The organism is Rhodococcus sp. 05-2256-B1 (assembly GCF_002258465.1).
GTDB lineage: Bacteria > Actinomycetota > Actinomycetes > Mycobacteriales > Mycobacteriaceae > Rhodococcoides > Rhodococcoides fascians.
The window spans coordinates 1-47,167 of sequence record NZ_NOZA01000028.1 but is presented as its reverse complement, the minus strand read 5'-3'; the positions used below and the strand labels follow the sequence as shown (position 1 = coordinate 47,167).

Below are 47,167 nucleotides of genomic sequence, written 5' to 3'. Positions count from 1 at the left end.
AACTCTCCGTAAAAGACCTGCGAAACAACAGTCCCGAAAGACCGTGAATCAGTCAAAGACATCAAGTCAAATCACTAGCAAAAAAACTCAACTAGCATTTTCAAAACAACACCCGACAACAACCACCACAAGCGGGCAGCTGATACATCGAATGCTTTCACCAAATAAAATTCGGCACTGACATTCATCGACACACTGTTGAGTTCTCAAAGAACACGCACACACCATCCACGTCCGAGATGATCTCGTCGGTGTCCGGGGCAACCGTTCCAGCTTAGATCGGATGTTCAGGCTCAGTCAAACTGGCCTTCGATCCGCGGTTAAGACACAACCGAAGTAGTATCCGAACCAGATTGTGTAGAGCGCGTCCGCTTCGCTCAGGCCTTGCGGTCTGGGCTGGCGTCCGTGTCGCTCTGACTTGGACAAAGTTACGCCCCGGATAACAACGCGTCAAATCCCCAGGTCGTTCGGACACAATCGGTGTGAACAGCCTGGTCGCGCTCGATGGATTGCCCCTCGAGCGGATGTCCAAACCAAATTACATCAATGTGACTCCGGCCACTGGCCGATCCTGGATTCAGCGAGCCACGCGTGCTCCCGCAAAGTTCCGCTTCCCGCGCCGGACCACCAACCATTGTCCGTGCAAGAGGTCGTCGCTCGACGGTGTCCAGTTCTCGTCGGCGATCTTGACGTTGTTCACCGCTGCCCCGCCCTCTTTGACCGCCCGTCGCGCAGCACCCTTGCTCTCGCTCAACCCTGTCGCGACAAGGAGGTCGACGATCGTGTTCGGAGCACCCACCTCGATGTCGGCCACAGATGCCTCGTGCAACGCCGCTGCCAGAGTGCTCTCGTCGAGGTCGGTGAGCTCGGCCCGCCCGAACAGTGCTTGGCTGGCGAGTTCGACCGAGCGAGTCGCCTCTTCGCCGTGAACCAGAGTCGTCATCTCTGCTGCCAGTCGCTTCTGAGCTTCTCGCGCGTGCGGTCGCTCCTCGGTTGCTGTCTCCAATTCGGCCAGTTCGTCCTGGGACAGGAAGGTGAACCAGCGCAGGTACTTGACCACATCGGCGTCACCGGTGTTCACGAAGTACTGGTACCAGGCGTACGGGCTGGTCATCTCGGGGTCCAACCAGAGACTGCCACCACCTGTGGACTTACCGAACTTCTTGCCGTCCGACGACGTGACCAGGGGAACGGTCAGCGCGTGAACCTGTTCGGCGTCCTGCCGACGGTTCAGTTCCACGCCGGCGATGATGTTGCCCCACTGATCCGAGCCACCGATCTGCAGACTGCAGCCGTACTCCCGGCGCAGCTGGACGTAGTCGTTGGCCTGCAACAGCATGTAGCTGAACTCGGTGTACGACATGCCGTCGCCCTCGAGCCGAGTCTTGACCGTCTCCCGCGCGAGCATGACGTTGATCGAGAAGTGTTTGCCGACGTCTCGGAGGAAGTCGATGGTGGACAACTCCCCCGTCCAGGACAGGTTGTTGACCACGACGCCACCGGTAGGGCCGTCGTCCAGGTCTACGAACCGTTCGAGCTGCCCCCGGATACGCGACGCCCACTCGGTGACCACCTCACGGGAGTTCATGGTCCGCTCCCCCACATCGCGAGGATCACCGATCAGTCCGGTTGCGCCGCCCGCCAGAATGATCGGCCGATGCCCGGCCCGCTGGAACCGCTTCAAGGCGAGCAGCGGAACGAGGTGGCCGGCGTGGAGCGAGGGTCCGGTCGGGTCGAAACCGGAGTACAACGTGATCGGCCCGTCCGCGGTGGCCTTCTTCAGTGCTTCCACGTCGGTGGACTGCGCGATCAGTCCGCGCCAGGTCAATTCGTCGATGATGTTCTCGCTCACGACGTCGATCTTCCCGCATGCACTTGCCGCCGCCTCGTTCAGCCCTCACGCAAGCCGGGCTGGGGAGCGCGGGGACTGCGCCGGTAGTTCGACACTGCAGGCGAGGCCGGTAGCCAGAAACGCCACGGTCTGTCTGCTGCCACGCTCACACCCACGCGTGGGCCGACTTTCAACGCCTCGTCGCCCAGCGGATGTTCGAGCAGCTCGAGGGTGATCGGTGACGACGCGTCGAACAGATCGGTCCCGTTGTCGGCAAGTCCCACTCCGAGTGCTCGTCCGAGATTGCCGGGCCCTCGAGCCCACCCGGCCTCGACCCGCGCTGTTCGCGACTTTCCGCCACCGCGCCTGCCGTCGACGAGGTCGTGACCTGCAACTACCTGACCGGCTCGAAGCAGGACGGCAGCAGCCGTCCCGTCCGGCCCGCAACTGACGTTCATGCACAGGTGCATGCCGTAACTCAGGTAGACGTACAGCCGACCCGCCGGACCGAACATCACGGCATTTCGGGGTGTCGGACCACGGAAAGAATGCGCAGCGGGATCGGGCCACGGACCGTCGACCGGACCGCCGTATGCCTCGACCTCCACGATGCGTACCGACACCGCGCCTGCATGGACGGTGGCCCCGAGGATACGTCGGGCTGCGTCGTCCGGCTCTCCCATTTCCAAGTCAGCAGCGTTCACCCGTCCCATGATGCTGAACCCTTGACCTCGAGGCATCGACGGGGTTATGACTGCATCGATCGATGAGAGGCTGGAGGCCGACATGGCGTTCACCGGGCAACATGCCGTCGAGATCACAGGGTTGACGGTTCGCCGCGGCAACCGAACGGTGCTGCACAATCTGTCCCTGACGATTCCGCGGGCTGCCATCACCGGCCTCCTCGGCCCATCGGGCTGCGGAAAGACCACGTTGATGCGCGCCATCGTCGGCACGCAGATCGTTGCCGGCGGAACCGTGACAGTGCTCGGATGCCCAGCCGGCTCCACCTCCCTGCGCCGCACCGTCGGGTACGTGACGCAGGCACCGAGCGTGTACCGAGACCTCACCGTTCGCGAGAACGTGCAGTACTTCGGGTCGCTCTACGGTCGCCGCCACTCCGAGGTGGCGTCCGCCATCGCGGCTGTCGGACTCACCGACCATGCGGCGTCGCGGGCGGGTGAGCTCTCCGGTGGCCAACTGAGCCGGGTCTCCCTGGCCAGCGCGCTGGTCGCCGAACCCGAACTCATCGTCCTCGACGAGCCGACGGTCGGGTTGGATCCCGTCCTTCGCTCGGAACTGTGGTCACGATTCGCCGCAATCGCAGCGGTAGGTACGACAGTGCTGGTCTCGAGCCACGTGATGGAGGAGGCAGAACACTGCAGCCAGCTCGTACTGATGCGCGACGGTGCCGTCCTGGACCGATCGAGCCCCGAAGCGCTACTGGCGCGGACGAAGGAAACGAACCTCGACCGCGCATTCCTCTCGCTCATCAGATCCACGGAACAGACATCGTGAACGCACGAATCTACGCAGCGGGTACGGGTCGAATCCTGCGCCAGCTCAGAGCCGATCACCGATCGGTGGCCATGGTCCTGCTCGTGCCGTCTCTACTGATTGTGTTGCTGTATTTCCTGTACCGAGACGTCCCGGCTCCGCCGAACCAACAATCGTCGTTCGATCGAATTGCGATCACGATGCTCGGCATTCTGCCGTTCGTCGTCATGTTTCTGCTCACGTCGATCTCGATGCAGCGTGAACGCAGCACGGGAACACTCGAACGCCTGCTGACCACACCGATGTCCAAGATGGACCTGCTTGCGAGTTACGGCTCGGCGTTCTCGCTCGCCGCTGTAGGGCAGGCGCTGCTCGCGTGCGCACTCGCATTCGGATTGCTCGGGCTCGACATCGAAGGCTCGATCGGGTGGGTTCTGGTGATCGCGGTACTCGGGGCGATGCTCGGAGTGGCGATCGGGCTGTTGTGCAGCGCTTTCGCACGTACCGAATTTCAAGCGGTCCAGTTCATGCCGGTCGTCGTGATCCCGCAGCTCTTCCTCTGCGGGCTCCTGGTGGCCCGCGATCAGATGCCGAGTTGGCTCGGTGCAGTCAGCAACCTTCTGCCGCTGAGCTACCTGGTGGACGCCCTGCAGGAGATATCCGTCCACCCCGATGCAACCAAGCGCATGGGGGCCGACATCGCCGTGGTCGTGATGTTCACCGTGGCAGCGCTGACCGGTGCGGCAGCGACATTGCGTCGGCGGACACCATGAACGAGGTGGTCTAGGACGTGGCGCGCGCCAGAATCGACTCGTGCTCGGCGTCGTCGACATCGCGCGCATCGTCGGCGAGCAACACCGGAATGCCGTTCTCTATCGGATATGCGCGACGCAGTCGCGGGTTGTAGAGCAATTCGTCCTCGACGAGCAGGAGCGGGCCCTTGTCCACAGGGCACGCGAGGATGGAGAGCAGTGTCGAGTCGATTGCCACAGGTGTCCTTCTGTCTGCTCCGACCGAGTCGGAGTGATGGTCTTCGTTCACGCTACCGAACGCCGATTGTTTCCGTCGTCGGGGCCGCCGGCCGTTCCTTCATGTCAGGAAGACTTCTCGGCGGTGGCCTGACGTCCCACGAAGCGTTCTGCCACAACAGCTTTCGTCAGTCGTCGGTAGCTGTTCGACTCCGGATCGTAGTACCACGATCGTGCGCTCGGAGTAGGAATTCCTGCCTGTTTCAATGCAGACGCGTTGGGTCGATAGGCGCGACCGACCGGGATGTCGGACACAACGTGGACGATCGCCGGGCGCTCGTCCGGAAGCAGGACTCCCAGGGCATCGGTGAGAGCGCGAGCGGTGATCACCGCTTCCGGCTGCAGGGAGACAGCACACACGGCAACCTCGGTGGCCGACGCTTCCATGCGGATCGACCGTGGCCCGTCGACGGCAACACGAACCCCGTAGACCACGGCCGAACCGACCTGATCGAGATCGCCGACGGCGTCGACGATCGGCTGGGTGTACACCGGACCCCGCGCCGAGCGAACAACGGTGTCCTTACGATCGATGAGCCAGTAATCGCCGTCCGAATCACGCCGGAACAGGTTCTCGGTGGGTATCCACGCGTCGGTGGGCTCGAAGACCCCACGCATGACATGGCTGGTCGCTTCACCGTCACCACTCGGGCGGCCCAGGAGCAGCCCGATCTCGTCGTCGCGGCACTGCCGCACGAATCCGTCGTCGTCCTCTTCGAGTCGGCCGGTGATCGGGTCGTACGCCGCCAGAGCCACTCGCGCACTGCCGGGCAGAGGGCGTCCCTTCGAGCCGATCTTCGTCCCGGCGACATTGGCAAGAATGACGTCGTTCTCGGTGGAGGCATAGAACTCGAGCACTCGCGCCGGGGTGAACTTCGCCAGGGTGCGACGCCACAATCCCACCGGCATACCGGAGCCGATGAACAGCCGAACCGGGTGACCGGTGTCGACCGGGAAGCGCCCGTCGTCGACGATCTGCTGCATCATCGTCCAGGTGTAGCTGACGACAGTGACGCCGTAGCGGTACACCTCTTCCCTGAAGCGCTCGGGATCGAGACCACGGGAGAGCGCGATCCTCGATCCGCCGGCAAGCGCGCCGCCGATGGTCACGAGTATGCCCGCCGAATGATGGAGCGGTGCAAGGCAATACACAGTATCGCCGGGACCGAGAGCAGCCGTCGTCGCGGTACCGAATGCGGACAGTGCCCAGCGATGGTTGGTGATGTATCGCGGTTCGAGACCACGGTCGGTGGTGGTGAACAGAATCATCGCCAGTTCGCGAGCGCGACCGGGATCCGGCTCGAACCAGGCCGGTAGCCGGACGGCGTCGGGGTCGATGGCTTCGAGGTCTATCACTTCGTAGCCGTCCGGAACATCGAGCCGCCGCGTCTCGCCGCCGCCGAGCACCAGCACGTTGGGCGCGACCGGAACGGCCGCCGCGGCATTCTCCGGATCGGCGATCACAGTGTCGACGTCCACGGTGCGTAACGCGGCAGTGAGGTCGCTACCCGGCTGCAGCAACACCGGAACAGCGCCGATGCGCGACAGAGCCGCGATGGCGGCGAGGGCACTCGGCCTGGTCTCCATCAGCACACCGATGCGCGATGCAGGCCGTACACCGACACTGATCAGACCTCGAACCACGTTGTCGATACGCACGTTGACGGCGTCGTAGGTGTGCACTCGGTCGTCGAAGAGGAAGCACTCGCCGAGCGGGGACTTTCTGCCCTGCTCAGCGATCAAGCGGCCCAACGAGACCCGACTGTGCGGCTGCATCTGCCCCAGCCGCGCCAGCCGCGGAAGGGTGCGCACGGCCTCGGTCGAGATCTCACGAGTGCCGCGAACGGCACCGGTCGCGGCCGAGGCCAGTCCGCGTCCTACACCGACTCCCACTTCGGCGATGGAGGCAGCGGTATGAATCAGCCTGTTGGTGATCGACACTCCGCTGTCGCTGTCCGAGTGCTCTTCGTGTTCCATGACGCGCACGGCCTCGGGCTTCGGTCCGAGGTTCTCGCGCCACCGAATCCAGTTTCCAGTGGTCGGCCATGTCTGCGCAGCTGCCGTGCTACCCACCACGAGACCGAAATGTCCTGCACGCAAGGTTGTTTCGAATACCTGAGCACGCGGTGCGGCACGCCGGATTCCGCGCACCGCCAACGGCTGTCCGATGTCGTCGACCTCGCCGACGAACGCCAAGACCGGCACCGTCAACTCGGCAAGCGTCAACAACCTGTCCTTGATGACGAAGCCGCCGGTCATCATGCGGTTGTGCACGACGAACTGCCTGAGCAACTCGGCCACGGCGGGCCCGGACCACGCCACCCAGCCGTCCATCGCCAGGAAGCGGCGCTGCGGCTCCCGAGGCAACAGCGCTTCCCGATCGTGCAACTGTCGCAGGAAATCCAAGCGAGACCGCACGGTCTTCGCCGGGTCGAGCAGCTGAAATCCCGTCCGCGCCATCCACCCCGACACGGCCAAGCGCGTGAATACATGGTCGGCGAGAAACTCTGCGCCCCGAGTAGCGACACCGGCCGGGATACCCAACGGCAAGCCGGCCAAGGTGTCGACCGGAGCCCCGAACGTGATGAGGCTGGCCAGGTTTCGTCCACCTCGATAGGCGGCAGCTTGGTAGCAGAACATGCCGCCCTGCGAATACCCGCCGAGGTGAACGTCGCGGCCGGTGTGCTCGTGCACCTTGTCCACGACCTCGCTGATGGCGACGACGTGATCGGCCAGAGTACGGCTCCACCCGCCCTCTTCGGTATCGGGCGAACCGAAATCGACCACCCACGGGTCCATGCCCATGCCGTGCAGAATGCCGGCCGCACCTTGATCGGTGGTGACGTCGTACACGTCCGCGGAGACCATCATCGGCGGAATCAGCACCACCGGAGGACTGTCCACGGGAACGTCGTCGGGGAAGTAACGCCGCAACCGATACATCGGCTCGCGGTCCATCACCCGGAAAGGCGACGGATCGACCTCGGTCTCGAGACCACCCAGCCGGATGACCTCGAGGCCGTTCTGGGCCGTTGCGATAGCACGCCGCAGTGGACCACGTACCGCGTCTGCATTCAGTCCCACAAATACACTCCTGCGTTCGGCCCCGACGGAACGACCGACATCGGTCTTCGCGTGACGAAAGCTTCTCACATCACACTCGTGGAATACGGCGAGGATGTCGACTAGTGCCGCAACACCGGCACCTCGGCCCACGCGCGCAACGTCGACGCAGTCGCCCGCACACCACCGAGCTGGTGCGCCACCTGAACCGCCGCGGTGCCGCCGCGAGCATCACGCGAGGAAATGGAACCCTCCACGGTGAGCACCTCGCGCACCGCCGGAGTGAGCGCCGGATCGATCGACGCGAGCTCGTCGTCGGTCAGATCCACCAGCCCGACGCCCCGCGCTTCCGCCGCGCGCACGCAGGCTCCCGCTGCCTCGTGAGCTACCCGGAACGCAATCCCTTGCCGCACCATCCATTCGGCGATGTCGGTGGCGAGCGTGAACCCGGCCGGCGCGAGTTCGGCCATGCGATCGGTGTGGAACTCCAATGTCGCCGTCAAACCGGTGAGTGCCGGGAGCAGCAACTCGAGCTGAGCCACCGAATCGAAGACCGGCTCCTTGTCTTCCTGAAGATCCCGGTTGTACGCCAAGGGTTGTGCCTTGAGGGTGGCCAACAGGCCGGTCAGATTTCCGATCAGGCGGCCCGTCTTGCCACGAGTCAACTCCGCGACGTCGGGATTCTTCTTCTGCGGCATGATCGAGCTGCCCGTCGACCATGCATCTGCGAGAGTCACGTAACCGTATTCGGGTGTGCTCCACGAGATGACCTCCTCGGCGAACCGAGACAGGTCCACCGCTGTCATCGCCAGGACGAACGCGGCTTCCGCCGCGAAATCACGCGAGGACGTGGCGTCGATCGAGTTCTCGGCGGACGAATCGAACCCGAGTTCGGCGGCGATCTTCTCGGGGCTCAGACCGAGCGAGGAGCCGGCCAGAGCGCCGGAACCGTAGGGCGACACTGCCGCTCGCCTGTCGAAGTCCGCGAACCGCTGGACATCACGCAGCAGCGGATGGGTATGTGCGAGCAGATGATGCGCCAACAACACCGGCTGCGCCGCCTGCGAATGAGTCTTGCCGGGCATGACCGCGGTGGGGTGAGCCGCAGCCTGAGTTGCCAATGCGTCCACGACGTCGAGAACACCGACCGCCACCCGACGGACGGCGTCGCGCAACCACATCCGGAACAGGGTCGCGACCTGATCGTTGCGTGAGCGGCCGGCGCGCAGGCGACCACCCACCTCGGGTCCGACCCGGTCGATCAAACCGCGTTCGAGGGCGCCGTGCACGTCCTCGTCCGACTCGGCCGCGACGAACTCACCGGACGCCACGTCGTCGGCCAGCCGCTGCAAACCGTCGAGCATGGTCTCGAGGTCCTGCGGGGTCAGCAGTCCGGCACCGTTCAGAACCCGAGCGTGCGCCATGGACGCACGGATGTCGTAGGGCGCGAGAACCCAGTCGAAGTGTGTCGATTTGCTCAGGGCAGCCATGGCAGCCGCCGGGCCGGAGGCGAAGCGCCCGCCCCACAGCGAGCCTTCGTTGGTTCCGTGTGCGTTGCTCGAAGTGGTCACAGGCCCAGGTCCCGCTTCGCTGCGATCTTGGAGGAGAGCCCGTGCAGCTGCACGAATCCCTTGGCCGCCGACTGGTCGAACGTGTCGCCCTCGTCGTAGGTAGCGAGGTTGAAGTCGTACAAAGACTCCCCGCTGCGACGGCCGTTGACGATGATTCCGCCCGCGTGCAGCACCAAGCGGATGTCGCCCGAGACGTGTTCCTGCGTGTGCTGAACGAACGTGTCGAGTGCACCCTTGAGCGGCGAGTACCACAGGCCGTCGTAGACCAGCTCGGCCCACTTCTGGTCGGTATGACGCTTGTAGCGGCCGAGTTCGCGCTCGAGGGTCACGTGCTCGAGTTCTTCGTGCGCACGGATCAGGACCATCGCACCGGGAGCCTCGTAGATTTCACGGCTCTTGATGCCGACGAGCCGATCCTCGACGACGTCCAATCGGCCGACACCCTGAGCGCCCGCACGGGTGTTGAGTTCTTGGATCGCACCGAGCACCGACACCGGACGGCCGTCGATGGCGACCGGGCGACCCTTGTCGAACGTGAGTATCAGTTCGTCGGGTGCCTGGAAGTTGACCGTCGGATCCTCGGTGTAGTCGTACACATCCTTCGTCGGCGCGTTCCACAGATCTTCCAGGAAGCCGGTCTCCACTGCTCGTCCCCACACGTTCTGGTCGATGGAGAACGGTGACTTGGTGGTGACGTTGATCGGAATGTCGTTCTCCTCGGCGAACGCGATCGCCTTCTCCCGGGTCCACGCGTAATCGCGTACCGGTGCCAGCACTTCGAGCTCCGGAGCGAGCGTGTTGAAACCGACCTCGAACCGGACCTGATCGTTGCCCTTGCCCGTGCATCCGTGGGCGACGACGGTTCCGCCGTGCGCACGTGCGTTCTCCACCAGATGCTTGACGATCAGCGGGCGGCTGATGGCCGAAACCAACGGATACCGATCCATGTACAGCGCGTTGGATTGCACCGTCGGCAGGCAGTACTCGTCGGCGAACTCGTCCCTGGCGTCGACGACGACCGATTCGACTGCGCCGCAGTCCAATGCGCGCTGGCGGACGACATTCATGTCCTCACCGCCCTGGCCGAGGTCGATGGCAACAGCGACGACCTCCTTGCCGGTCTCCCGTCCGATCCAGCTGATGGCGACAGAGGTGTCGAGTCCGCCGGAGTAGGCGAGGATGACGCGTTCGGCCATGGTGATGACGCTCCTTCGTGGTTCGTGTGGTGCAGTGCGGAGTGACCGGATCTCAGTTTCCGCGTCGAGCGAGCTTTTCTATCTTGTCGGCGATCTCGCCGCCGGTGGTCGGTTCACGGGCGATGAGCAGGATCGTGTCGTCCCCGGCGATCGTTCCCACGACTTCCGGCAATGCAGCACGATCGAGGGCGCTGGCCAGGTAATGCGCAGCTCCGGGCGGTGTCCGCAGAACTGCCTGGTTTCCGCTGTGATCGGTGGACACCAACAGCTCCCCCAACAGCCGCAGGAGACGGTCGGTTCCGCCCGACACCCCGCGCACCGGGCTGCCGTCCTCGGGGACCACGTACACCCCGACGCCGCCGTCAGGAGCGCGCAACTTCACCGCACCCAACTCTTCGAGGTCACGCGACAGCGTCGCCTGGGTGGTGTCGATCCCCTCGGCGGCGAGCAACGACGCCAGCTGCGGTTGACTGCGCACCTGATGCGTGGCCAGCAACGCGATGATCCGCGCCTGTCTGCCCGCGCGGGTCGACGCGGTCAGCGGAACCGCAGTGACGTCGTCACTCACGGTCGCCGAGCCTGCTCGAGGAGCCAGACCAGCAGTGCTTTCTGCGCGTGCAGACGGTTCTCGGCCTCGTCCCAGACGACACTGTGCGGACCGTCGAGCACCTCGTCGGTGATTTCCTCGCCGCGGTGGGCAGGAAGGCAATGCAGCACGACCGCATCGGATTTCGCCTTCGACAGCAGCTCGGAGTCGATGCGGTAGGGCCGGAACGGAGCGACTCGATCGAGTCCGTCGTTCTCCTGACCCATCGATGTCCAGGTATCGGTGACGAGAGCGTCGGCACCGTCGGCGGCCTCGTCGGGGTCTTCGGTCACCGTGATGGACGCTCCGGTCTCCTCGGCGCGCGCACGTGCGGCATCGAGGACGTAACCGAGTGGTGCGAATTCCTTCGGAGCGGCGATCCTGACATCGAGTCCCGCGGTCACTCCGCCGATGAGAAGCGAATGTGCCATGTTGTTGGCACCGTCGCCGAAGTACGCCAGCGTCCTCCCGGTCAGGTTTCCCTTGTGCTCGATCAGCGTCTGCAGATCGGCGAGGACCTGGCAGGGATGGAATTCGTTGGACAGCGCATTGACGATAGGAATCGTTGCACCCGTTGCCATCTGCTCCAGTCGCTTCTGGCCGAACGTACGCCAGACGACCGCCTCGACGTAGCGGGACAGCACGCGGCCGGTGTCCTGCAGAGTCTCCTCGCGTCCCAGTTGAGTGTCGCTTCCGGTGACCACAACGGCGTGGCCGCCCAACTGCGCAATGCCCAACTCGAACGAGAACCGAGTTCTGGTGGAATTCTTCTCGAAGATCACACCGACGCCCTTCGGCCCCTCGAGCGGCCGCTTGGAGAACGGAGCCCGCTTGATCTCGGCCGCGAGCGCCAGGATTTCTCCCTGCTGCTGCGGGGTGATGTCGTCGTCGCGAAGGAAGTGCTGAACGGTCATGGCTGGTGTGCCTCCTGTGCTGCGTCGAGAATTGCCGGTAGTGCCGAGACGAACGACGCGGCCTGCTCTTCGGTGATGATCAGCGGCGGTGCGAGCCGCAATACGTCTGGTTGCGCTGCATTGATCAGGAAGCCTGCGTCACGGGCCGCCGCCTCGGCCGCAGGCGCAACTGCGGCCGTGAGCACCACTCCGAGCAGAAGCCCGGAGCCCCGAACATGGCTGACGAGAGGGTGTTCGAGAGCCTCGATGGAATGAGCGATGGTCTTGCCGAGACTGTCGGCGTGCGAAACGAGGTCGTCGGCGGCAATGGTCCGCAACACAGCCAACGCAGCAGCGGCGCAGACCGGGTTGCCGCCGAAGGTGGTGCCGTGCTTGCCCGGATACAACAACTCCCCCGCCGCCCCGATACCGATGCAGGCTCCGATGGGCAGACCCCCGCCCAGTCCTTTGGCCAAGGTGATCACGTCGGGCACGATGCCGACCGACTGGTGGGCGTAGAACCAGCCCGTGCGGCCGATACCGGTCTGCACCTCGTCGAGGACCAACAGCGCGCCGTGCTTCGCCGTGATCTCACGTGCGGCAACGAGATACCCGTCGGGAGGAACGACCACGCCGCCCTCCCCCATGATGGGTTCGAGAAACACTGCGGCGGTGTCGGAATCGACGGCTGCCTCGAGCGCGGCGATGTCTCCGTAGGGCACGTGCTGGACACCGGCAGGCATGGGTTCGAACGGAATTCGCTTGTCGGCTTGTCCGGTGAGCGCCAGTGCACCCATCGTCCGTCCGTGAAAGGCCTTCTCGGCGGCAATGATGTGGGGACGACCGGTCAGACGCGCGATCTTGAACGCCGCCTCGTTGGCCTCGGTACCCGAGTTGCAGAAGAACACTCGTCCCGTCGCACCCGCACCCAGATGTGCGAGCAATTGCTCGGCCAGTTCGATACCCGGTTCCGTCGCATACAGATTCGACGTATGACCCAGAGTGGAGAGCTGAGCAGTGACCGCCTCGATCACCGCAGGATGAGCGTGGCCCAGGATATTGACGGCGATACCGGCCAGCAGGTCGAGGTACTGCTTGCCGTCGGCGTCGGTCACCACAGCGCCTTCGCCTCGGACGAGCGCTACGCGCGGCACACCGTAGTTGTCCATCAGCGACGTGGACCACCGCTGCTGTAGATCGACCGTGGACTGCGTGCCGGTCATGACGTGACTCCTGACGTAGACGAGTGATCGGGGGTGACCATGGTGCCGATCCCCTCTCCGGTGAACAGCTCCACCAGAACCGAATGTTCGACGCGACCGTCGATGACGTGCGCCGACGGCACACCGGCACGAACGGCCCGCAGGCACGCTTCCATCTTCGGAACCATTCCCGCATCGAGCGTGGGCAGCAATGCGTCGAGTTCCGACGCGTCGATTCGAGAGGTCAGGGAACTGCGATCGGGCCACGCCGTGTAGAGACCCTCGACATCGGTGAGCACGACCAACTTCTCTGCCCCGATCGCACTGGCGAGAGCAGCAGCAGCGGTATCGGCGTTGATGTTGTGCACCACGCCGTCACTGTCGGGTGCGATGGTGGAGACCACCGGAATGCGGCCTGCGGCAATCAGATCGAAGATCGCCTTCGGATCTACCGAGGTGACGTCGCCCACCAGACCGATATCGGTATCGACGCCGTCGACCAGGACCGAACGACGCGTCGCGGTGAACAGGTGTGCGTCCTCCCCCGAGATTCCGACGGCATACGGCCCGTGACTGTTGATCAAGCCGACGAGTTCACGGCCGACCTGCCCGAACAGCACCATCCGAACGATGTCCATGACTTCCGGTGTGGTGACCCGAAATCCGCCGCGGAACTCACCCGTCAGGCCCAGCCTGGTGAGCATGGCCGAAATCTGCGGGCCTCCGCCGTGCACGACGACGGGGTGAATTCCGACGGTGCGTAGAAACACCATGTCGGCGGCGAACGCTCGTTTGAGATCGTCGTCGATCATGGCGTTCCCGCCGTACTTCACCACGACGATCTTGCCCGAGAAGCGCTGGAGCCAGGGCAGCGCCTCGGCGAGCGTGAACGCCTTCTGCGCTGCCGTCAATTGCGTTGCAGCAGCAGTCATGACGAGTACGCCGAGTTCTCTTCGACGTAGGCGTGGGAGAGATCCGTCGTTCTGATCGTGGCCGTACCGGACCCGAGTCCGAGGTCGATGGTCACGGCGATATCGACTACCGACAGGTCGACCTCGCGCGCACCCGGAGCGCCGACGCCGTCGATGCACACCGGATTGCCGTTGAACGACACAGCAATCCGATCCGGATCGAGTTCGATCGGAGCAATACCGATCGCCGCGAGTACACGGCCCCAGTTGGGGTCCGAACCGAATAGGGCCGTCTTGGTGAGACTGTCCCTGGCGACCGTCCTCGCACCGACGAGAGCCTCGTCCTCGGATACTGCACCGGAGACGGTGATCTTCACTCGCTTCGTGACGCCCTCGGCATCGGCCATCATCTGATCGGCGAGGTCGTCGCATACCGCCAGAACAGCAGCGTCGAGGTCCTCCTGCGACGGGCTCACACCGCTCGCCCCGGAGGAGAGCAGCAGTACCGTGTCGTTCGTGGAGGATGCGCCGTCGACGTCGAGTCGGTCGTAGGACAACCGGGTGGCCGCACGAAGCGCGGTGTCGAGCTGCTCCGCGGTCGCGACGGCGTCGGTGGTGATGACACTGAGCATCGTGGCCAGCGAGGGTGCGAGCATGCCCGCGCCCTTGGCCATGCCACCGACATTCCACTTGTCTGCGTGATGAATCGCGGCCTGCTTCGGAACGGTATCGGTGGTCATGATCGCGTAAGCGGCATCGGTGCCACCGGAGATACCGCCGGCCAGTTCGTGCACCACCTCGGTCACCCCCGGCAACAGCTTGTCCATCGGCAACCGATCGCCGATGAGACCTGTCGAGCACACGGCAACCTCGATGGCCCCTGTTTCCGAACCCCAGTTGCTCAACACGGATGCGACCTCCTCGGCCGTCCGATGCGCGTCCTGGAAACCGGGTGCACCGGTACAAGCGTTGGCACCGCCCGAGTTCAACACCACCGCGCGAAGCCGACCGGTGGTGAGCACCTGCTGCGACCACAGCACCGGCGCGGCCTTGACCTTGTTGCGGGTGAAGACGCCCGCTGCCGTGAAGTCCGGGCCCTCGTTGAACACCAGAGCCAGATCGGACCTGCCACTTGCCTTGATACCCGCGGGAATCCCGGCCGCACGGAATCCGGCGGGAGACGTCACGCCCTGGGAACGCACGAGCTTCCCCGCGATCGAGGCGACCGTATCCGTCTCGCTCTTCAGGCCGGTCATGGAGCAACTCCTACGGTAGAGAGACCGTCGGTCTCGTCGATTCCCAACGCCAGATTCATCGATTGCACTGCTGCACCGGCTGTTCCCTTGGCCAGGTTGTCGATGGCCGCGATGACCACCAGCAAGCCGGCGTCTGCATCGACGGACACACTCATCTGCACGGCGTTCGATCCGATGACCGAACCGGTCTGCGGCAGCCGCCCGGCCGGAAGAACATGAACGAAAGGCTCTGCGGCATAGGCCTTCTCGTACACCTCGACGGCCTGAGCCTCGGTAGCGGTGGTCACGGCCGTACAGGTGGCCAGAATGCCACGCGGCATCGGCGCGAGTACCGGAGTGAACGACACCGACACGTCGGTACCGGCCACAGCCGACAGGTTCTGCACGATCTCGGGAGTGTGCCGGTGCGCGCCTGCTACCGCGTATGCGCGAACCGAGCCCATCACCTCGGAGCCCAGCAGGTCGGCCTTGGGTGCCCGGCCCGCACCGGACGTGCCGGTGACCGCAACGATGTTGACCCGTGGCTCGATGATTCCGGCGGCAACTGCCGGGGCCAGGGCTAGGCTCGACACCGTCGGATAGCACCCGGGCACGGCGATACGCGTGGCCCCGACCAGGAGCTCGCGGTGCCCCGGTAGCTCCGGGAGCCCGTACGGCCAAGTCCCCGCATGCGGGGACTTGTAGTACTTCTCCCAGGCTGCCGAGTCGTTGAGGCGGAAATCGGCACCGCAGTCGATGATCACCACGGATTCGGGCAACTGGAGCGCGAGTTCGGCGGATTTACCGTGCGGCAACCCGAGGAAGATCACGTCGTGTCCGGCAAGTTCGTCGACCGTCGTGGGGCCGAGCACACGGTCGGCAAGCGGCAACAGGTGGGGATGGAACTCACCCAGTGTCGCGCCTGCATTGCCACCCGCAGTCAGCGCTCCGATGACCAACGAGCCGTCGCGAACAGCTGGGTGGCCGAGCAGCAGGCGAAGGATCTCACCACCGGCGTAGCCACTGGCACCCGCCACCGCGATGCGCTTCGGCGTTGCCTCCGAAATAGTCATGCGGTTTATTATGCAGCATCATGCAAGCTCATTCATCGGCGGGCCAGAAGCGCTAGCTGCTACCCATCGATCTACGAATTTCGTCGAGCTTCTTTCGGCCGGCTTCCTGCCGATCGTTCCACTGTTTGTCCAGGTCCCGACCGGCTCTCGATTCCCGGTCCAGCTCCTCCGCCCCGACAGCCGTACCCGAGCGATGCTCCACCTTCTCTCGCACCCCATCCCAGGTCGGCACCCCGGAGTCGGTGAACTCGCCCGTAGTCGCACCGCCGACATAACCCCCACCCGGGCCGACGGGAAGGTCGTCGACCAATTCCGCATCGATGACGCCCGGCACCGTTCCGCCCAACGGAGCTCTCGGTGGTGGATCGCCGAGCGGCTGGTCGATACGAGGTTTCGTCACCTGCGGAACATCCACATCGGGAACGGTTCCCGGCGGGACGCCGCGATCCGGACCGGCGGGCTCGGGTTCCGCCGTCCCCAACTCGGCCGCCAGAGCGGATGCCGCCGCTGCCACCGGAGCCAACCGAGGTCGGCCGGCCACCGCCGCGAGAACCTCGTTCAACACCTGCAGATCCGAGGCCGTGGCCTGCGTGTCGGATTCACTCATCGGCTGCTCCCGTCGTCGTGCCCGTCATGACACCACGCTACGCACAACACCGGCCGCGCCGTCGACGGTTCAGCTACGCAGCTGGGCACCGACCGCTGTGGATGCCGCCGCCACGGCTGCGTCGCGAGCCGCCGTCGCCTGATCCTCGGTCAGGGTTCCGTCCGAACCGCGGAACCGGAGGGCGAACGCCAACGACTTACGCCCCTCGCCGACCTGCTCACCCTCGTAGACGTCGAACAGTCGGATGGACTCGAGCAGTTCTCCACCGCCGATCGTCAGCGCAGCCTCGACGGAGGCCGCGGGCACAGACGCGTCGACCACGACGGCGACGTCCTGCAACACGGCCGGGTATGGGGATACTTCGGGGGCCGGAAGCGATTCGACGACGGGCAGAGCGCTCAAACTCAGCTCCACCGCACACGTACGCGGCGGCAAACCGGCTCGCTCGAGCACAGCCGGATGCAGTTCACCTGCGTGCCCGACGACCTCACCGTCGAGAAGAACCTCGGCGCACCGGCCCGGATGCCAGGGAAGGTGGTGTGCTGCACGAAGATCGACGTGCACGCCGGACGCCGCGGCAACCGTGCGCACAGCGGCGAACGCGTCTGCAGCCTCGGCTGCTCGGCCCGGTCCCCAGGGCCCGGACGGCTCACGCTGACCGGCGAGCACCACGCCCACGTGTACCGGCTGTGCGGGGAGAGACCCACGGAGCATCGCGATCTGATCGTCGGTCGGTCGCCGATCGACCGGCAACGCGTCCACTGCAGCGGTCGCGTCGTGCCGGAGAACGACCTGGGCGATTCCGAACAACGACACGTCCCGCTGACCGCGCGCGATGTTCCTGTTCAGCATTTCGAGCAGACCGGGAAGCACGGTCGTCGCAAGATCGGGGCGGTCGGCCTCGAGCGGGTTCAACACCGACGTCGTCGCCCGGCGCGGGTCGTCCGCGTCGAGGCCCCACGTGTCGAAGATTCCCTTGGGCAGGAACACCGGCGGAAGAACTTCGACATAGCCGGCGAACGCAAGGGCCTTGCCGACTGCCCGCCGACGCTTCTGCTCGGCGGTGAGGCCGCGCCCACCGGGAGCGGACGGCAGAATCGACGGGATCTTCTCGAGCCCTTCGAGCCGCAGCACCTCTTCGACCAGATCGGCGCGCTGCACCAAGTCGGGTCGCCACGAGGGAGGATCGACGACCAGTTGTCCGTGGCCGCCACCGTCGACATCCACCTCGACGGTGCATCCGATCTGAGCGAGCCGTCGAGCAGCGGTCCCGTCGGGGTACTGCACACCCGCGATCCGATCGGGCAGGTCGAAGTCCATCGTCACCGACGGGAACCGGGCAGCCTCGCCGATGTCGGTCAGCACCGGTTCGATACGTCCACCGGCGATCTCGACGAGCAACTGTGCGGCCCGATCGAGCGCCGCAACCGGGAGCGCCGAATCCACAGTCCGCTCGAAACGCTTGCTCGCCTCGCTCGACAGCTTGTGGCGACGGCCGGTTCGGAACACCGCGAGCGGATCGAACGATGCTGCTTCGAGAACGACATCGCTGGTCGAGTCGTCGACCTCGGTGGACGCCCCGCCCATGACGCCGGCCAACGAGATGGCTCCCGTTCCGTCGGCGATGACCACGTCTTCCGCATCGAGCGACCGCTCGACGCCGTCGAGCGTCGTGAGCGTCTCCCCCGCATTCGCGCGCCGCACGACGAGATGACCGTCGAGCTTGCTTGCGTCGAAAGCATGCAACGGCTGTCCGAGTTCGTGGAGCACGTAGTTGGTCACGTCCACGGCCGCCGAGATCGGTCGCACCCCGGCCAGCAGCAGTCTCCGCTGCATCCACCAGGGAGTGACGGCAGCGGGATCGATACCCACGACCTTGCGCAGAGCGAACCGAGAAGTACCGGACTCAGGCTCGACCGTCACGGGCCAGGCGTCACCGGTGACCTCGGTGGGCATCGTGCGCGCCGGATCCACATACGGAAGATCGAAGCTGCACGCCAACTCACGGGCCAGGCCGCGCACCGAGAAGGCGTACCCGCGATCCGGTGTCACGTTCAGCTCGATCACCGAATCATCGAGACCCAGAACGACTTTGGCATCGTCGCCGGGCTGCGCAGTCCCTTCCGGTAACACCAGGATGCCGGAGTGGTCCCGGCCGAGACCGAGCTCGAGCGTCGAGCAGATCATCCCGTTGGAGTTGCGGCCGTACGTCTTGCGCGACGCGATGGCGAACCCGCCGGGCAGAACGCTGCCGGGCAGCGCCGCGACGATCAGGTCCCCCTCGGCGAAATTGCGTGCACCGCAGACGATCTCCTGCGGCTCGTCGGCCCCCACGTTCACGAGGCAGAACCGAATGGGCTTCTTGAATTCGGTCAGTTCCTCGATCGACTCGACCCGACCCACCACGAGGGGCCCCGTCACGTTGTCCAACGAGACCAGCTCCTCGACCTCGAAACCGACGCGTACGAAACCCGCGTCGAGCTCGTCGGGCGAGACGGACCAGTCGGGAGTACCCGCGTGCAGGACCTCGGTCAACCAGGAATGTGGGACTCGCACGTGTGCTCAGCTCTTTCTTGTATCCGAGATGAAGTGGGGCTGGAGAGTGGCGGCGTCAGGCCTGAACACCGAAGGGCAGAGTGAACCTGATATCCCCCTCGACGATGTCCCGCATGTCCGGGATGTCGTTGCGGAACTGCAGAGTTCGCTCGAGACCCATGCCGAACGCGAAACCGGTGTACACCTCCGGGTCGATGCCGCTGGCCTGCAACACCTTCGGGTTGACCATTCCGCAGCCACCCCATTCGACCCAACCGGCTCCACCCTTCTTCTTCGGGAACCACACATCGACCTCGGCGGAGGGCTCGGTGAACGGAAAGTAGTTGGGCCGCATCCGAGTACGCGTATCGCTGCCGAACAGAGCCTGCGCGAACGCGTCCAACGTTCCGCGCAGATGCGCCATCGTCAAGCCCTTGTCGATCGCGAGCCCCTCGACCTGGTGGAAGACCGGAGTGTGCGTCGTATCGAGCTCGTCGGTACGGAACGTTCGGCCAGGGCAGACGACGTAGATCGGTACGTCGCGGGAGAGCATCGACCGCACCTGCACCGGCGACGTGTGTGTACGCAGTACCTGCCGCGAGCCCTCCGGCGCGATGTGGAACGTGTCCTGCATCGTGCGAGCCGGGTGATCGGGCAGGAAGTTCAACGCGTCGAAGTTGAAGTGCTCGGTTTCCACCTCGGGGCCTTCTTCGACCTCCCAGCCCATACCGACGAAGACATCGGCGACCTGCTCCGAGATGATCGTGATGGGATGGCGCGCTCCGACGGGTGCCCGGTCGGTCGGCAACGTCACGTCGATCGTCTCGGCCACGAGAATCGCTGCATCGCGCTCCGCCGACAGCACTGCGCGGCGCTCGTCGAAGGACTTCTGCACCCGGTCTCGTGCCACCTTGACGCGCTTGCCCGCGTCCGCCTTCTGGTCACCGGGTAGAGCTCCGAGGGCGCGCTGAGCCAACGCCAGTGGCGCCTTTCCACCCACGTGATCAATTTTGACCTTCGTGAGCGCATCGAGGTCCGACGCGTCGGCGAACGCCTGCTCGGCCGAGTCCACCGCAGCGTCGAGTGCGGACTCTTCGAGAACGCTCGGATCTACCGGCTCGGGCCCGGACTCTTTCTTCGCCACGACAGATGCACTCCTCGAATAATGGTCGGTCTGCACGAAGCAGAGTGGTAACGATCCTAGGCGACCGTATTCACGGGTTCGCCGACCGTCGTCGAACACGGGCGCTCGCGTAGAGGCACAGTGCCGCGGCGGTCGCCAGGTTCAGACTCTCCGCCCGACCGTGGATGGGAATTCTGATCCGGTGATCGGCAGCTTGGGCAACGGGGAGGGACAAACCGTGGGCCTCGTTGCCGAACAACCACGCAGTCGGCTGCTGGAGCAGCTCGTCTGCGTCGTCCAAGTCGACTTCGCCGTCGGCGGCAGTCGCCACGACCGTCAGGCCGGCACGGCGCAGTGCGTCGATACCGTCTTCGATCGAGCGCTCCCGCGCAATGGGAAGATGGAAGACGCTGCCGGCCGAGGCCCGCACGCATTTGCCGTTGTGCGGGTCGACGGAGTCGCCGAGCAGGACCACCGAATCGGCCCCGGCGGCATCGGCAACACGAATGATCGTGCCGGCATTACCCGGCTCGGCCATTTGCACCGGAACGGCCACCAGCCGCGGTGTTCCTGCCAACGCACGGTCGATCGGGACGTCGACCAACTCGGTGACTGCGATCAGACCCTGCGGGGTGACGGTGTCCGACAATGCCTTCGCGGCACGATCGGTGATCGGAAACACCCGTGCGCCACCGGCCTCGATGGAGGCGATGAGGCTCTCGTGTCGGTCGAGGGCATCCGCGGTGAAGAACAGCTCGCGGACCGAACCGAACCGCGCAGCCTCGGACACAGCGTTGAAGCCCTCGGCAAGGAACAGTCCCGTCTTCTTGCGCTCTGCAGCGCGAGCGAGCTTGACGGCCGAAACGACCCGCGGAGTTCGCTCGGTCAGCGAATCCACGGGTCGTTTCGGAGTTGAATCGTCGTGCGGCGACTCGCTCAGGCTGCTTCTCCAGCAGGAGCGTTGACATCGGCAGGCAATGCAGCCTTGGCGATGGCGACCAAGCCGGCGAATGCCTCGGCATCGGACACAGCGAGCTCGGCGAGGATCTTGCGGTCCACCTCGACGCCCGCGGCCTTCAGGCCCTGGACGAAGCGGTTGTAGGTGATGTCGTTGGCCCGCGCTGCAGCGTTGATACGCGTGATCCACAGCTTGCGGAAGTCACCCTTGCGCGCGCGGCGGTCCCGGTACGCGTAGGTGAGCGAGTGGAGCTGCTGCTCCTTGGCCTTGGTGTACAGACGTGAGCGCTGTCCGCGGTAGCCCTTGGACGCTTCGAGAATCGAACGGCGCTTCTTCTGGGCGTTGACGGCCCTTTTTACGCGTGCCACTGGTGAATCCTGTCGATCTGGGGGCGTGTGAAACCCCGAATGGTAATGGGATGAAGCCGACCGAAATCAGTCGGCGGCGAGCCGGATCAGATGCCGAGCAGGCGCTTGATCCGAGGCACGTCGGCCTTCTTGACAACGGCGACACCATCGAGGCGACGAGTCACCTTGGTGGGCTTGTGCTCGAGCAGGTGGCGACGGCCGGCCTTCTGGCGCAGGATCTTGCCGCTGCCGGACACCTTGAATCGCTTCTTGGCACCACTGTGCGTCTTCTGCTTGGGCATGAAATCCTCTGTTCTGTATTAGCTCTTCGGTGGTGCATGGCACAGCCACGCAGCGCCTCGGAACGGACTGCGCACCGAGGCGGGTGCGGGACTGTCTTACTGGTAGAGCGCGAAGCTCAGTTGGTCTGAGCCGGAGTAGCCGGAGCTGCTGCGGCCGGTGCCTCGGCAGCCGGAGCTGCTGCGGCGGGCTGTTCCGGCGCGGGGGCCGGTGCGCGTTGCGCAGGCGGCGCGGCAGCGCTTTCCTGAGCCTTCACGCGAGTCTTGGCACCCTTGTGCGGAGCCAGGACCATGGTCATGTTGCGGCCGTCCTGCTTGGCCGACGTTTCCACGAAACCGAGTTCCGCGACGTCGGCACCCAGGCGCTGCAACAAACGGAAACCCAGCTCGGGGCGCGACTGCTCGCGACCACGGAACATGATGGTGACCTTGACCTTCGAGCCGGCTTCGAGGAAGCGAACCACGTTGCGCTTCTTGGTCTCGTAGTCGTGCGCGTCGATCTTGGGGCGGAGCTTCTGCTCCTTGATGACGGTGAGCGTCTGGTTCTTGCGCGATTCGCGCGCCTTCTGCGCAGCCTCGTACTTGAACTTCCCGTAGTCCATGATCTTGCAGACCGGCGGACGTGCGTCGGGAGCTACTTCGACAAGATCGAGGTCGGCTTCGAGAGCCAAGCGGAGTGCATCTTCAACACGCACGATCCCCACCTGTTCACCGCCTGGTCCGACAAGACGGACCTCGGGAACTCGGATGCGATCGTTGATGCGGGTCTCAGTGCTGATGGGGCCTCCTAGGTAGTGCGGTGTGGTGTGTAACCCGACCGCCTGCCACTTACACAGCCCGTCGCCCTCGAACCTCGACATCACGCTCGGCGAACCAACACCGAAAACGAAAAAACCCTGCAGCCGGTCTGTACCGACAGCAGGGCCCGATGTCGACCGGTCGATCCGTACGACATAGCGCGTCGTACAGTCTCCTCACGAGGAGGAAGCACTGGGGAATCCCGATTGGGAGACCTTCGTGCGACCGGACCGGAAGCGATCCATTCGGATCACATACCGGTGGGAGTCGGGCTCCACTTGCTGCCTCCATGCGGTGAACTCCATCGAGGAGCGCACGCCGAAGACGGTCGTCGAGTCAGACTACCAGCAGAATGCCGAAACCGACAATCGCACCGGTCGATGAAGCCGAGTCGACACCCGATCCGACCGACGGCACCCGCGGCGTGGGATTCTCGTAGGTATGACCAGTTCATCCACGCCCGCCGATCCCGCAGGCTCCGACCCCACCGGTATCGAGCAAGAAGTCCGGGAACTCGCCGAGGTTCCCGCGGTCGAGGTCATCAGCCGTGCAGCGGTGATGCTGATGAGTTCCGCGGCCGAGAAGCTGGGTCTGTCCGAGCCCGATCCCGCGGAGAGCCCCTACCTCGATCTCGACGAGGCCCGACGCGTCATCACCGCACTCGCCGGCTTGGTCACCGCGTCGGTCGAGTACCTCGGTCCCCACGCTGGACCGATTCGCGACGGCCTCCAGGCACTGCAACGCGCGTTCCGGGAAGCCTCGGCACACCCGGACGAGCCAGGACTCGGCCCCGGTGAGAAGTACACCGGCCCGGTGCACTGAACGAGCGCACCCCACCCCACCCACAGACGACGAAGCCGCATCCGGCAATCCGGATGCGGCTTCGTCGTCGACGTGTTCGCGTCAGACCGCAGCGACCTTACGAGCCCGACGCTTCTTCGGGGCCGCCTTCGGCGTGGACGCCACTACCTCGCGGGAGAGCGCCTCCTGCAGGAATTTTCCGGTGTAGCTTTCGGGCACCGCTGCTACGGCTTCCGGATTACCCTGCGCCACAACCGTTCCGCCGCCCGAACCACCTTCGGGCCCCATGTCGATGACCCAGTCGGAGACCTTGATGACATCGAGATTGTGCTCGATGACAATCACGGTGTTCCCCTTGTCGACGAGTCCGTTCACCACGCCGAGCAACTTCCGGATGTCCTCGAAATGCAGGCCCGTGGTCGGCTCGTCGAGAATGTAGACGGTGCGGCCGGTCGATCGCTTCTGCAACTCGGCTGCGAGTTTCACACGCTGAGCTTCGCCGCCGGACAGTGTCGTCGCCGGTTGACCCAGGCGGACGTAACCGAGGCCGACCTCGACGAGTGTCTTGAGGTACCGGTGAATAGACGTGATGGCCTCGAAGAAGTCGGCAGCCTCCTCGATCGGCATGTCCAGGACCTCGGCGATGGTCTTGCCCTTGTAGTGCACTTCGAGCGTCTCGCGGTTGTAGCGAGCGCCTTCGCACACCTCGCAGGGGACGTAGACGTCGGGCAGGAAGTTCATCTCGATCTTCAACGTGCCGTCTCCCGAGCATGCCTCGCACCGACCGCCCTTGACGTTGAACGAGAATCGCCCGGGCTGATACCCACGAACCTTGGCCTCGGTGGTGGCCGCGAACAACGTACGGATCTTGTCGAACACCCCGGTGTACGTCGCGGCGTTGGACCGGGGCGTGCGGCCGATCGGCGACTGGTCGACGCGAACCAGCTTGTCCAGTTGGTCGAGACCGTTGATCCGGGTGTGCCGACCGGGAACCTGCCGGGCACCGTTGAGCTTGTTGGCCATCACGGTCGCAAGGATGTCGTTGACCAGAGTCGACTTGCCCGAGCCGGAGACACCGGTGACCGACGTCAGAACACCGAGGGGGAAGCTGACGTCGATTCCCTGGAGGTTGTGTTCACGGGCACCCACGACGGTGACCTGTCGCTTCTTGTCGACCACCCGACGGGTGTCCGGCAACGGGATCTCCATGCGACCCGACAGATATGCACCCGTGAGCGATTCGTCGTTGGTCAGCAGGTCCGCGTATGAACCGCTGTGCACGACGCGTCCGCCGTGCTCACCGGCCAGCGGTCCGATATCGACGACCCAGTCCGAGGTACGGATGGTGTCCTCGTCGTGCTCGACGACGATCAACGTGTTGCCGAGATCGCGCAGTCGCGTCAGGGTGTCGATGAGCCGGCGGTTGTCCCGTTGATGCAGTCCGATGGACGGCTCGTCCAGTACGTAGAGCACGCCGACGAGGCCGGAGCCGATCTGCGTGGCGAGCCGGATACGTTGGGCCTCGCCGCCGGAGAGCGAGCCCGCGGTGCGCGCCAACGACAGGTATTCGAGACCCACGTCCAGCAGGAAGCCGAGTCGAGCCTGAACCTCCTTGAGGACCTGGCCCGCAATCGCTTCCTCGCGTCGCCCCAGAGTGAGACTGTTGAGGAAGTCGGCCGTATCGGCGATGGAGAGTTCACACACCTCGGCGATCGACTTCGGCCCGAAATCACCTGCCGCGATGGTGACCGACAGAATTTCCGGACGCAGCCTGGCTCCGTTGCAGGTAGGACACGGAACGTCGCGCATGTAGCCGTCGTAGCGTTCCTTCATCTGTTCGGATTCGGTCTGCTCGAGGCGGCGGTGCAGGAAGGGCATGACGCCCTCGAACTCGGCGTAGTACGACCGGGTGCGGCCGTACCGGTTCTTGTACTTCACGTGCACCTGGTGGTCGCTGCCCTCCAGGACAGCTCGCTTGACCTTCGCCGGCAGCTTGTTCCACGGAGCGTGCAGATCGAAGCCCATGGCGTCGGCGAGTCCGGACAGCAAGCGACCGAAGTACTCCGACGTCTGGCCCATCGACCAGGGCGCGATGGCACCGTCGGCCAGACTCAGATCACCGTCGGGCACCACCAGCTCGGGATCGACCTCCTTGCGCACGCCGAGCCCGACACAGTCGGGGCAGGCACCGTAAGGCGAGTTGAACGAGAACGATCGCGGTTCGAGGTCGTCGATGGACAGCGGGTGGCCGTTGGGGCACGCGAGCTTCTCCGAGAAACGACGCTCCCGATCGGGGGCGTTCTCCTCACGGTCGACGAAGTCGAGAACCACGATGCCGTCCGCGAGCCGCAGTGCGGTCTCCACCGAGTCGGTGAGCCGCTGCTTCGAGCTGGACTTGACGGTGAGTCGGTCGACAACGACCTCGATGTCGTGTTTTTCCTGCTTCTTCAAGACCGGCGGGCTGCTGAGCTGGTGGACGACACCGTCGACGCGCACACGTGAGTAGCCCTGGGTGTTGAGCGAGTCGAACAGGTCGACGAACTCGCCCTTACGGGTTCGGACCACCGGCGCGAGGACCTGGAATTTGAGGCCCTCCTCCATGTCGAGAACCTGATCGACGATCTGCTGTGGGGTCTGCTTGGCGATCTGCTCGCCGCACACCGGGCAGTGCGCAGTGCCCGCCCTGGCGTAGAGCAACCGTAGGTAGTCGTAGACCTCGGTGATGGTGCCCACGGTGGAGCGTGGGTTGCGGTTGGTCGACTTCTGGTCGATCGAGACCGCGGGCGACAGGCCTTCGATGAAGTCGACGTCGGGCTTGTCCATCTGCCCGAGGAACTGCCGTGCGTATGCGGACAGCGACTCCACGTAGCGACGCTGGCCTTCGGCGAAGATCGTGTCGAAGGCGAGAGACGACTTGCCCGAACCGGACAAACCGGTGAACACGATCAGCGCGTCCCGGGGCAGGTCGATATCGACCCCCCTCAAGTTGTGCTCCCGTGCACCTCGCACTATCAGGCGATCCGCCACTGTGTTCCCTTCTTTTCTCACGAGCACGTCGAGCCGTGTTGCTGCTCGACGCAGCATTGTCCGACGTCGAGTCGATGATGACGCGTGGTGCCGATGCACCGATCACACGCCGTGTAGCCGAGGACTCCACGTCGAAAACCTGTCGAGGTGAGGGACGAACCTCACCTCGTAGCAATGGTAGGTCCAGGTACCGACACACTTTTCCACGAGCGTGACCCCGGCGCTCCCGTCGTTGCTGCCGACGGTAGCGTCCTCGAAATGGACGAGCACCTCATGGTCATCGACGACAATTACACCGGCGTCGTTGCACAGGGTTCACCCCCGCAGCGGCGGACGATCCCCGGAGCCACGATCACCAAGATGTCGGTCGGCCCCATGGACAACAACACCTACCTGGTCGTCTGTTCCGCAACGGGACATTCCCTGCTGATAGACGCCGCCAACGAGGCCGACCGCATCTCACTGCTTCTCGACGAGAACGCACCGACGCTGTCTCTGATCGTCACCACACATCAGCATGCCGACCACTGGCAGGCGCTGGCCGATATCGCCGGTGGCACCGACTCCCCCACCGCGGCCCACGAGCTGGATGCAGAACCGCTGCCGGTAGCTCCGGACCGTTTTCTTGCCGACCACGACACGGTGTCGGTGGGCGAGCTCACGTTCGATGTGGTGCATCTGACCGGTCACACTCCGGGCTCGATAGCACTCGCGCTGACCGACACCGAGGGCAAGACGACGCACCTCTTCACCGGTGATTCCCTGTTCCCCGGCGGCGTCGGCAAAACCAACGGCCCCGAGGACTTCACCCACCTGCTCGACGACGTGAGCGCCAAATTGTTCGACCGTTTCGCCGACGACACCGTCGTCTACCCCGGGCACGGCAAGGACACCACTCTCGGTGACGAGCGGCCGCACCTGGCGGAATGGCGCGAACGCGGCTGGTGACGCCGCACGTGCTTGAGACCGTGAAACACGGGGTATGAAGAGTGTGACAAAAGTGCACGCACCGGTGATTTCGAACTACTTTCGGTGCGAGTCCGCACGTACAACCGCCATGACACGAGAAACTACGCAGGAGGCTGTCAATGCTGGTCCGCCGTATCGCCCGTCCGCTGATGTCTACGATTTTCATCTCCGGGGGCGTCGATGCACTTCGTAATCCCGCCGGCAGGGCGAAGGCAGCCGCTCCGCTGATCGAGCAGAGCAAGGATGCTCTGCCGAACGAAGTCACCGCGAACGTGCCGACCGATCCCGAGACGTTGGTTCGGATCAACGGCGGTATCCAGGTCGCCGGCGGCATTCTGTTGGCCACCGGCAAGGCACCGCGTATCGCATCGCTCGCTCTGGCCGGAAGCCTCGTTCCGACGACACTGGCCGGACACGCGTTCTGGAACGAGACCGACCCGGAGACCAAGGCTGCGCAACGCATCCACTTCTTCAAGAACCTCAGCCTCCTCGGCGGACTGCTGATCGCGGCCGTCGACACCGAGGGCAAGCCCTCCGTCGCGTGGCGCAGCAAGCGGGCGGCACGCCGCGCACAGGAATCTGTGGTCTCTGCGCTGCCCGGTCACACCACTCACGACACCGGGGAACTCGTCAAGGAAATTGCCTCGATCGCAGCGAGCCGCGGTGCCGACTTGGCCGACGCCGCACAGCCGAAGCTGGCCAAGCTCGCCGACGCCGCACAGCCGAAGCTGGCCAAGTTCGCCGACATCGCCGGCGAGAAGGGCTCGGAGCTGGCAGAGGTCGCGCAGCCCGCTCTGAACCGGTGGGCTCACATCGCCGCCGACAAGGGTTCGGAGCTGGCAGAGGAAGCCCAGAAGCGGGGCTCGAAGCTCGCCGAGCTTGCCGCCGACCGCGGAAGCGATCTGGCCGAAGAAGCCCAGAAGCGTGGCTCGAAGCTCGCCGACAAGGCCGCGCACCGCAGCTCGGATTGGGCCGAACTCGCTCAGAAGCGGGGCTCGAAGTTGGTCGACGTCGCTGCCGACCGTCGCAGTGAACTGGCCGAGGTGGCGCAGAAGCGCGGAGCAAAGCTCGCCGATCTCGCTGCCGAGAAGGGATCCGTTCTGGCCGAAGAGGCTCAGAAGCGCGGTGCCACGTGGGCCGACATCGCGTCGGATCGGGTCGACACCCTCGGCAAGCGCGCTCGTAAGCGGGCCGAGAAGCAGAACAAGGAACTCGAGAAGGCAACCGAGCAGGCTCGGGCCAAGCTCGAGAAGCGAGTTGCCAAGGCGCAGAAGAACTTGGACAAGAAGCTCCAGCAGTACGCGAAGTAGGTCTACCCACGACGCTCGGCGTCGTTCGCGCGCACGGCCCTGTCCCAGAACTCGCGGTTCTGCGGCAGGGCCGTTCTGCGGCGTAGACTGCTCTGGCTGATTTCGAGGCGATATCGTCGCCTCGGCCGAACTCCCGAGGAGAACCTTTGCCGGACGACGGCCACCCATCGAACGATCCCGGTGCACCCATCGAGGAAGACCTCGAACAGGCGCACCTGACGCGCTTGTACACGCAGCTCGATTCGCTGCGCGAGTATGCAGCAAACCGACTTCGCGCCGTGCTGCTCGAGACCGGCGGAACACCGCAGGCCCGAAGCGAGCGCGAATCCTTCAACCAGATGTACACCGAGGACATCGCCAAGTACGACGCAGCCGAGAACGGGCTCTGCTTCGGACGCATCGACCTCGACCCGGACACCCTCGATCCGAAAGTCGACGACCGCCCCGAGCGTTACATCGGCCGTGTCGGAATCCTCGACGACAAGAACGATTACGAGACACTACTGCTGGACTGGCGAGCTCCCATGGCCCGTCCGTTCTATCTGGCGACACCGGCAGCTCCCGAAAACGTGTTGCGCCGCAGGCACATCCGTACCCGCGGACGCAAGGTGACCGCCATCGCCGACGAGTTCCTGGACCTCGAGTCCGCGCAGTCGTCCAACGATGCCGCTGTTGCGGGTGGCGTCGCCAGCGAGGGTGCGCTGCTGTCCGCTCTCGATGCAGCGCGAACCGGTCAGATGAACGACATCGTCGAGACGATCCAGAGCGAGCAGGACGCGATCATCCGCTCACAGCATCGCAGTGTGCTGGTGGTGCAGGGCGGACCGGGCACCGGCAAGACGGCCGTGGCACTGCACCGAGCAGCGTATCTGCTGTACACGTACCGTCAACAACTCGGCAAGAGCGGTGTCCTGATCATCGGGCCCAACGCCAAGTTCCTCGACTACATCGGCCAGGTGCTGCCGTCGCTGGGCGAAACCGGGGTATTGCTGTCGACGATCGGCGATCTGTACCCCGGAGTCCGTGCGCAGCGCGAGGATTCGGCTCTGGCCACCGAGGTCAAGGGCAGACTGTCGATGGTCGACGTACTGACGCAGGCAGTGCGTGATCGCCAGGAGGTGCCCGCACAGCCGCGCCGGCTGAAGTTCGACACCTACGACATCACCCTCGATCGAAAGATAGTCACGCGTGCCCGCGGCCGCGCCCGGTCCTCCCGGCGACCACACAACTTGGCTCGACCTCTGTTCGTGTCCTCGGTCATCGACCAGTTGGCCAATCAGCTGGCCGCGAAACTCGGCCAGAACGTGGTGGACGGATCGAGCTTGCTCAGCGCCGACGACATCGCGGACATGCGGGACGAGATGCGCGAGGACCACGACGTGATGGCTGCGATAGACGAGTTGTGGCCGGATCTGTCACCCCAGCAGGTTCTTCGAGACCTGTTCGCATCGCCGGAGAAGATCGCATCGGCCGCACCTGCGCTCGACGAGTCGGAGCGCGAGTCGCTGCTGCGCCGCGGCCACGGCTTCTCGTCCGCGGATGCCCCGCTGCTCGACGAGCTCGCCGAGCTGCTCGGCGTCGACGATGCTGCCGAACGTGAACAGGCCCAGCGTCAATGGCGTGGCCAGATCGCCGATGCCCAGGGCGCGCTGGACATCCTGACCGGGTCTGCACCACAGGACCTCGAAGACGAACTGGACCCGGAGATTCTGATGGCGTACGACCTGATCGACGCCGACCAGCTTGCGCGACGCCAGAATTCGGGTCAGCGACTCACCACCGCGGAACGCGCCGCCGGCGACCGTACCTGGACCTACGGGCACGTTATCGTGGACGAGGCACAAGAGCTGTCGGCGATGGCGTGGCGAATGGTGATGCGGCGCATCCCCAATCGGTGGATGACACTGGTGGGTGACACCGCGCAGACCGGTGATCCGGCCGGAACCTCGTCCTGGGGATCGGTGCTCGAACCCTATGTGGCTCAACGCTGGAAGCTCACCGAACTGACGGTCAACTACCGAACGCCGTCGGAGATCATGACCGTGGCGCACGACGTGCTCGCGGCGATCGATCCGGAGCAGTCCGAACCGCGATCCATTCGCAGCATCGGCGTCGAGCCGTGGGCTCAACGCGTAGCCGCAGCAGATCTGGTGACGACGGTCGAGAAGCGAGTGGCCGACCACCCTCGTCCCGGCCTGAGCGCAGTGCTCGTTCCCTCCGAACTCGTCGCCCAACTGCAGCACCTGGCGTCGGATGTGGTGACCGTGTCGACGGTCAAGGACGCGAAAGGGCTCGAGTTCGACTCGGTGCTCATCGTCGAGCCGAGCGCGATCGTTGCGGAGTCCGTCAAGGGTATGAACGACCTCTACGTGGCCCTGACCCGAGCAACCCAGCGACTCGGCGTCGTCCATGTGGATCCTCTGCCCCAGGAGCTCGGGGCCCTGCAGCCCTTCGACGCCGAGGCCTGACGAGAACAGTCCGACGAGAACAATCGGCCCGCCCCGTCATCTTCGACGGGGCGGGCCGATTGTCGTACTACGAGAAGATCAGCGGACGGTATGGACGATCAGGACGTCACAGGTCGACTTGCGGGCCGCGTCGGACGGAACCGAACCGAGCAACCGACCGGTCAGCGAGTTGAGCCCACGGTTGCCGACGACGAGTAGATCGCCCTTGACCTCGTCCACGAGTGCCAGGAGGGACTCGACGGGCGCTCCGACGATCGGCTTCTCCTCGATGTTCTTCGCGCCGGCCTTGGTGGCGTGCTCTCGGGCGGTGCGCAGGATTTCGCGCGTCGGTGCCGAACCGGTGATCTGGTAGGCGTCCTCGCGGAGTGCGTCGGCGGCGGCAGAGGTGTCTTTCGGATCGGCCGGGTAGTAGGCACACGCGATCACCAGGGTGGCATCGGCATCTCCCGCCAGAGCCGCGGCCTTCTCCACTGCCCGCAGTGACGATTCGGAGCCATCGGTTCCGACGACGACGGTGCGGTAGGCGCTCATTCATTCCTCCATTTGTCGGTCACACACAGATGTGACACTTCTGGTCGAACTGGATTGGTGCAAGTCACAGGACCGAAAGACGTGGTCCGGGTACTGATGCGCTGACAGTAGCCGGAAGTCGACGATCGGCACGTGAACTTGGGGAACAACACGATCCGCGCCACTCACATACATTGGTTTGCATGCCGATCCCCCGCCCGCCGTTGTCGAGACGGGCCCTCGCTCTCGGTGCCGTCGCGATCTCGATCGTGATCGTGGCCGCCCTCGCATTCGCATTCCTCCCCCAGGGACGCGAAGCCGACACTGCTACGCGTGACGCGCGCATCACGCTACCGGACAGCCCCGGTTCGACGGAGACCGTCGACCTCGACACCCGGCTCTACATTCCCGAGTCCACCCCCGCTCCGGCTGTGTTGCTCGCGCACGGCTTCGGCGGCAGCAAGGACTCGGTCGACGGCGAAGCTCGTGATCTCGCCGCGCGCGGATACGTGGTTCTCGCCTACACCGCACGCGGCTTCGGTGACAGCACGGGTTCGATCTCCATCAACGACCCCGATCGCGAGGTCGCCGATGCCCGCGGCCTGATCGACTGGCTGGCCGAACAGCCCGAAGTACAGCTCGACGCTCCTGGTGATCCCCACGTCGGCGTGGCAGGCGGATCGTACGGCGGGGCACTGGCCCTCAGCGCAGGCGGAACAGACCCCCGCGTGGACTCGGTGGCCGCTGCCATCACCTGGAACGACCTGGGCCAGGCCCTGTTCCCCAACTTCGGCGTCACCTCGTCCGCAGGTCGAGAAGCGCTCGGAAACATCGACTCCCCGGCCGGTGCCGAATACGGCGGACCCGGCGTCCTCAAACGTGGATGGGCCGGGGTCTTCTTCGGAGCGGGTGCCTCCAGCGCTGCGCCCGGTAGTGCCGGGGACGGTAACCGTGGCGGTGGCGGTGGCGCATCCGCGTGCGGCAGATTCGCCCAGGAATTCTGCGACGCCTACGCACAATCCGCAGTGACCGGCATTCCCAGCCAGCCACTACTCGATCTGTTGACTGCCCACTCGCCCGTCGCGGTGGCGTCGAACATCACGGCTCCGACGCTTCTCCTACAGGGCACCCAGGACACTCTGTTCGGTCTCGACCAGGCCGACGCGACGGCTCGGCAGATCGCAGCCGCAGGCGGTGACGTGACCGTTCGGTGGTTCGACGGTGGGCACGATGCCGGTGGAACGAACGGTGCGTCGGATCGAGCCGTCGCGGACTTCTTCGACCGGACTCTGCGCGGCACCCCCGATCCCGCGACCTCCGAGAGCGCGCCGTTCGTGTATTCGACGCAGCGCGCAGCCGATGAGCGAGGAGGAGAACGCAATCGTCGGATGACGGCTCCCGACTACCCAGGCCTGACCCCGAACTCCGAACCCACACAGACGAATACGGTGACCTTCACCCCCGCCTCGGACGGGACGATCATTCGTCCGCCCGGCGCGTCACCGTCCGCCATCTCGACGGTCCCCGGTCTGGGTTCGGTGTTGTCGATACTCGGATCGACCGGAGCCGGTGCAGCGCTGACTGCGGACCTTCCGGGCCAGTCCGCGATTTTCACCAGCGAGCCCGTCGACTCGTCACTGACCATCACCGGCGCGCCGAGAGTCGATCTCCGGGTGGCGTCCCTCGCCGGGCCCGGCCAGGCTGTGCTGTTCGCGAAACTGTACGACGTCGCCCCGAACGGCACACGGACCCTTCCCGGCGGCGCAGTGTCGGCCATCCGACTGCCCGACACCGGGAGCATCGATCCCGTCGACGTCACCGTCGCCCTCCCGGGAATCAGCTATACCGTCCAGCAAGGTCATCGTCTCGAACTGAGCGTCTCCACCACCGATCAGGCCTACGCCGTCCCGCTGGAGCCCGCACAGTTCAGCGTGACCATGGCGAACACGTCCGTCGCGTTGCCGACGGTTCCCGCGGTGGCGAGCGCGAACAGCACGGTACCCGTCGCTCCACTGATCGGAATCGGCGTGGTCGTCCTGGTCGTCGGATGCATCGTCGTGGCGACGATCGTGCGAACCAGACGCCGCACGGTGGCCGAGGTCGACGAGGCTCTGGTCGACACTCCCCTGGTGATCACCGACCTGGCCAAGACGTACTCGAACGGGTTCCGTGCCGTGGACGGCGTCAGCTTCGAGGTGAAACAGGGGCAGGTACTCGGACTGCTCGGACCGAACGGTGCCGGAAAGACCACCACGTTGCGCATGCTGATGGGCCTGATCACCCCCACCGGTGGCGACATCCGAGTCTTCGGTCACAAGGTCACACCCGGTGCCCCGGTGTTGTCGCGGCTCGGCTCCTTCGTCGAGGGTTCCGGGTTCCTTCCGCATCTGACCGGCACCCAGAACCTGCGGCTGTACTGGGAGGCGACAGGGCGACCGATCGAAGACGCTCACCTCGACGAGGCACTCGAGATCGCAGACCTCGGCGCAGCGATCGAACGCAAGGTCAAGTCCTACAGCCAAGGCATGCGTCAGCGCCTCGCCATTGCACAGGCCATGCTGGGTCTACCCGATCTCATGGTGTTGGACGAACCGACCAACGGCCTCGACCCGCCACAGATCCGAACCATGCGTGACGTGCTGATCAACTACGCGAAGACAGGGCGCACCGTGTTGGTCTCGAGCCACCTCCTCGCCGAAGTGGAACAGACGTGCACGCACGTCGTGGTCATGAACCGTGGCTCCGTGATCAGCTCGGGCACCGTCCGCGAGCTGACAGCGGCCGGTGGGCAGACCGAGATCAGGGTCGACGACGCCGACCGCGCCCAGTCGGTACTCGACGCCGCCGGCCATGACGGCGCGGTGATCGTCGACGACGGCACGGTGACCGTCGACCTGACCGACGCCGATTCCGCCGTTGTCATCAGAGAACTCGTCACGGCGGGGGTGTCGGTCCGCGGCTTCTCCCAGTCCACCCGACTCGAGGACGTGTTCCTCGACCTCGTTCATCGAGATACCCCAGGCCCAGTCGTTCACGAGACCGACTCCAGCGAGGATCGCTCATGAGTACAACGCACGCAGACGGCCGCGCAGCGGGCTACAGCGGCGGCCGCACCCTGCCGTTTCGTACCGAACTGCGTCGACAGTTGGGCCGGCGACGCACTCAGCTCGCCATCGGTTTCCTTGCCCTGCTACCGGTGATCCTTGTCGTCGCCTTCACCGTGGGCAGCTCCAGCGCCGACTCCGACGCCGGCGGGCTCATCGAGCTCGGCACGCGAGGCGGCATGAACTTCACCGTCTTCGCACTGTTCATGTCCGTCGGATTTCTGCTCATCGTCGTGGTGGCGCTGTTCTTCGGCGACTCCGTTGCGAGCGAGGCCTCGTGGTCGAGCCTGCGCTACCTGCTCGCCATCCCAGTTCCTCGAAGCCGACTGTTGACCCAGAAGGCACTCGTCTCGGCCACGCTGTCCAGCGCCGCCATTCTGGTGCTGGTCGGAGTGTCCCTACTGATCGGGACGGTGATGTACGGTGCCGAATCATTGGTCACGCCGCTGGGTGAGGGACTGTCGTACGGCACTTCCCTGGTGCGACTACTGATTGCGGTCGCCTACATCGGCGTCAATCTGCTGTGGGTGGCAGGTCTGGCGATGTTGCTGTCGGTGCTCACCGACGCCCCTCTCGGGGCCGTCGGCGGCGCGGTGATGACGTCGATTCTGATGCAGATCCTCGATCAGATCACGGCATTGGGGTCGCTGCGCAACTATCTGCCCGGGCACTACGCGAACTCGTGGATCGACGCCTTCGGCACGAACATCGACTGGAACGACATGGTGGTCGGATCGTTCTCGGCCATCACCTACGCGGCGGTCTTCGGGCTGATCGCGTGGAGACGATTCGCCACCAAGGACATCACCAGCTGAGGCGGCCTACTTCTTTTTGATCGCTGGCCCGAAGACGCCCTCGGGAATGGTGCCCTGGCCGACGATCGACTCACGCCACGGCGTCGCGAGCGAAACCAGCCGAGCTGCACCGTCCTCGCCGAGGGCGGCCCACGGCGCGACGGCGAGGTCGTTGGTGATGTCCTCGACCAACGTGCGGAGATCTTTCCCGTCCTGAGTCAAAGCGCCGTCGGCCGTCACCAATTCACGATCGGCCAAGGACGCCACGGCTCCGTTCCACTGCTCGGTCGACCATCCACGACGCTTGCGCGCGAATTCCTTCTCGAAGCCGTACCCGGTGGCGGTGTGGGTGATCAGCGCGTCCAGGCCGTTCAACCCCGCCGTCTGCAGCGCGGCAATGTGGCCGTCGCCGCGGTATTCGCGGATCAGGGTGAGAGCGTGCCACAACACGAGGTGCGGCGCTTGCGGCCAGTCGAGTTCGGCGTAGGCGGCGTACAGCGGCCGACCGTCGTCTCCTGGGATTCCACGCGCAGCGATCGATGCGAGGTCGGCAGCTTCGGCCATATCCGGGGACGCCAACGTCTCGGAGCCCAACAGACGCTCGAATGCGGTGTCGAGTGTGGCGTAACGGATTGCCATGATCTCGTCGGGAGAGGCGATGGCCCAGGCTGCCGGAATCAGCGGGCTGATCAGATCGCGGTTGAAGTTGTAGAACGTGGCTGTCACGACACCTGCACCGACCGGCCCGAGAGGTGCTGCACGACCGGCGAAATAGCAGGCCCGTGGCGGTAACCCAGCAGCAACGAGAGCGTCCTGCGTTTCCGGCAGGAAGTAGGTCATCGAGTGGATCAGTTCGAGTGCACGAGAGGTGCGGCCGGCGGTGGTTGCGTCCATCACTGAACCGTAACCGAACCATTTCGGATCGTTCCGCAGGCTCGACTCGCACCACCCGCGCGACCTACTTGAGGCCGGCCGCGTCCATGCCCCGGAGCTCCTTCTTCAGGTCCTGGATCTCGTCGCGCAGTCGACCGGCCAGCTCGAACTTCAACTCGCGGGCAGCGTTCATCATCTGATCGGTCATGTTCTTGATCAGGTCCGCCAACTCGGCGCGCGGCATCGACGAGACATCCTGCCCCTCGTACACGCCGGAGCTGACCGACCTGCCTGCTTCGCCCTGCGCTCGCCGACCACGGCTGGCGTTCCGACCCGAGCCACCCACTTCGACGGCCGTGTCGGTGTCCTCTGCTTCCTGATACACCTGATCGAGAATGTCGGCGATCTTCTTGCGCAGCGGTTGCGGATCGACTCCCCGCTCCTTGTTGTAGGCGATCTGCTTCTCGCGCCGACGTTCGGTCTCCTCGATCGCGTACGTCATGGAGTCGGTCATCTTGTCGGCGTACATGTGCACTTCACCGGACACGTTTCGAGCGGCGCGGCCGATCGTCTGAATGAGGCTGGTGCCGCTGCGAAGGAATCCCTCCTTGTCCGCGTCGAGAATGGCGACCAATGACACCTCGGGAAGGTCGAGGCCCTCCCGGAGGAGGTTTATGCCAACCAGGACGTCGTACTCACCCAGCCGAAGCTGCCGCAGCAGCTCGACTCGGCGCAACGTATCGATGTCGGAGTGCAGGTACCGGACGCGGATGCCCAGCTCGAGCAGATAGTCGGTCAGGTCCTCCGACATCTTCTTGGTCAATGTGGTGACAAGAACTCGTTCGTCCTTCTCGGCACGCTCGCGAATTTGGTGCACGAGGTCGTCGATCTGTCCCTTGGTCGGTTTGATGACGACCTTCGGATCGACGAGGCCGGTAGGACGGATGACCTGCTCGACGAATTCGCCGCCGGTCTGCCCCAGTTCGTACTTGCCGGGAGTAGCGGACAGGTAGACGGTCTGGCCGATCCTCTGTGTGAACTCTTCCCACGTCAGCGGCCGGTTGTCCGTCGCAGACGGCAACCGGAACCCGAAATCGACCAGGTTCCGCTTGCGCGACATGTCGCCTTCGTACATCGCGCCGATCTGCGGGACGGTGACGTGGGATTCGTCGATGACGAGTAGGAAGTCCTCGGGGAAGTAGTCGATCAGGGTCGCGGGTGCGGTGCCGGCCCCGCGACCGTCTATGTGCCGCGAGTAGTTCTCGATGCCGGAGCAGAAGCCGACCTGCTTGATCATTTCCAGGTCGTATTGCGTGCGCATCCGAAGCCGCTGCGCCTCGAGCAGCTTTCCCTTGCCTTCGAGCTCCGCCAGGCGCGCCTCGAGCTCGGCCTCGATGTCCTTGACCGCCCGTTCCATGCGCTCCGGTCCGGCGACGTAATGGGTGGCCGGGAAGATGCGTACCGAATCGACTTGGCGAACGATGTCGCCCGTCAGCGGATGCAGGTAGTACAGCGCCTCGATCTCGTCACCGAAGAACTCGATGCGAATAGCGAGCTCCTCGTACGACGGAATGATCTCCACGGTATCGCCGCGGACTCGGAACGATCCGCGGGTGAACGCCATGTCGTTGCGGGTGTACTGCACGTCGACCAGAAGCCGGAGCAGCGCATCACGCTGGACCTCGACGTTGACCTCGAGCTCGATCGACCGATCGACGTACGACTGCGGGGTACCGAGACCGTAGATGCACGACACCGACGCCACCACGACCACGTCTCGACGAGAGAGCAGGGATGCCGTCGCGGAGTGCCGCAGACGCTCGACGTCGTCGTTGATGGACGAGTCCTTTTCGATGTACGTATCGGTCTGCGCGATGTACGCCTCGGGCTGGTAGTAGTCGTAGTACGACACGAAGTACTCGACTGCGTTGTTGGGCAACATGTCTCGTAGCTCGTTCGCCAACTGCGCTGCGAGAGTCTTGTTCGGTGCCATCACCAGGGTGGGGCGCTGCAGTTTCTCGATCAGCCAGGCGGTGGTGGCCGATTTACCGGTACCGGTGGCACCGAGAAGCACGACGTCCTTCTCGTCCGCCTTGATCCGACGTTCGAGTTCGGCGATGGCGGTCGGCTGATCACCGGCCGGAACGTGTTCGCTGACGACCTCGAACGCCGGTCCGGTGCGCTCGATCGCTCCCACCGGACGGTGTTCGGAGTGCGCGACAACGGGATGTTCGGATGCAAACGCCATTACACAAGCGTAGACGCGACCACCGACAAGTTCCGTCGGAGAGACCTCGGAGGTCTGTTCCCGGTAGCTTCTACAGGCATGGTCGCTCACACGTCAGCCGGTGCGCACACCGTCGTTCATGCCCCGAAACACGAAACGTTCGACCTGGTCGCGAAGACCAACGTCGACCCCAAAGGGTTCGTTCGCGTGGTCGACGAATACCGCGTCGAGCCGTGGGGGCTGTACATGGCCCGGCCATCCGACCATGCCCACTTCGACTACCTGGAGTCCTGGCTACTGCCTGCTCTCGGGCTCCGGGCCTCGGTGTTCCATTATCTGCCCGCGCACGCCAGAGACCAGGACTACTACGTCGACATCGGCGAGTACACGGCCGGGGCCAGCCGATGGACCTCGGTCGATCACTATCTCGACCTCAGTGTTCGCACCGGCCGCGACTACGACCTGCTGGACGTCGACGAGCTGTTCGACGCGCGCGTGGCGCAGCATCTGGACACCCCGACGGCCGAGCGGGCGCTGTCCCGATCGATCGCGGCCATCGAAGGACTGACGCGGCACGATTACGACCTGAACGCCTGGCTCGCGTCCGTCGGCATGCCGACGGAATGGAACGGCAAACCGGCCTGAACCGCGCAGCTCTGCCTCAGGCAGTCCAGTTCGTCTCCTCCGCCCACTGCCACGCCCGCCGATACGCCACGTCGAACCACGGTGCCTTCGCGTTTACGTAGGCATCGATCGCCGGTTGATATTCGGCGATTCCGGCGGCAGCTTCTGACGCACGCCGCTTGATAGCGGCGTATTCCGTCGCGACAGCCGCGTCCGCCCGGAGCCAGTCGCGGAACAACAACGCGAACGTCTGGTTCGGCCAACCGTCGACTCGAACATGGACGTTGGCCGGTCGCCCGGGGTCTGCGTTGCCGTGAAAACGCTTGCCCCACACGGCCGGATCGGCCTCACCACCCACTCCGTACGCGGGCTTCGGATCGTCGAAGTCACTGGACTCGACGCCGGGGAACCCGGCGACGCGCAACTGTTCGCCGACCGAATCTGCGTCGGCCAGCGAGCGGACCGTGATCTGGATGTCGAGCACGTCCTTGGCGTCGAGTCCGGGTACCGCCGTCGATCCGACGTGGTCGATCCGAACAGCCTTGTCCCCACACGCGAGAGCAAGGCGCGCGATCATTCGCCGCGCCTGGGATTCCCAGGCCGGGTCTGCAGTCACGAGTTCCGGATGCGTCCGGGCGACAATGCCCTCTCTGAGGTTGCGCTCGAAGGGAATCACGCGCTCGTTCCACAAGTTTCGTACCTGATCGTCGACGCTGCCGGGCGCACCCGTGTTGTCTATCCACACATCTGCCGCAGCTCGGCGCGCATCGTCGGTCGCCTGCGCGGCGATGCGCGCGCGGGCATCGGCCTCGGGCATGTTTCGTTGGCCGGTCAGCCGACGTACTCGTTCCTCGGCGTCGACCCAGACGACGACGACCAGATGGAAGAACGGAGCCATCGAGCCTTCGACGAGAAGTGGAATATCTTGCACCACCACGGCATCCGCAGCCGCACCCTCGATGATCTCGGTAGTGCGCTGTCCGACCAATGGATGCACGATGGCATTGAGCTTCTTTCGCGACTCCTCGTCGCCGAAAGCCTTGGCGGCCAAGGCCGGCCGATCGAGTGACCCGTCGGGCGCCAGTATCTCGGTACCGAAGGCGTCCGTCAGTTGTTGCAGCCCAGGCGTTCCCGGCTCCACCACTTCGCGGGCAAGTACGTCCGAGTCGACGAGCACTCCCCCGAGTTCGGTCAGCACTTTCGCCACGGTCGATTTGCCGGCACCAATTCCGCCGGTCAGTCCCAGTCTCAGCATGCGTCCAGTCTGACACTCGAACACGCCGAAGCCCACCAGCCCCAAATGCACCGGTTTTGCGAGCCTGTCGGTTATCTTCGACGAGCGCGACCTCGATGTGCCGACCCACCGCCAGCGAAAAGGACACCCATGCAAAGCAATCAGATCCAACCGGGTCGGCACCGCCTCGGCATGGATGCAGGCGTTCACTGCATTCTCATTCCAGAAGTTGCCTCGGCGCTGGCCGACCACCGGCGTAACTGGTTCACCAACCTCCTGACCCCTGCCCGCCACAGCTTCGCCACGATGCGTAAGCGCACGGCGAGCGTCGGCCAGTGGAGTCCAGCCACCGCCGCGTAGTTCGCACTCCCCCTCAACCTTGGACCCGGTTCAGCAGAACCGGGTCCATTGTCGTTCCTGTTGCACCTGCGTATTCGAACGAGAAAGCCCCGGTTCTCACAGGGAGAACCGGGGCCGAGGTCACACCCTCACGGGTGGACTACTTCTATCAGGCGTTGCCCGACAGCTTCTCGCGAAGTGCAGCGAGCTGCGCATCGCTGGCCAGCGATCCACCGGTCGAGGCGGGAGCCGACGCTGCGGGAGCATCGCCTTCTGCATCGGCGGGAGCCTGACCCGACTCGGAGGAGTAGTTGGTGTTGGCGGCTTCGGCAGCTTCGTCCTTGGCCGTCTTCTCCATCTGAGCGGTGTGCATCTTGTGGCGACGCTCGGCCTCGGCGTAGCGACCTTCCCACTCTTCACGCTGCTTCTCGTAACCTTCGAGCCATTCGTTGGTCTCGGAGTCGAAGCCCTCGGGGAAGATGTAGTTGCCACCCTCGTCGTACGAGTCGGCCATGCCGTACTTGGACGGATCGAACTCTTCTGCGTAGTCCTCGTTGGCCTGCTTGAGGCTCAACGAAATCCGGCGACGCTCGAGATCGATGTCGATGACCTTGACGAGTGCGTCGTCGCCGACACCCACGACCTGGTCCGGAACCTCCACGTGGCGCTCGGCCAACTCGGAGATGTGCACGAGGCCCTCGATGCCCTCTTCGACGCGCACGAACGCACCGAACGGAACGAGCTTGGTGACCTTGCCGGGCACGATCTGGCCGATCGCGTGGGTGCGAGCGAACTGGCGCCACGGATCTTCCTGCGTTGCCTTGAGCGACAGCGACACACGCTCGCGGTCCAGGTCGACGTCGAGAACCTCGACGGTGACCTCGGTGCCGACCTCGACAACCTCGGACGGGTGATCGATGTGCTTCCAGGACAGCTCGGAGACGTGCACCAGGCCGTCGACGCCACCCAGGTCCACGAAGGCACCGAAGTTGACGATGGAGGACACGACGCCCTTGCGGACCTGGCCCTTCTGCAGCTGGTGCAGGAACTCGCTGCGGACCTCGGACTGGGTCTGCTCGAGCCATGCGCGACGCGACAGGACCACGTTGTTGCGGTTCTTGTCGAGCTCGATGATCTTGGCCTCGATCTCCTTGCCGACGTACGGCTGGAGGTCGCGGACGCGACGCATCTCGACGAGCGAGGCGGGGAGGAAGCCACGGAGACCGATGTCGAGGATGAGTCCACCCTTGACGACCTCGATGACGGTGCCCTTGACGGCCTCGTCCTTCTCCTTGAGCTCCTCGATCGTGCCCCAAGCGCGCTCGTACTGAGCTCGCTTCTTGGACAGGATCAGACGGCCTTCCTTGTCCTCCTTGGTGAGGACGAGTGCTTCGATCTCATCTCCCACGGAGACGACCTCGTTGGGGTCGACATCGTGCTTGATGGAGAGCTCGCGGGAAGGGATGACGCCTTCGGTCTTGTAACCGATGTCGAGTAGAACCTCGTCACGATCGACCTTGACGATGGTGCCCTCGACGATGTCACCATCGTTGAAGTACTTGATCGTGGCGTCGATGGCGGCGAGAAAATCCTCTGCGGAGCCGATATCGTTGACGGCTACCTGCGGTGAGGTTGTGGTTGAGGGCATGTGTTGAGTTGCTCCGGACGGGTTGGGTATCGGTTGATGGATGTTCGGTCGGACTTGTGAAACGTGTGCAGCACGAGCATCTTCCGCGGATCCGTTGCCGGCTCCGCACGCGTCGACGCCGGGCGAACCCGACCTGGGCGCAGCATGAACACACTCGCGTTGAACAGGGTACGCGATGCCGCAGTACCAGCACAAACCCGGTTAGAGTCGGCGTGTGACCAATCCTTCCGCACCGCTGTCCACCCCCGGCCGCGGCCGAATCGATTCGGTCGCGAGCGACCGCGCGAGTCGAACCTGGTGGGATTCGGATGCCGACAACTATCACCGTACGCACGGCGCGTTTCTGGGCGCGTCGACCGAATCCGGAGAGTTCGTCTGGTGCCCGGAGGGACTGCACGAGGGCGACGCGCATCTGCTGGGTGACGTCGCGGGCAAGGACATTCTCGAGGTGGGCTGCGGGAGCGCACCCTGCGCCCGCTGGCTCGGGACTCAGGGGGCGCGCGCCATCGGCCTCGACATCTCGATGGGCATGTTGCAGCGCGGCGTCGACGCGATGACCGCGGGCGGGTCGACGGTTCCGCTGGTGCAGGCCAGTGCCGAGTCCCTACCGTTCGCCGACGAGGGGTTCGACATCGTGTGCTCGGCCTTCGGTGCGGTTCCGTTCGTCGCGGACTCCGCCAACGTGATGAAGGAAGTGGCGCGGGTACTGCGGCCGGGCGGCATCTGGGTGTTCGCGGTCAACCATCCGATGCGCTGGGTGTTCCCCGACGATCCCGGGGTGGGCGGCCTGACCGCGACGATTCCGTACTTCGATCGAACCCCGTACGTCGAGTACGACGCCGACGGGACCCCCAACTACGTCGAGCATCACCGCACGATCGGTGATCGCGTGCGCGAGCTGGTCGCCGCAGGTCTCGAGGTTCGCGACATCGTCGAACCGGATTGGCCGGAGTGGCTCGACCGCGAGTGGGGTCAGTGGAGCCCACTGCGCGGCCAGCTGTTTCCCGGCACCGCGATCTTCAGTAGTCGAAAACCGCGGTGAGTCCGTAGTCGATCAGCGCCGGTGCACCCTGGCTTCGACGGTCTCGGTGAAGGCGCTGGTCGACGCCTGACCGCCGAGGTCCGCTGTCGCGACCCCGGATTCGACGGTGTCGTCTACGGCGTGCCGAATCCGGCCGGCTGCGGCGGCGAGCCGTACGTCCCCGTGCCGATCGGCGAGCCACTCGAGCAGCATCGCGGCCGACAGGAACAGTGCCGTCGGGTTGGCGCGATTCCTGCCTGCGATATCCGGGGCGGATCCATGGGAGGCCTGCGCCATGGCCTGGGTACGCGAAGAGTTGATCGACGGTGCCGTGCCGAGTGACCCGGACAGCTCTCCGGTCAGGTCGGAGAGGATGTCCCCGAACATGTTCTCGGCCACGATAACGTCGTAGTCCTCACCGCGTCGAACCAGATGCGCCGCGAGGGCGTCCACGTGCTCTTCGGTGACGTCTACCTGCGGAAACTCCTCGCCGACGGACCGGCAGGCATCGCGAAACAACCCCGTCGTCAACGACAGCACGTTGGTCTTGTGCACGATCGTCACTTTCTTCCGCCGCCGGTCTGCGAGCGAGAAGGCCTCACGAGCGATGCGTTCGCACGCCGAACGGGTGAACACTCCCACCGCGAGCGCTACATCGGGCGTGGGCATGAACTCGCCACTGCCGACGAACATGTTGCGGTCGGCGTAGAAGCCCTCGGTGTTCTCCCGCACCACCACCAGGTCCATCTGCGGCGACATCGCGCGCACTCCAGGAAGTGCCTTGGCCGGACGGATGTTGGCGAACAGATCGAAATGCTTGCGAATTCGTCCGCCCGGAGTCAGCTGAGATCGGAACGGCTCAGGGTACGACGCGCTGTCGTGAGGCCCGAGAATCCACGCCTCGAGCCTGCCGAGCTCGTTCAACGTGTGCTCGGGCATCGGCGTTCCGTGCTCGTCGAGAGCACCCAACCCCAGCGGCAAGTGCTGCCAGTCGACGACGGGACCGTGCACTGCGGCCAGAGCTGCGTCCACCACCCGGATCGTCGCAGGGACGATCTCGTGACCGATGCCGTCGCCGGTCATGGCCCCAATTCGTAAAGTCGGTGCATCTCGTCCGTCCGTCTGCGCCATCATGACTACATGGTGCAGTCCGCCGAACTCCTCCTCGACTCGGGGCTCGATACTGCGGTTCGCCGCGAGTGGGCGGCACTCTCCGATGCCGGCCTGCCGAGCCAGAACCGTCATCGGGGCGAGTCGAATCGACCGCACATCACCGTCTCGGTGGCGTCGTCCATGCCCGCGTCCGTCGATTCCGGTACGGCCGTGCGTTTCGACCCGTTCGATGTTCGTCTCGGCGGCCTCGTCGTATTCGGTGGCCGGACCGCCACCCTGGCCCGTCTGGTCGTGCCGAGCGTCGAACTGCTCGACCTGCATGCTCGGATGCATGCCGCCGTAGGCCCGGGCTCGTTCGACAATGTCGCCATCGGGCATTGGACGCCGCACGTGACGCTGGCCCGGCGGTTGACACCCGACGAAGCCGGTGCCGCGACGCGCCTGCTGTGCCCGCACCTGGACGACCTGATCGGCTCTGTCGTTGCCTTGCGTCGGTGGGACGGCGACAACAAGTGCGAATGGCGCATCGGCTGACCGTCGGGCCTGTCAGAACCGGAAGTCTCCGAATTGCGTCACCTCCGCATGTGTATCCGGCGTGCGGCCGACAGCGACCCACGCATCGAGGGCGAGAAACATCAACACAACCACCAGTACAATTGTCATGCCACCAGCGTCCTACCTGCGCCGACCCACCACGAGTGGCAGTAAAGACATGTATCGTCGATTTTCTGCCATACTGCTGTCATGCTGAAGAAGGTGGTCGCAGTACTGCTGCCGTTGACCGAGCAGTTCGAGCTCGGCGTGGCCTGCGAGGTGTTCGGATTCGACCGCTCCGACGAGGGACTGCCCACCTACGACTTCTCGTTGATCGCCGGGGTCCCCGACACGATTCGCACCCGGGTGGGTTACACGATCGATGTGCCCCACGATCTCGACCGGCTCGACAGCGCCGATCTGATCATCGTTCCGGCCGGCGGCACCGAATCGGCCGACGACGGAAGCTACGTGTGCGGCAGTAAGTACAGCCCCTCGATCGAGCCACTACTCGACAAACTCCGTGCGGCGGTGGACCGAGGCGCGCTGGTCGCCAGCCTGTGCAACGGCGCGTTCGTACTCGGCGCGGCGGGCCTGCTCGACGGCAGGCGGTGTACGACCCACTGGCGACACTCGGCCTCCCTGGCCGCGAAATACCCGTTGGCGCAGGTCGATCCGAACGTTCTCTACGTGGACGACGGGAATGTACTGACCAGTGCGGGCACCGCGGCCGGTATCGACCTGTGCCTGCACATCGTCCGCAAATACCAAGGCAGTGTCGTGGCCAACGGAATCGCGCGCAGAATGGTCGTTCCGCCACACCGTGACGGAGGCCAGGCGCAGTTCGTCACCAGTCCACTACCGGCGATCCGAACCGAAACGTTGGCACCGTTGCTCGATTGGATGACCGAGAACCTCGATTCGGAACTCACGATCGGCCGACTGGCTGCGCGGGTGAACATGTCGGCTCGTACATTCGCCCGCAAGTTCGCCGCCGAGACCGGCACGACGCCTGCGCGGTGGCTCAACGACCAACGCGTACTGGCTGCGCAGCAGCTCCTCGAGAACTCCGACCTGCCGATGGATTCGATCGCCGAAGTCGTCGGTTTCGGCAATGCCGCAGCCCTGCGCCAGCATTTCGTCCGACTTCGTTGCACGACGCCCAACTCGTACCGCCGAACATTCCGGGCCGCGCCGCAACCCGTGTGACGGACCACGGAGAGGAGTGGTCCGGGAAGATTCCGGAGAACCTCTGCGTTGAGACGAAAAAGAAGCGCAATCAATCGAAAGGGTACGCGTGGCCACTCAGACTTTGACTCAGCAGAATTTCGACGAGATCGTCACCAGCAACGACGTGGTATTGGTCGACTTCTGGGCCTCTTGGTGCGGTCCGTGCCGCCAGTTCGCGCCGACGTTCGAGAAGTCTTCCGACGCGCACCCGGACATCGTGCACGCCAAGGTCGACACCGAAGCCGAACAGGGCTTGGCCGCTGCCGCGCAGATCCAGTCGATCCCGACGATCATGGCCTTCCGCGAGGGCATCCTGGTCTACGCCCAGCCCGGCGCATTGCCCGCTCCGGCGCTCGAAGACCTCGTCGGCCAGATCAAGGCACTCGACATGGACGTCGTCCGTCAGCAGATCGCCGAGCAGGCACCCGCAGCGGAGTAATTCCCTCACAGCACAAAAACGAAGGGCCGTTCACCGAATCGGCGGGTTCTAACGATCCCCGCAACACCCTCGATTTGAGGGAGTTGCGGGGATCGTGGCATGTGCTGGGTTGAAGGTGCGGTTTTTCGAGGCGTTGGACCGTGAGGACG

40 protein-coding genes are annotated in these 47,167 nt (G+C 64.8%); 14 read left to right on the top strand and 26 right to left on the bottom strand.

Annotated elements, in window-relative coordinates; genetic code table 11:
• Positions 1-577: 577 nt before the first annotated feature.
• Positions 578-1,852, bottom strand: coding sequence for a tyrosine--tRNA ligase (gene tyrS / locus CH285_RS16970; RefSeq protein ID WP_032370346.1), 1,275 nt, complete (start codon positions 1,850-1,852; stop codon positions 578-580).
• A gap of 38 nt (positions 1,853-1,890) precedes the next feature.
• Complete coding sequence (locus CH285_RS16965; RefSeq protein WP_032391054.1) at positions 1,891-2,544, bottom strand: DNA-3-methyladenine glycosylase; 654 nt, start codon at positions 2,542-2,544, stop codon at positions 1,891-1,893.
• A gap of 37 nt (positions 2,545-2,581) precedes the next feature.
• Here CH285_RS16965 and CH285_RS16960 point away from each other — a divergent pair, with 37 nt between their 5' ends.
• Together CH285_RS16960 and CH285_RS16955 are read left to right on the top strand one after the other, a co-directional pair.
• Positions 2,582-3,349 (top strand): ABC transporter ATP-binding protein, encoded by a 768-nt coding sequence (locus CH285_RS16960; protein ID WP_255032477.1) that lies wholly within the window; start codon positions 2,582-2,584, stop codon positions 3,347-3,349.
• On the top strand, positions 3,346-4,101 hold the full coding sequence (locus CH285_RS16955; RefSeq protein WP_027497227.1) for an ABC transporter permease: 756 nt from the start codon (positions 3,346-3,348) through the stop codon (positions 4,099-4,101). Before CH285_RS16960 ends, CH285_RS16955 begins: the two co-directional genes overlap by 4 nt.
• A 10-nt stretch (positions 4,102-4,111) precedes the next feature.
• Here CH285_RS16955 and CH285_RS16950 read toward each other — a convergent pair whose 3' ends face one another.
• From CH285_RS16950 to infC, 17 genes are all read right to left on the bottom strand, one after another.
• Positions 4,112-4,318, bottom strand: a complete 207-nt coding sequence (locus CH285_RS16950) for a Trm112 family protein (RefSeq protein ID WP_027497228.1) — start codon at positions 4,316-4,318, stop codon at positions 4,112-4,114.
• A 104-nt stretch (positions 4,319-4,422) separates the two neighbouring features.
• Complete coding sequence (locus CH285_RS16945) at positions 4,423-7,440, bottom strand: AMP-binding protein (RefSeq protein WP_032365532.1); 3,018 nt, start codon at positions 7,438-7,440, stop codon at positions 4,423-4,425.
• Positions 7,441-7,541: 101 nt separating this feature from the next.
• On the bottom strand, positions 7,542-8,990 hold the full coding sequence (gene argH / locus CH285_RS16940) for an argininosuccinate lyase (RefSeq protein WP_027497230.1): 1,449 nt from the start codon (positions 8,988-8,990) through the stop codon (positions 7,542-7,544).
• The gene (locus CH285_RS16935) at positions 8,987-10,186 is read right to left on the bottom strand and encodes an argininosuccinate synthase (protein ID WP_032370344.1); all 1,200 of its coding nucleotides are present in this window, start codon (positions 10,184-10,186) and stop codon (positions 8,987-8,989) included. The genes argH and CH285_RS16935 overlap by 4 nt, the downstream gene beginning before the upstream one ends.
• 52 nt (positions 10,187-10,238) lie before the next feature.
• Positions 10,239-10,754 carry an arginine repressor gene (locus CH285_RS16930; RefSeq protein WP_032365512.1) on the bottom strand — a complete coding sequence of 172 codons (516 nt, stop codon included), beginning with the start codon at positions 10,752-10,754 and terminating at the stop codon, positions 10,239-10,241.
• On the bottom strand, positions 10,751-11,686 hold the full coding sequence (gene argF, locus CH285_RS16925; RefSeq protein ID WP_032365513.1) for an ornithine carbamoyltransferase: 936 nt from the start codon (positions 11,684-11,686) through the stop codon (positions 10,751-10,753). Before argF ends, CH285_RS16930 begins: the two co-directional genes overlap by 4 nt.
• Positions 11,683-12,888 (bottom strand): acetylornithine transaminase, encoded by a 1,206-nt coding sequence (locus CH285_RS16920; RefSeq protein ID WP_032370343.1) that lies wholly within the window; start codon positions 12,886-12,888, stop codon positions 11,683-11,685. The genes argF and CH285_RS16920 overlap by 4 nt, the downstream gene beginning before the upstream one ends.
• Positions 12,885-13,799, bottom strand: a complete 915-nt coding sequence (gene argB / locus CH285_RS16915; protein ID WP_027497235.1) for an acetylglutamate kinase — start codon at positions 13,797-13,799, stop codon at positions 12,885-12,887. Before argB ends, CH285_RS16920 begins: the two co-directional genes overlap by 4 nt.
• Complete coding sequence (argJ, locus tag CH285_RS16910) at positions 13,796-15,034, bottom strand: bifunctional glutamate N-acetyltransferase/amino-acid acetyltransferase ArgJ (RefSeq protein WP_052068822.1); 1,239 nt, start codon at positions 15,032-15,034, stop codon at positions 13,796-13,798. Before argJ ends, argB begins: the two co-directional genes overlap by 4 nt.
• Positions 15,031-16,086, bottom strand: coding sequence for an N-acetyl-gamma-glutamyl-phosphate reductase (argC, locus tag CH285_RS16905; protein ID WP_027497237.1), 1,056 nt, complete (start codon positions 16,084-16,086; stop codon positions 15,031-15,033). The genes argJ and argC overlap by 4 nt, the downstream gene beginning before the upstream one ends.
• A gap of 52 nt (positions 16,087-16,138) precedes the next feature.
• A complete protein-coding gene (locus tag CH285_RS16900) occupies positions 16,139-16,693 on the bottom strand; it encodes a hypothetical protein (protein ID WP_032370342.1) in 555 nt (184 codons plus the stop codon).
• A 69-nt stretch (positions 16,694-16,762) separates the two neighbouring features.
• The gene (pheT, locus tag CH285_RS16895) at positions 16,763-19,249 is read right to left on the bottom strand and encodes a phenylalanine--tRNA ligase subunit beta (protein WP_094644638.1); all 2,487 of its coding nucleotides are present in this window, start codon (positions 19,247-19,249) and stop codon (positions 16,763-16,765) included.
• Between the two features lie 55 nt (positions 19,250-19,304).
• A complete protein-coding gene (gene pheS, locus CH285_RS16890) occupies positions 19,305-20,372 on the bottom strand; it encodes a phenylalanine--tRNA ligase subunit alpha (RefSeq protein ID WP_027497240.1) in 1,068 nt (355 codons plus the stop codon).
• Positions 20,373-20,442: 70 nt separating this feature from the next.
• Positions 20,443-21,249 (bottom strand): TrmH family RNA methyltransferase, encoded by an 807-nt coding sequence (locus tag CH285_RS16885; protein ID WP_027497241.1) that lies wholly within the window; start codon positions 21,247-21,249, stop codon positions 20,443-20,445.
• 38 nt (positions 21,250-21,287) lie between these two features.
• Positions 21,288-21,677, bottom strand: coding sequence for a 50S ribosomal protein L20 (gene rplT, locus CH285_RS16880; protein ID WP_008715924.1), 390 nt, complete (start codon positions 21,675-21,677; stop codon positions 21,288-21,290).
• A gap of 86 nt (positions 21,678-21,763) precedes the next feature.
• Positions 21,764-21,958 carry a 50S ribosomal protein L35 gene (rpmI, locus tag CH285_RS16875; RefSeq protein WP_008715923.1) on the bottom strand — a complete coding sequence of 65 codons (195 nt, stop codon included), beginning with the start codon at positions 21,956-21,958 and terminating at the stop codon, positions 21,764-21,766.
• A 116-nt stretch (positions 21,959-22,074) separates the two neighbouring features.
• Entirely contained in the window at positions 22,075-22,815 is a 741-nt protein-coding gene (gene infC, locus CH285_RS16870) for a translation initiation factor IF-3 (RefSeq protein WP_045841242.1), read from the bottom strand.
• Between the two features lie 379 nt (positions 22,816-23,194).
• Between infC and CH285_RS16865 the strand changes: the two genes are divergently transcribed.
• Complete coding sequence (locus tag CH285_RS16865; RefSeq protein WP_032365519.1) at positions 23,195-23,575, top strand: DUF1844 domain-containing protein; 381 nt, start codon at positions 23,195-23,197, stop codon at positions 23,573-23,575.
• Between the two features lie 81 nt (positions 23,576-23,656).
• Here CH285_RS16865 and uvrA read toward each other — a convergent pair whose 3' ends face one another.
• Positions 23,657-26,581 (bottom strand): excinuclease ABC subunit UvrA, encoded by a 2,925-nt coding sequence (uvrA, locus tag CH285_RS16860; RefSeq protein WP_032374518.1) that lies wholly within the window; start codon positions 26,579-26,581, stop codon positions 23,657-23,659.
• A gap of 258 nt (positions 26,582-26,839) precedes the next feature.
• On the opposite strand from uvrA, the gene CH285_RS16855 reads away from it, so the two are divergent.
• The 3 genes from CH285_RS16855 to CH285_RS16845 all read left to right on the top strand — a co-directional run bounded on the left by CH285_RS16855 (position 26,840) and on the right by CH285_RS16845 (position 31,328).
• A complete protein-coding gene (locus CH285_RS16855; RefSeq protein WP_032365520.1) occupies positions 26,840-27,529 on the top strand; it encodes an MBL fold metallo-hydrolase in 690 nt (229 codons plus the stop codon).
• A gap of 140 nt (positions 27,530-27,669) precedes the next feature.
• A complete protein-coding gene (locus tag CH285_RS16850; RefSeq protein ID WP_094644637.1) occupies positions 27,670-28,860 on the top strand; it encodes a DoxX family protein in 1,191 nt (396 codons plus the stop codon).
• Positions 28,861-29,006: 146 nt separating this feature from the next.
• Positions 29,007-31,328, top strand: a complete 2,322-nt coding sequence (locus tag CH285_RS16845) for a HelD family protein (protein WP_094644636.1) — start codon at positions 29,007-29,009, stop codon at positions 31,326-31,328.
• A gap of 78 nt (positions 31,329-31,406) precedes the next feature.
• Here CH285_RS16845 and CH285_RS16840 read toward each other — a convergent pair whose 3' ends face one another.
• Complete coding sequence (locus CH285_RS16840) at positions 31,407-31,859, bottom strand: universal stress protein (protein WP_008715916.1); 453 nt, start codon at positions 31,857-31,859, stop codon at positions 31,407-31,409.
• A gap of 182 nt (positions 31,860-32,041) precedes the next feature.
• Here CH285_RS16840 and CH285_RS16835 point away from each other — a divergent pair, with 182 nt between their 5' ends.
• Together CH285_RS16835 and CH285_RS16830 are read left to right on the top strand one after the other, a co-directional pair.
• Positions 32,042-34,903 (top strand): alpha/beta fold hydrolase, encoded by a 2,862-nt coding sequence (locus tag CH285_RS16835; protein ID WP_094644635.1) that lies wholly within the window; start codon positions 32,042-32,044, stop codon positions 34,901-34,903.
• Positions 34,900-35,757: an ABC transporter permease gene (locus CH285_RS16830; RefSeq protein ID WP_032365525.1), complete on the top strand. Its 858-nt coding sequence runs from the start codon at positions 34,900-34,902 to the stop codon at positions 35,755-35,757. The genes CH285_RS16835 and CH285_RS16830 overlap by 4 nt, the downstream gene beginning before the upstream one ends.
• Before the next feature lie 6 nt (positions 35,758-35,763).
• Here CH285_RS16830 and CH285_RS16825 read toward each other — a convergent pair whose 3' ends face one another.
• Entirely contained in the window at positions 35,764-36,630 is an 867-nt protein-coding gene (locus CH285_RS16825; RefSeq protein WP_032370338.1) for an SCO6745 family protein, read from the bottom strand.
• 64 nt (positions 36,631-36,694) lie between these two features.
• Entirely contained in the window at positions 36,695-38,857 is a 2,163-nt protein-coding gene (uvrB, locus tag CH285_RS16820) for an excinuclease ABC subunit UvrB (RefSeq protein ID WP_027497251.1), read from the bottom strand.
• Positions 38,858-38,935: 78 nt separating this feature from the next.
• On the opposite strand from uvrB, the gene CH285_RS16815 reads away from it, so the two are divergent.
• Complete coding sequence (locus tag CH285_RS16815) at positions 38,936-39,481, top strand: DUF402 domain-containing protein (RefSeq protein ID WP_032365527.1); 546 nt, start codon at positions 38,936-38,938, stop codon at positions 39,479-39,481.
• A gap of 16 nt (positions 39,482-39,497) precedes the next feature.
• Here the strand turns inward: CH285_RS16815 and coaE are convergent, their stop codons facing one another.
• On the bottom strand, positions 39,498-40,715 hold the full coding sequence (coaE, locus tag CH285_RS16810; protein WP_032370432.1) for a dephospho-CoA kinase: 1,218 nt from the start codon (positions 40,713-40,715) through the stop codon (positions 39,498-39,500).
• Positions 40,716-40,844: 129 nt separating this feature from the next.
• Between coaE and CH285_RS16805 the strand changes: the two genes are divergently transcribed.
• Positions 40,845-41,054, top strand: coding sequence for a hypothetical protein (locus CH285_RS16805; RefSeq protein WP_027497254.1), 210 nt, complete (start codon positions 40,845-40,847; stop codon positions 41,052-41,054).
• A gap of 148 nt (positions 41,055-41,202) precedes the next feature.
• Here the strand turns inward: CH285_RS16805 and rpsA are convergent, their stop codons facing one another.
• Positions 41,203-42,681 carry a 30S ribosomal protein S1 gene (rpsA, locus tag CH285_RS16800; protein WP_027497255.1) on the bottom strand — a complete coding sequence of 493 codons (1,479 nt, stop codon included), beginning with the start codon at positions 42,679-42,681 and terminating at the stop codon, positions 41,203-41,205.
• Between the two features lie 214 nt (positions 42,682-42,895).
• On the opposite strand from rpsA, the gene CH285_RS16795 reads away from it, so the two are divergent.
• A complete protein-coding gene (locus tag CH285_RS16795) occupies positions 42,896-43,723 on the top strand; it encodes a class I SAM-dependent methyltransferase (protein WP_094621180.1) in 828 nt (275 codons plus the stop codon).
• A gap of 12 nt (positions 43,724-43,735) precedes the next feature.
• Here CH285_RS16795 and CH285_RS16790 read toward each other — a convergent pair whose 3' ends face one another.
• On the bottom strand, positions 43,736-44,833 hold the full coding sequence (locus CH285_RS16790) for an isocitrate/isopropylmalate dehydrogenase family protein (protein ID WP_094621226.1): 1,098 nt from the start codon (positions 44,831-44,833) through the stop codon (positions 43,736-43,738).
• Positions 44,834-44,842: 9 nt separating this feature from the next.
• Between CH285_RS16790 and CH285_RS16785 the strand changes: the two genes are divergently transcribed.
• The 3 genes from CH285_RS16785 to trxA all read left to right on the top strand — a co-directional run bounded on the left by CH285_RS16785 (position 44,843) and on the right by trxA (position 47,018).
• Positions 44,843-45,349, top strand: coding sequence for a 2'-5' RNA ligase family protein (locus tag CH285_RS16785; RefSeq protein WP_094644634.1), 507 nt, complete (start codon positions 44,843-44,845; stop codon positions 45,347-45,349).
• Positions 45,350-45,559: 210 nt separating this feature from the next.
• Positions 45,560-46,558 carry a helix-turn-helix domain-containing protein gene (locus tag CH285_RS16780; protein WP_032365530.1) on the top strand — a complete coding sequence of 333 codons (999 nt, stop codon included), beginning with the start codon at positions 45,560-45,562 and terminating at the stop codon, positions 46,556-46,558.
• 88 nt (positions 46,559-46,646) lie between these two features.
• Positions 46,647-47,018: a thioredoxin gene (gene trxA / locus CH285_RS16775; RefSeq protein ID WP_027497260.1), complete on the top strand. Its 372-nt coding sequence runs from the start codon at positions 46,647-46,649 to the stop codon at positions 47,016-47,018.
• Positions 47,019-47,167: the final 149 nt, after the last annotated feature.

Coding starts and splice junctions, on each gene's coding strand:
- CH285_RS16965 (WP_032391054.1), bottom strand. CDS start 2,544: ATGGGACGGGTGAACGCTGCTGACTTGGAAATGGGAGAGCCGGACGAC.
- CH285_RS16960 (WP_255032477.1), top strand. CDS start 2,582: ATGACTGCATCGATCGATGAGAGGCTGGAGGCCGACATGGCGTTCACC.
- CH285_RS16935 (WP_032370344.1), bottom strand. CDS start 10,186: ATGGCCGAACGCGTCATCCTCGCCTACTCCGGCGGACTCGACACCTCT.
- argF (WP_032365513.1), bottom strand. CDS start 11,686: ATGACCGTTCAGCACTTCCTTCGCGACGACGACATCACCCCGCAGCAG.
- CH285_RS16920 (WP_032370343.1), bottom strand. CDS start 12,888: ATGACCGGCACGCAGTCCACGGTCGATCTACAGCAGCGGTGGTCCACG.
- argB (WP_027497235.1), bottom strand. CDS start 13,799: ATGACTGCTGCTGCAACGCAATTGACGGCAGCGCAGAAGGCGTTCACG.
- argJ (WP_052068822.1), bottom strand. CDS start 15,034: ATGACCGGCCTGAAGAGCGAGACGGATACGGTCGCCTCGATCGCGGGG.
- argC (WP_027497237.1), bottom strand. CDS start 16,086: ATGACTATTTCGGAGGCAACGCCGAAGCGCATCGCGGTGGCGGGTGCC.
- CH285_RS16900 (WP_032370342.1), bottom strand. CDS start 16,693: ATGAGTGAATCCGACACGCAGGCCACGGCCTCGGATCTGCAGGTGTTG.
- rpmI (WP_008715923.1), bottom strand. CDS start 21,958: ATGCCCAAGCAGAAGACGCACAGTGGTGCCAAGAAGCGATTCAAGGTG.
- infC (WP_045841242.1), bottom strand. CDS start 22,815: ATGTCGAGGTTCGAGGGCGACGGGCTGTGTAAGTGGCAGGCGGTCGGG.
- CH285_RS16865 (WP_032365519.1), top strand. CDS start 23,195: ATGACCAGTTCATCCACGCCCGCCGATCCCGCAGGCTCCGACCCCACC.
- CH285_RS16855 (WP_032365520.1), top strand. CDS start 26,840: ATGGACGAGCACCTCATGGTCATCGACGACAATTACACCGGCGTCGTT.
- CH285_RS16850 (WP_094644637.1), top strand. CDS start 27,670: ATGCTGGTCCGCCGTATCGCCCGTCCGCTGATGTCTACGATTTTCATC.
- CH285_RS16840 (WP_008715916.1), bottom strand. CDS start 31,859: ATGAGCGCCTACCGCACCGTCGTCGTCGGAACCGATGGCTCCGAATCG.
- CH285_RS16835 (WP_094644635.1), top strand. CDS start 32,042: ATGCCGATCCCCCGCCCGCCGTTGTCGAGACGGGCCCTCGCTCTCGGT.
- CH285_RS16830 (WP_032365525.1), top strand. CDS start 34,900: ATGAGTACAACGCACGCAGACGGCCGCGCAGCGGGCTACAGCGGCGGC.
- CH285_RS16825 (WP_032370338.1), bottom strand. CDS start 36,630: ATGGACGCAACCACCGCCGGCCGCACCTCTCGTGCACTCGAACTGATC.
- uvrB (WP_027497251.1), bottom strand. CDS start 38,857: ATGGCGTTTGCATCCGAACATCCCGTTGTCGCGCACTCCGAACACCGT.
- CH285_RS16815 (WP_032365527.1), top strand. CDS start 38,936: ATGGTCGCTCACACGTCAGCCGGTGCGCACACCGTCGTTCATGCCCCG.
- coaE (WP_032370432.1), bottom strand. CDS start 40,715: ATGCTGAGACTGGGACTGACCGGCGGAATTGGTGCCGGCAAATCGACC.
- CH285_RS16805 (WP_027497254.1), top strand. CDS start 40,845: ATGCAAAGCAATCAGATCCAACCGGGTCGGCACCGCCTCGGCATGGAT.
- rpsA (WP_027497255.1), bottom strand. CDS start 42,681: ATGCCCTCAACCACAACCTCACCGCAGGTAGCCGTCAACGATATCGGC.
- CH285_RS16790 (WP_094621226.1), bottom strand. CDS start 44,833: ATGGCGCAGACGGACGGACGAGATGCACCGACTTTACGAATTGGGGCC.
- CH285_RS16785 (WP_094644634.1), top strand. CDS start 44,843: ATGGTGCAGTCCGCCGAACTCCTCCTCGACTCGGGGCTCGATACTGCG.
- CH285_RS16780 (WP_032365530.1), top strand. CDS start 45,560: ATGCTGAAGAAGGTGGTCGCAGTACTGCTGCCGTTGACCGAGCAGTTC.